The following is a 57,337-nucleotide window of genomic DNA, read 5'->3' as shown; positions in this document are numbered from 1 at the left end:
GAAGACGAGGGCGGTGTCCGGAAGGACGCCCATCTCTTCCATTTCCAGACGGAGGTCGGTGCCCTCACGAGTACGCTCACCGACGCCCGCGAACACCGAGGTGCCCGAGAACTCGCGAGCGATACGGGTGATCATCTCCTGGATCAGCACGGTCTTGCCGACACCGGCACCACCGAACAGACCGATCTTGCCGCCCTTGACGTACGGGGTCAGCAGGTCGATGACCTTGACGCCGGTCTCGAGGATCTCGGTCTTGCCCTCGAGCTGGTCGAAGCTCGGCGGCTGACGGTGGATGCCCCACTGCTCGCCGTCGCGGCCGAGGCCGGGAGTGTCGAGGCAGTCACCGAGGGCGTTGAACACGTGGCCCTTGACGATGTCGCCGACGGGCACCGAGATCGGCTTGCCGGTGTCGGTGACGGTCGCGCCACGGACCAGGCCGTCGGTCGGCTGCATCGAGATGGTGCGCACGATGTTGTCGCCGAGGTGCTGAGCGACCTCGAGGGTGAGGGTCTTGGCCACCGACGGGAGCTCGATGTCGGAGTTCAGAGCGTTGAACAGCTCGGGAATGGCGCCACGCGGGAACTCGACGTCCACGACGGGGCCGATGACACGGACGACGCGTCCAGCGGTTTCGCCCGCCTTCTTCGCGTTGTCCTGAGTGACAGCTGCGGTCATTAGATTGGTTCTCTTCCTGCGCTTCTTAGTCGCGGTCCGAGCTCGACGCCAGCGCGTTGACGCCGCCGACGATTTCGCTGATTTCCTGCGTGATCTGGGCCTGACGCACCGAGTTCGCCTCGCGCTGGAGCACATTGGCCAGCTCGTTGGCGTTATCGGTCGCCGCCTTCATTGCGGTGCGCCGAGCCGCGGACTCGGATGCCGCTGCCTCGAGCAACGATGCGTAGATACGCGTGTTGATGTACTTGGGCAGCAGAGCCCCGAGCAGTACATCGGCGTCCGGCTCGAACTCGTACTGTGCCGTGGCCACCACGTTCGGCGAGTCCGACATCATGTCGTCGCCGAGCTCGTAGTTCTCGTCGACGTAGCTGACCTGGATCGGCGCCAGGCGGCGCACCTCCGGATTCTGGGTCAGCATCGACACGAACTTGGTGTACACGATGTGCAGCTCGTCGACACCCTCGATGGTTCCGGTCTCGTCGAGCGAGGTGACCTCGCCCTCGGAGCCGGCCATGAAGGCCTCGACCAGGTGCTTGCACGCGGACGACGCATCGGTGTACTTGGGCTGCTGGGAGAAGCCTGCCCACGACGCCTGGAACGGACGGTTGCGGAACTTGTAGTACGTGATGCCCTTGTTGCCCATCACGTACAGAACGGGTTCCTTGCCGTCGCCACGCAGCGAGGTCATGAGCTCCTCGGCACGCTTGAGCACGTTCGAGTTGTAGCCACCGCACATACCGCTGTCACTGGTGATCACCAGGACAGCGGCCCGACGAGCGTTGGGACGCTCGGTCAGCAGCGGGTGCGACAGGTTCTTCGAAGCGCTCGCCAGTTCGCCGAGGACCTTGGTGATCTCCTCGGCGTACGGCTTGGCAGCCGCAACCCTGGCCTGGGCCTTGGAAATTCGCGAGGTCGCGATCAGTTCCTGAGCCTTGGTGATCTTCTTGATCGAATTCACACCACGAATGCGGGAGCGCAATTCGCGCAAACTTGCCACTAGCGGTTCACACTCCCTTCATTCGCCAGATCGGAAATTGCCGACATCATGACCCGGCTTACTTGTCGACGTGCTTGCGAGTGACCGACAGCGACTCGACCTCTTCGTGGTCCAGCTCGCCTGCCGCAGCCTCGTTCACGATGCGCTTGCCGTCCGAATCGAGGAAGCCCTGCTTGAACTTGTCGGTTTCGGCCTTGATCGCGTCGGCGGCCTCGCCGGCGAGCGGCTTCTTGCCACCCTCGAGCGCGTCGAACGAGCTCTGGGTCGCACCGTGCAGGTACTCGAGCAGCTCGGCGGTGAAGCGACGCACGTCGGCGACGGGCACCGACTCGTAGTAGCCGGCGTCGACCAGGAAGATCGAGACGACCTGATCCTCGACCGAGACCGGGGAGTACTGGTCCTGCTTGAGCAGCTCGACCCAGCGGGCACCACGCTCGAGCTGCGCCAGCGACGCGGCATCGAGGTCGGAGGCGAAGGCGGAGAACGCCTCCAGCTCGCGGTACTGCGCCATTTCCAGACGCAGCGAACCGGCGACCTTCTTCATGGCCTTGGTCTGCGCGGCGCCACCGACACGGGAAACCGAGGTACCGACGTTGATCGCCGGGCGGACGCCCTTGTTGAACAGGTCGGACTCGAGGAAGACCTGGCCGTCGGTGATGGAGATGACGTTGGTCGGGATGAACGCCGAGACGTCGTTGGCCTTGGTCTCGATGATCGGCAGACCGGTCATCGAGCCGCCGCCCATTTCGTCGGACAGCTTCGCGCAACGCTCCAGCAGACGGGAGTGCAGGTAGAAGACGTCACCGGGGTACGCCTCGCGGCCCGGCGGACGACGCAGCAGCAGCGAGATGGCGCGGTACGCCTCGGCCTGCTTGGTCAGGTCGTCGAACACGATGAGGACGTGCTTGCCCTGGTACATCCAGTGCTGGCCGATGGCCGAACCGGTGTACGGAGCCAGCCACTTGAAGCCGGCGGAATCGGAGGCCGGGGCCGCGACGATGGTGGTGTACTCCATCGCGCCGTGCTCCTCGAGCGCGGTCTTGACGCCCGCGATGGTGGAGCCCTTCTGGCCGATCGCGACGTAGATGCAGCGAACCTGCTTGTCGGCGTCGCCGGTCTCCCAGTTCGCCTTCTGGTTCAGGATCGCGTCGATCGCGACGGCGGTCTTGCCCGTCTTGCGGTCGCCGATGATCAGCTGACGCTGGCCGCGGCCGATGGCCGTCAGCGCGTCGATCGCGGTGATACCGGTTGCGAGGGGCTCTTCGACCGGCTGACGTTCCAGCACGGACGCGGCCTGCAGCTCCAGCACGCGGCGCTCGTCGGTCTCGATCTCGCCCAGGCCGTCGATCGGCTGGCCGAGCGGGTTGACGACGCGACCGAGGAACTTGTCACCCACGGGAACGGAGAGCACGTCGCCGGTGCGACGGACCTGCTGGCCCTCTTCCAGCGAGGCGTACTCGCCGAGGATGACGGCACCGATCTCGGTGTCCTCGAGGTTCAGCGCGACGCCGAGGACCCCGCCGGGGAACTCGAGCAGCTCGTTGGCCATCGCCGAAGGCAGACCGCTGACGTGCGCGATGCCGTCGCCGGTGTCGGTCACGAGGCCGACTTCTTCGATGGAGGTTTCCGGGGTGTAGCTCTGGGTGTAGCTCTCGATCGCGCTACGGATCTCGTCGGAGGAGATCGTCAGCTCCGCCATGTTGTTCCTGCTCTCGCTGTGGTCTCGAATGTCGGGGGTCGGAAAATTACTGCGTTGAGCGCCCTTGTCAGGACAGTGCTCGACGCAGCTTCTCCAGTCGGCCGGTGGCGCTGCCGTCGATCACGTCGTCTCCGACGCGGACGACGACGCCGCTCAGCAGCGTCGGGTCGACCTGCACGTGCACGGTGACCGCCTTGCCGTAGATCCGCTGCAGGGAAGCCGACAGCTTCTCCTTCTGCTGATCGTTCAGCTCGACCGCCGAGTGCGCGTGGGCGACGATCTGGTCACGACGGGCCGCCGCCAGATCGGACAGGGCGTCGAGGGCGACGCCGATGTTGTTGGTCCGCAGGCGGGTCACCGCCTGCTCGGCCAGCGCCAGGGTGACCGGCTCGACCTTGCCGGTGAGCAGCCGCTCGATCAGTTCGCGCCGCGCCGAGGCGGGCTTGCCCTGATCGGAGAGTGCCTGCTCCAGCTGCGGATTGTCGGCGACGATGCGTCCGAGCCGGAACAGCTCGTCCTCCACCGCGTCCTGACGGCCGCCGACGGCGGCCGACTCCAGCAGAGCTTCCTGCCCGAGCAGCACCAGGGTGTCGACCAGATCGCGGGTGCGTGACCAGTTCTGTGCCACCGCGGTGGTCAGCACTGCCTGCGTGGCAGCGCTGACCTTGCCGCCGAAGACCCGCTCACTGAGTTCAGCGCGCGCCGAACCCGGCACCGAGGCGTCCGCGAGCGCCACACGCAGCGAACGCTGGTCGTCCAGCACGGCGACAACGGCGAACAGTTCCGACCCCGTTGTGGCCGCAACAGTTTCGCTTCCGGTCAGAGCGACCCGAAGCGCCTCGCGAGACCGGGTACTGGCCTCGCGGCTCGCTGCGTACATGCTTCTCACTTTCGCGTCGCTACCTTCCGACCCCGATGGCGTCGGTGTCGTCGAGTTCGCTGAGGAACTTGTCGATCGACGCCGCCTGCTTGGCTTCGTCCGAAACAGACTGACCGATGATCTTCTCGGCCAGGTCGACGGCCGTACGGCCGACCTCGGAACGCAGCTCCGTCAGGATCTGCTGGCGCTGGGCTTCCAGCTGGGAATGACCGGCGGCGACGATACGGTCGCTTTCGGACTGGGCATCCGTGCGCATCTGCGCGAGGATCTGCTGACCCTGGGTGCGTGCTTCCTCACGGATGCGCGCGGCCTCGAGCCGGGCGTCGGCCAGCTGCTGCTGATACTGCTCCAGCGTCTGCTGTGCTTCGGCCTGGGCTGCTTCGGCCCTGGCGATACCGCCTTCGATCTTGTCGGTGCGGTCTTCGAGTGTCTTGGTCACACGCGGGATCACGTATTTCCAGAAGAGCACGCCGATGATGGCGACACAGACGATCGACCAGACGATGTCGTACGTTGCGGGGAGGAGAGGATTCACATCCTCTCCCTCTGCGGCGAGCGTGATGAGTTCGCGCATCGGAATCAGAAGATGAAGCCGGCGACGAGGCCGATCAGCGCCAGGGCCTCGGTGAACGCGATACCGAGGAACATGGTGGTCCGGATCTGGCCGGACAGCTCGGGCTGACGAGCGATGCCCTCGATGGCCTTACCGACGACGATACCCACGCCGATGCCGGGGCCGATCGCGGCCAGACCGTAGCCGATGGCGCCGAAGCCCTTGAAGGTGCTCTCGGTGGTCGCGGCTTCCTGGGCCAGGTAAGCGAGGCTCATGAATCTTTCCCTTTCTGTTGCTCACCCGCCGGTCGGCGCGTGTAGCAGGTTTCCGGTAGTTGGTTCAGTCAGGTCAGTGGTCGGCGGCGTGCTGGGCCTCGCCGATGTACACGGCGGCCAGCAGTGCGAATACGTAGGCCTGCAGCGCGATGACCAGCAGCTCGAACAGCGTGAAGCCGATGCCTGCCAGCAGCGAGAAAGGCGAGAAGACCTTCATCCACGCGGTGGCGTCGAACAGGAAGTACCAGGTCGCGCTGAAGAACAGCACCAGCATGATGTGGCCGGCCAGCATGTTGGCCATGAGTCGGACGGTCAGCGTGAACGGGCGCAGGATGAAGGTCGAGATGAACTCGATCGGGATCAGCAGCACGTGCAGCGCGACCGGCACGTCGGGAACGACGATGCTGTGCCGGATGTAGGAGAAGAACCCGTACTTCCGGATGCCGACGAAGTTGTAGGTGATGTAGACGATCGCGGCCAAGACCAGCGGCATGCCGATGCGCGCATTGGACGAGATGTTCAATCCTGGAATCACACCGGAGAAGTTCAGGAAGAGAACCGTGAAGAAGATCGTCGCCAGGAGCGGGAGGAACTTCTTACCGTTTTCCTTACCGAGTACTTCGTCGGCGATCTGCTCCTTGACGAAAACCACACCGGCTTCCATCAGGTTCTGCAGGCCGCGCGGCACGATCTTCGGCGAGCGGAAAGCCAGCAGGAACACGATCACCACAACGGCGGTCATCAACAGGCGGACCAGCATCAGACGATCGAGTTCGAACGGCGTACCCTCGAACAGCACTGCTGGAGGGAAGAAGTCGGACAGCGATGGCGCGTGGAACTCGCCCGCCGCCAAAGTGATGACGCTCAGCGTTCTCTCCCGTGTTCGGGCCGCGGGTACGACGGTCATTCCCGCGGTTCGATCGGACATATACAGACGATCAATGCGGTCGACTCTGGTCGGCTCGAAATTCGACAGCCGCTCGTACGGTGTAACCCGTATCGGCTTCTGTTCGGGCGTCGGCGACATCGTCGACATGCTTCAACCGGGCACATTCCACCCGGATCGGCAGTAAGCATAGCGGCACCGGGCAGGATCGTAATGATCCCCCCTGGTAACTCGAGGCAATGCCCCGAGTTGGTCGGGCCGAGCCTCTAGCTTGGGTGCTTGCTTACCAACACTTTACCAAGCTATCTACGACAGTGCGTAGCTGGGTGGGATTATTCCTGCTCGGAAGCCGTTTCGCTGTCTCCCGCGCGTGTCGTGACGTACGGAACCTTCTGGCTCACAACGCCGTACGTCTCGGCACCGAGAACGATCAGCAGGGCTCCTACCACCGTAAAGAACAGCGCGGGCCTGCTGTAGAAGTCGAATTGGTTGAGCACCACGATCACCAGCAGCGCCACCAGCATCTTGCCGACCCAGCTGACCAGCATGACCGCGCCCGCCATGGTCGGGGGCAGCTTGGCGCCGAGCAGCACCGCGACGACCGTGGTGAGAATGAACCCACCACCGATCGCGGCGCCCAGCAACGCGCCCCACAGACCGGGCATCCCGGCCACCGCCGACGCGATCGCCACGGAGACGACCACGAGCACGCCGAGGCCGATCAGGCCGTAGCGCAGCGCGGCGCGCAGGGGGGCGTCAGGGCCTGGCACGGTTTTGGGTGTAAAGCTCACGGCCCGAACTTTACCTTGCACGCCGAACTCAGTGCTGCGTCGACTCTGTTCTGCGCACGGACGGGATCGCGGTCACTACCAGCGCGAACACCAATCCGCCTGCCACCAGCAAGACAACAAGACGTCTATCCATCAATGAAGTTCCCACCGCGCCGAACGCGAGAACGCCGACCCATAAATAGATCAGCAAGACCACGCGCCGGTGCGAATGTCCGATCTGGAGCAATCGGTGGTGCAGATGCATTTTGTCCGGTGTGGAGAAACTCACGCCGGCGCGCACCCGGCGCACGATCGCCAGCAACAGGTCGAGCACCGGAATGAACATCACCGCGCCGACCAGCAACAGCGGCGACAGCAAACCCACAATGTCGCGCGGGCCGTAACCCTGTAGCGGAATTCGGCCGGATGCGCCGGTGGATACCGCGGCCAAGATCAAACCGATCATCATCGACCCGGTATCGCCCATGAATATTCGGGCGGGCGAGAAATTGTGCGGCAGAAATCCGAGGCAGGCGCCCGCCAGCGCGGCGGCCAGCAACGCGGGCGGATAGGTGTCGACCGAGCCGCCCTGGTCGTAGAGCAAACCGATGGAGAACACGAAAACCGCGCTCGCGCAGATCAAGCCGAGGCCGGCGGCCAGCCCGTCGAGGCCGTCGACGAAGTTCATCGCATTCACCAGGGTGACGGTGATCCCCACGGTGACGAGACCGCCCTGCAATTGGTCGAGCACGACGGTGGTGCCGTTGAACGGGTTGTAGATCACGTACCAGCCCAGGCCCATCACCGCCATCGCGCCCGCCGCGGTGATCTGGCCGACGAATTTGGTGAGCGCGTCCAGGCCCCAGCGGTCGTCGACGATGCCGACCAGCACGATGATCGTGGCGGCCACCAGCACCGCCGGAATGTCAGGGGTGTAGTCGAAACCTCTTCGCAGCGCGGGCAGCTGATGCGCGAACAGCACCGCGGCGACCACACCGAAATAGATACCGAGTCCGCCCATCCGCGGAATCGGCTTCACGTGCACGTCGCGCTCACGTGGCACCGCCACCGCGCCGAACGAGATGGCGAGCATCCGGACACCGCCGGTGGCCAGGAAGGTCACCGTGGCCGAGACGAGCAGCACGAGCAGTAGCTCGCGCAGGGGAACGACTGAGCTCATCAGCGGCGTGCGATCACCGCTGCGCGGAGCTGATCAGGGCTTCCGGCACCATCCCGAGCACCTCCGCGATATCGGCCACCGGCACAGCACCCTCCCGCAGCACCCGCGGCTGATCCGCGGTGAGGTCGACGATCGTCGAGGCGAGAGCGTGCTCGGCCGGACCACCGTCGAGGTACACACTCGCCAGCGACCCCAGCTGCTCACGCGCCTGTGCGGCGGTGGTCGCGGGCGGCTGCCCCGACACATTGGCGCTCGACACCGCCAGGGGGCCGACCTCACGCAACAACTCCAGCGCCACCGGATGCAACGGCATCCGCAACATCACCGTGCCACGGGTATCGCCGAGATCCCACGCGAGCGAAGGCGCGGCCTGCACAACAAGACTCAGCGCACCGGGCCAGAACGCGCGGATCAGCTCCCTGGCCTGCGGCCGCACCGAGAACACCAGTCCATCGATCGTGTGCCACGACCCGACGAGCACGGGGACCGGCATATCCCGCCCGCGCCGCTTGGCGGCCAGCAGATCGCTCACCGCGGCGGAATCGAACGCGTCGGCGGCGAGGCCGTAGAGCGTGTCGGTAGGCATCACGACCAATCGACCGGACTTCAACGCGCTGGTCGCCGCCGTGATCCCAGCGGCACGCGAGTCGCTCTCAGCACAGTCATAGACGGTACTCACTGTTCCGCCTCTCCGGGTATTTAGCGGGTCGTAGGTGCGGCAAGAGTGTAGCTGTCGGGCCGACGGTCAGATGTAGGGGGACTTTCCCGCCTCTCCGCGCCTGTTGGCCAGACCCAGGCGCGAAACGATTCACGTTGGCGGCCAGACGATGGTCGGGGCTGGGTCGGCCCGTACCCGGTGAGTTACCCATGTCGGTGCGAGATCAGGTATCTCGATAGATGCTCGAAGTGTGCTGAGCGCCAAGGCCACTTGTTCGACCATGAGGTTCGACCGCGGTCGGTGTTTGCCACCAACGAACTGACGTCGTCGTCGGACTCGGTCAGGATCAGCGGCGGGCGACGACGAAGCGGGGCTTGTCGGCGAGATCGGTGTGTTCGACGATGCCGGTGAAATCGGCTGCCGCGAGCAGCGCCGCTACTCCCCCGCCGTTGGTGTCGTCGTGTTCGATGGCGGTGGCGCCGCCCGGGCGAAGGAGTCGGGCGATGGTGGGGATCATGGCGCGGATGACATCGAGGCCGTCCGGGCCGCCGAAGAGCGCGCGGTGAGGGTCGTGGTCGGCTACCTCGGGGTCGAGGATCGCGTCTTGGGGGATGTAGGGCGGGTTCGAGACGACCAGGTCGACCCGGCCCGTCAGCGGGGTGAGCAGGGTCGGGTCGGTGACATCGTCGGAGTACAGGGTGATCGGGGTGTCGCCCTCGGCGATGCGGGTGTCGGCGTTGCGGCGGGCCCAGGTGAGAGCGCCGGGATCGAGCTCGACGGCGTGGACCACTGCGTCGGGGCGAGCGTGGGCGATGGCAAGGGCCAGTGCGCCCGAGCCGGTGCACAGGTCGACGACGATCGGTGCGTGGTCGTGCGGGAGCGTCTCCAGGTGGGCCAGCGCCCACGCGAACAGCAGCTCGGTCTCCGGGCGCGGCACGAAGACGCCGGGGCCGACGGCAAGGTCGATCGCACCCATCGCGGCCGTTCCGGTCAAGTGCTGCAAGGGAATTCGCATGGCCCGTTGTTCGATCAGCGCGCGGTACCGGTCGGCGATCTCGGGCTCGACCATCGGGAACAACGCCAGCCGCATGCGCTCGGTGCCGAGCACATGGGCGGCCAGCTGCTCCGCGTCGGGCATGGGCGAACCGACACCCGCCTCGGCCAGCCGCGCGGCGGCTTCGACGATCAGCGGACGCAACCGGAGGCGTTCGCCGCTCATGCCGGTTACTCGGCAGCCATGCGCGCGTCGCGGTCTGCCTTGCCGAGCGCGTCGAGCAGCGGGTCGAGGTCGCCATCGAGGACGGCGTCGAGATTGTGCGACTTGAAACCGATGCGGTGATCGGCGATCCGGTTCTCCGGGAAGTTGTAGGTGCGGATCCGCTCGGAACGGTCGACCGTGCGGATCTGGCTGGCGCGACCGGCCGCGGCTTCCTGGTCGGCCTGCTCCTCGGCCAGAGCTTGCAGCCGGGCGGCGAGCACCTGCATGGCGCGTGCCTTGTTCTGCAGCTGGGAGCGTTCGTTCTGGCAGGTCACCACGATGCCAGAGGGCAGGTGGGTGATGCGGACCGCGGAGTCGGTGGTGTTGACACCCTGGCCGCCCTTGCCGGAGGACCGGTAGACGTCGATGCGCAGGTCGGTCTCGTCGATCTGCACCTGCTCGACCTCGTCGGGCTCGGGGTAGATCAGCACGCCCGCGGCGGAAGTATGAATGCGGCCCTGCGATTCGGTCACCGGCACGCGCTGCACCCGGTGCACGCCGCCCTCGAACTTGAATCGCGACCACACCCCGTCGCGCGCGGCGTCCTTGCTCTTGATCGACAGCGTCGCGTCCTTGTATCCGCCCAGGTCGGAATAGGTGACGTCGAGCGTCTCCACCTTCCACCCGTGCCGCTCGGCGTAGCGGATGTACATGCGCGCCAGATCCGCCGCGAACAGCGCCGATTCCTCGCCACCCTCGCCGGACTTCACCTCGAGCACCACATCGTCGCCGTCGTGCGGGTCGCGCGGGGCGAGCAGGTCGGCAAGAGCCTGCTCGAGCTCCACGAGCTGGGTCTCGAGCCCCGGCACCTCCGCGGCGAACGAGGCGTCGTCGGAGGCCAGCTCACGGGCGGCCTCCAGGTCGTCGCGCACGGTCTCGAGCTTGCGATAGGTGCTCATCACCGGCGCCAGCTCGGCGAACCGCTTCCCCACTCGCCGCGCCGCACCCGCGTCGTTGTGCAACGACGGATCGGCGAGCTGCATCTCCAAGCCCGCGTACTCGGCCAAGATGTCATCGATAGCGGACGGGGCCGTCTGATCGGCCATGCGTTGAGCTCCTATGGGAATGGTCCCGGCTGGGATGTCTTCAGGCCGAAGGCCGTTTCTCGGCCGCCTCGATCTGGACTGAGCGGAGGGTGCGACGAAGGAGTGCCCGGAGGGAGGGAAGATCGAGGCCCACAGGGCCGAGAACCCGCGGCGCCCGCGCCGCCAACCAACAACGCCCGGCCTGCGTGAGCAGTACCGGGCGTCGGGGGAGGTAACTAGGAGGCGTCTTCGGCCTTCTTGGCACCTGCGCGCTTGCCGTAGCGAGCCTCGAAGCGAGCCACGCGGCCGCCGGTGTCGAGGATCTTCTGCTTGCCCGTGTAGAACGGGTGGCACTGCGAGCAGACCTCGACCGAGATCTGGCCGGACTCCTTGGTGGAGCGAGTCTGGAAGGTGTTGCCGCAACCACACACAACGGTGGTGTCGACATACGTGGGGTGGATTCCTGCCTTCATGGGCGTCCTCTCGATAATGGTCGCCGGGTCGTAGCTCCATGGAGTGGAGTACGTGAACCGGAACCGACTAGGCGGGAGTCTGCGAGAACTCGCAGACACACAGCGGTCCAGTATGCCAGATCAGGCCGCACTCACTCAGAACACCCCCCACCTCCGGTTTGTTCCCTGTTACACAGCGGCTGGCGCCGCGGGTTCTCGGCCTGTTCCCTCGATCTTCCCTCCCTCCGGGTACTCCTTCGTCGCACCCTCCACTCAGTCCAGATCAAGGCGGCCGAGAACGAGCAAGGGCCCCGCCGAAGCGGGGCCCTTGTTCGCAGTTCTAGACGATCACTCGTCGAGAGCGCTCGGTGCGGTCTTGGAGACCGTCATCAAGAACTCGAGGTTGTTCTTGGACTTGCGCAGACGATCCATCAGCAGATCGATCGCCTGGTGCGAGTCCAGGCCCGACAGCACACGCCGCAGCTTGTGCACGACAGCCATCTCGTCGGGCGAGAGCAGCAGCTCGTCGTGCCTGGTGCTCGACGGGTTGATGTCCACCGCGGGGAACACGCGCCGCTCGGCGATCTTGCGGTCGAGCTTGAGCTCGGCGTTGCCGGTGCCCTTGAACTCTTCGAAGATCACCGTGTCGCCGGTGGAACCGGTCTCCACCATCGCCGTGGCGATGATGGTGAGCGAGCCACCGTTCTCGATGTTGCGGGCCGCGCCGAGGAAACGCTTCGGCGGGTACAGCGCGGTCGAGTCGACACCACCGGAGAGGATACGACCCGATGCGGGCGAGGAGTTGTTGTACGCACGACCCAATCGGGTGATCGAATCGAGCAGCACCACAACGTCTTTGCCCATCTCCACCAGACGCTTGGCACGTTCGATGGCGAGCTCGGCGACGGAGGTGTGGTCACCCGGCGGGCGGTCGAAGGTGGAGGCGATGACCTCACCCTTCACCGAACGCTGCATGTCGGTGACCTCTTCGGGACGTTCGTCGACCAGGACAACCATGAGGTAGCACTCGGGGTTGTTGATCGCGATCGCGTTGGCGATGTCCTGCATGATCGTGGTCTTACCCGCCTTGGGCGGGGACACGATCAGCGCACGCTGGCCCTTACCGATCGGCATGATCAGGTCGATCACGCGCGTGGTGAGCTTGTTCTGCGCGGTTTCCAGGCGCAGCCGCTCGTTCGGGTACAGCGGGGTGAGCTTCTGGAACTCCGGCCGACGACGCGCTGCTTCCAGCTCGCCACCGTTCACGGTGTCGAGGCGAACCAGCGGATCGAACTTCTGTCGCTGGTTGTTCTGCTCGCCGTCGCGCGGGGCGCGCACCGCACCGGTGATCGCGTCACCGCGGCGCAGGCCGTTCTTGCGAACCAGGTTCATCGACACGTACACGTCGTTGGGGCCGGCGAGGTAGCCGGAGGTCCGCACGAACGCGTAGTTGTCGAGGACATCGAGAATGCCCGCGACCGGCTGCAGGACGTCGTCCTCGCGAATGTCGTAATCGCGGGCCTCGGTCTGACCACCGCCGGCGGGACCACCATCGCGGTCACGACCACGACGACGCTCACGGAATCGACGACCCCGGCGACCGCGGCCGCCTTCCTCGTCGTCACCACCGCGGTCGTCGCGGGGACCGCGATTACCGCCGGTGTTGCCGTTCTGGCTCTGATTCTGGTTGCGCTCGTTCTGATTACGGTCGCCACCGGTGCGCTCGCCACGGTCGTTGCCGCCGCGGTCGTTACCGTTGCGCTCGCCGCGCTCGGCGCCGTTGCGCTCGCCACGATCGCGTCGGCGTTCGCCCTGGTCGCCGCCCTCGGCCTTGTCGGCCTGCTTGGTCTCCTCGGCGCGGCTCTCCGCGGGGGCGCGGTTCTCGGCGGGGGCATTGTCGCCACCACCGGAACGGGCCTGGTCACGCCCACGACGCTGCCTGCCACGACCACGCTGGCCACCATCGCGACCGGAATCCTCGCCTGCGTCGGCGGGGGCATCGGCCTTGACCTGCTCGGTCGCGGCCTGTTCGGCCGGAGCCTCGACGGGCTTGGCCTCGACGGTCGTCGGCTCGCTGGCCTTGACCTCGGCGGGAGCCTGCTTCTCGGCGGGCGCGGCCTGCTTCTCTGCCTTGGCGGACTTGTCCACCTTCGCGGGCGCTTCGTTCTTGGCAGGCGCGTCGTTCTTGGCGGGAGCTTCGTTCGCGACCGGCGCGGTGGCCGTCACGGCGGCGGCGGCGGGCTTGTCGCCCTTGGCAGGCGCTCCGGATTGATTTTCCTTGATAGCGGCGATGAGATCGCCCTTACGCATTCCGGAGGTACCTCGGATACCGAGCTCCCCCGCCAGTGCGCGCAACTGCGGCAACAGCATTCCAGTCAGCCCCGATCGTGCGACGTCGGTTTGTTCGCTCATTTTCGAAATCTGTCCGGATTCACTTTCGCGGCTGCCCGAGTTCGTAGGGTTGGAATCCACCCCGGGTGTCGCGAGCAGGTCCGTTTCTGTCACGGAAGTCCTTTCCTTCCCTCGAATGCCGTGTGCTGATTCGAGGGTTCCGTTCCGTAGACCCGGCAACATATGCCGAGCTCGGATTATGCGTCCATGTTCGACGCCTGTGCCGTACTACCCGCCGCGGGAGGACCGGAGGCCTTCGCCACCAGAAGACAGTGGTGAGGGGAGCGATTGCCCTGATGAAGCACCGGCGTCTGATGCGCACGATGTACGGACTTGCCCAGAATAGCTGCCTATTGCGAACAACGGCAAGGCAGGCACGCCGTCAGTCGATCAATACCCCGTCCGCGATGCCTGGTTCGACCACGCGCAGACCGTCCGATTCTGCCTGTTTGCGCAGGTCATCGGGGAATTCTTCGGTAGTCAAGGCGAGAATTGTCGGGCCGGCGCCCGAGACCGTCGCCGCGATACCCGCGGCGCGTAGCCGCTCGATCCACTGGGTTGTCAGCGGTAGCGCGGGGGCACGCTGGGTCTGGTGCAACCGGTCGGCGGTGGCCGACATCAGCAGATCGGGGCGTTCGGTCAGCGCGACGACGGCCAGCGCCGCCCGGCTGACATTGAACGCCGCGTCACCGTGGGGCACCTGCTCGGGCAGCAGCCCGCGGGTGTGGGCCGTGGAGGAGCGCTCCTGCGGGATCAGCACCACCGGGCGCAGCGCGGGCGCCGGGGTGAGCCGCACGGCCCGGTAGGCACGCGACTGCGCGGCACCGGTTTCGGTCCACGACACCACGATTGCGCCGAGCACGCTGGCAGCGGCATTGTCGGGGTGGCCTTCGAACTCCGAGGCGAGCTGCACCAGCCGGTCGTCGTCCATGCGCAGTGCCGGGTCGAACTTCGCGGCCAGCCCGGCGCCCGCGGCCAGCCCGCCGACCACGGCCGACGCGCTCGAGCCCAGCCCACGCGAGTGCGGAATCACGTTGCGGCACACCACGTCGAGACCGTCGGCCCACACACCGAGCGATTCCAGTCCACGCTCGATCGCGCGGACCACCAGATGTGTTGGGCCCCAAGGCACGTCGTCGGCGCCTTCACCTTCCACCCGGATGTCGAGTCCCGATGCGGTAGTGCGTACCACGATTTCGTCGTAGATGCCCAATGCCATTCCCAGGCAATCGAATCCGGGCCCGAGGTTGGCCGTGGAGGCGGGAACACGCACGGTCACTTCGAGACCGGCGGGCAGGGTCGCTGTCATCAGCGTGGGCTCGGGTGCGGCCAACTCAGGCCAGCTCGAGTTCACGGGCGATGGCGATCGGGTCGACGGCGATCGGCTTGACCTCTGGCATTCCGGCCAGCGCGTTGTCCGGGTCCTTGAGACCGTTGCCGGTGACGGTGCACACGACGGTCAGCCCCGAATCCAGCCAGCCTTCCTTGCGCGCGGCCAGCAGACCGGCCACGCTCGCGGCCGACGCGGGCTCGACGAAGACGCCCTCTTTCGCGGCGACGAGGCGGTAGGCGGCCAGGATCTCGTCGTCGGTGGCCGCGCGGAACGCACCACCGGACTGGTCCTTGGCCTCCATCGCACCGTTCCACGACGCCGGGGCGCCGATCCGGATGGCGGTCGCGATGGTCTCCGGGTCCTTCACGGGCGCACCGTTGACCAGCGGCGCGGCACCGGCGGCCTGCACGCCGAGCATGCGCGGCAGCACCGAGGTGATGCCGTCGGCGTGGTATTCGCGGTAGCCACGCCAGTAGGCGGTGATGTTGCCCGCGTTACCGACCGGCAGCACGTGCACATCGGGCGCCTTGCCGAGCACATCGCAGATCTCGAACGAGGCGGTCTTCTGGCCTTCGATCCGCGCCGGGTTCACCGAGTTCACGAGGCCGACCTGCGGGAACTCCGCGGTCACCTTGCGCGCCAGCTCGAGACAGTCGTCGAAGTTGCCCTCGACCTGGATGATCTTGGCGCCGAGCATCACGGCCTGGGCCAGCTTGCCCATCGCGATCTTGCCCTGCGGGATCAGCACCGCGCACTCCATGCCCGCGCGGGTGGCGTACGCCGCGGCCGAGGCCGAGGTGTTGCCGGTCGACGCGCACAGCACGGCCTTCTGGCCGCGGTACTTGGCGTCGGTCATCGCCATGGTCATGCCGCGGTCCTTGAACGAACCGGTGGGGTTGGCACCCTCGACCTTGAGATACACCTCGCACCCGGTGAGCGCGGACAGGTGCGGCGCGGGGACCAGCGGGGTACCGCCCTCGAACAGGGTCACCGGCTCCCAGTCGGCCGCACCGGCCAAGCGGTCACGGTAGGCAGCGATCAGACCGGGCCAGCGCGAGTGCACACCCAGCTGCGGGGCGATTCCAGTCGTGCTCATGCCAACGCTCCCTGCGTCGCGGCGCAACCATGCGCACACGTGTTTTCTGCATACGATGCGGTGCGAATGTCGGCGACGCCGCGCACATTCCGCCTCATTCTTCTGTGCCTTCCAATCTGAGAACGCTGGTCACAGCGGTGACGGATTCCATGTCCGCCAATACGGCGACAGTATCTGCCAGCGACGACTCCACCGCATGGTGGGTGACGACCACGAGCCGGGCGCCGTCGCCGTGGCCCTGCTGACGCACGGTGGAGATGCTCACCCCGTGCTGGGCGAAAGTGTCGGCGACCGCGGCGAGTACGCCGGGACGGTCCTCCACCTGCAGGTTCACGTGATAGCGGGTGGGGGTGTCGCCGATCGGAGCGATCGGCAGCTCAGCATAAACCGATTCGCCGGGTGCGCGACCACCGTAGAACTTGTTACGCGCGGCCATCACCAGGTCACCGAGCACGGCCGACGCGGTGGGAGCGCCACCTGCACCCTGCCCGTAGAACATCAGGCGACCGGCATTGTCGGCTTCGACGACAACAGCGTTGAACGCGCCGTTGACCGAGGCCAGCGGGTGCTTGCGCGGGATGAGCGCCGGGTACACGCGCACCGAGACGCGATCCTTGCCGCCCTCTTCCAGCGTCGGCTCGCCCGGACCGGCCGAGACGCGCTCGCAGATGGCGAGCAGCTTCACCGTGCAGCCGACGGCCGACGCGGTCTCCAGGTCCTCGGCGGTGATCTTGGAGATGCCCTCGCGGTAGACATCTGCCGCGGTCACGCGGGTGTGGAACGCCAGCGAGGCCAGGATCGCGGCCTTGGCGGCGGCGTCGTAGCCCTCGACATCGGCGGTGGGGTCGGCCTCGGCGTAGCCGAGTTCGGTGGCCTCGGCGAGCACGTCGTCGTAGGCGGCGCCGGTCTCGTCCATCGCGGAGAGGATGAAGTTGGTGGTGCCGTTGACGATGCCGACGACCTTGTTCACCCGGTCACCCGAGAGCGACTGGATCAGCGGGCGGACCACCGGGATCGCACCGGCGACGGCGGCCTCGAAGTACAGGTCGGCGCGGCTGCGCTCGGCGGCGGCGGCGAGTTCGCCGGTGTAGTCGGCCAGCAGCGCCTTGTTGGCGGTGACGACGGATTTGCCCGCGCTGAGCGCGTCGCCGATCAGCTTGCGGGCGGGGTCGATGCCACCCATGACCTCGACGACCAGGTCCACGTCGTCGCGGGCGACGAGCGCGGCGGCATCGGTGGTGAGCAGCTCGGCGGGCAGACCGCGGTCCTTGCTGATGTCGCGCACCGCGACACCGCGCAGCACGAGCGGCGCGCCGACGCGCGAACGCAGGTCATCGGCGTGATCGCACAGCACGCGAACCACCTCGGTGCCGACAGTGCCCATCCCGAGCACGGCTACGCCGAGCGGACGCCCCGCATCTTTGGTGCCGTTCATTCTTCCACCTCCAGGCTGAGCAGGTCCGCCACCGTTTCCCGGCGCAGAATCAGTCGCGCCGCACCGTCTCGCACCGCGACCACGGCGGGCCTGGTGAGCAGGTTGTAGCGGCTCGACATCGAATAGCAGTACGCACCGGTCGCTGCCACGGCCACCAGGTCGCCGGGGGCCGTATCGGCGGGCATCCAGGTGTCACGAATGACGATATCGCCACTCTCGCAATGCTTTCCGACCACGCGCGCGACGACCGCGTTGGCGTCCGACGAGCGCGAGACCAGACGGCAATCGTAGTCGGCCTGGTACAGCGCGGGGCGGATATTGTCGCTCATCCCGCCGTCCACGCTGACGTAGCGACGGCGCGCGCCACCGTCGAGTTCGACATCCTTGATGGTGCCGACCTCGTAGAGGGTGACGGTGCCGGGGCCCGCGATGGCGCGACCCGGTTCCACGGCGATGGTCGGCTCGGGCAGCCCGGCGCGGGCGGCCTCGGCGGCCACCAGGGCGCGCAGTTTGGCGGCGAACTCGCCCAGCGGCGGCGGGTTGTCGCTCGGCAGGTACGAAATGCCGAGACCGCCACCCAGATCCAGGGTCGAGATCTGCGCGGTGCGTTCGATGCCGAACTTGTCGATGGCCTCGCGCAGCAGGCCGAGCATGCGGCGCGCGGCGATCTCGAAGCCGTCGAGTTCGAAGATCTGCGAGCCGATGTGGCTGTGCAGGCCGACCAGGCGCAGGTTGTCGGCCTCGAAAACGCGGGCGAGCGCCTCCATGGCGTCGCCACCGGCGATCGAGAAGCCGAACTTCTGGTCCTCGTGAGCGGTGGAGATGTACTCGTGGGTGTGGGCTTCGACGCCGACGGTCACGCGGACCAGCACGTCCTGCACCACGCCCGCCGCACCGGCGACCGCTTCGAGCCGCTCGATCTCGTAGAGCGAGTCGACGACCACGTGCCCCACACCGGCCGCGACGGCCGCTTCGAGCTCGGGCACCGACTTGTTGTTGCCGTGCAGCGCGATCCGCTCGGCCGGGAAACCGGCGTTGCGCGCGACGGCCAGCTCACCGCCGGAGCACACGTCGAGGGAAAGGCCCTCGTCCCGGATCCAGCGCGCGATCTCGCCGCACAGGAACGCCTTGGACGCGTAGTGCACGCGAGCATTCGGCCCGAACGCGGCGACCATGTCGCGGCAGCGCGAGCGGAAGTCGTCCTCGTCGATCACGAACAGCGGCGTGCCGAACTGCTCGGCGAGCTCGGTGACAGGCACGCCCGCCAGCGCGACCACACCGTCGTCAGCGCGCGAGGCATTGCGCGGCCAGACGTTCGCGGGGAGGTCGATCATCTCCCTCGGATCGGTCGGGCGCTCGGCCAGACTCGGTGCGTGCGGGATCTCTGCGTGCCGGGGACCGGCCGGGTGTGCACTCATTTCGGTGCGTCCTCTCTGAAAAGAATGCCGGTGTTCACATGCGCTCCGGTGCGCTCACGCCGAGCAGGGCGAGGCCGTTGGCCAGCACCTGACGGGTCGCTTTGACCAGCTCGAGCCGGGCGGCGTTGAGCTCGGTGACGGCGTCGTCACCCTTGGGGAGCACGCGCATGTCGTCGTCGGACTGGAACGGGTGGTAGACACCGGCCAGTTCTTCGAGGTAGCGGGCGATGCGGTGCGGTTCGCGGGTATCGGCGGCGGTGGCGACCACGCGCGGGAAATCGCCGAGGGTGCGGATCAGATCACCTTCGCGACCCGAGGTCATCAGCGCGAAATCCGGTGCCACAGAAGCGAATTCGGCGTATTTCGCGGCATTGCCGATGATGCTGTTCGTCCGCGAGTGCGCGTACTGGACGTAGTAGACCGGGTTCTCGCTGCTGGCCTTGGTCCACAGGTCGAGGTCGATGTCGATGCTCGAGTTCACCGAGGACCGCACCAGCGAGTAGCGCGAGGCGTCGACACCGATCTGCTCGACCAGGTCGTTGAGGGTCACCACGGTGCCGGCGCGCTTGCTCATCTTCACGGCGACGCCGTCGCGCACCAGGTTCACCATCTGCCCGATCAGCACCTCGACGGTGTCGGGGTTGTCGCCGAACGCGGCCGCGGCGGCCTTCAACCGGCCGATGTAGCCGTGATGGTCGGCGCCGAGCATGTAGATGGCCAGGTCGAAGCCGCGGGCACGCTTGTTCTGGAAGTAGGCGATGTCACCGGCGATGTAGGCGGCGTTGCCGTCGCTCTTGAGGACCACGCGGTCCTTGTCGTCGCCGTACTCGGTGCTGGCGATCCACCACGCACCGTCCTTCTCGTACAGGTTGCCCGAGTTCTTGAGCTGCTCGACGGCCTGTTCGACGGCGCCGGAGGCGAACAGTTCGCTCTCGTTGAAGTACACGTCGAAATCGGTGCCGAACTCGTGCAGATCCGCCCGGATCTGGGCGAACATCTGCTGCACGCCCTCGCTGCGGAATACCTCGTGGCGCTCGTCGGCGGGCAGGGTGAGCACCTCGGGATGCGCGGCGACAATCCCGGCGCTGATCTCGGAGATGTACTCGCCCGCGTAACCGTCGGCGGGGGTCGGCTCGCCCAGCGCGGCCGCGACCAGCGACTTCGCGAAGCGGTCGATCTGCGCACCGTGGTCGTTGAAGTAGTACTCGCGGGTCACGTCGGCGCCCTGAGCGGCCAGGATGCGCCCCAGCGCGTCACCGACCGCGGCCCAGCGGGTGCCACCGAGGTGCACCGGCCCGGTCGGGTTCGCGGAGACGAATTCGAGGTTGATCTTGGTGCCCGCCAGCGCGAACCCGGTGCCGTAGATCTCCCCCGCGGCCAGGATCTGACTCACGATCGCGCCCTGCGCCGAGGCGGCGAGCCGGATGTTCAGGAACCCGGGGCCGGCGATCTCGGCCACATCGATACCCTCGGTCGCCGACAGCGCCTCGGCCAGCCAGCCGGCCAGCTCGCGAGGGTTGGTTCCGACCCGCTTGGCCACCTGCATGGCCACATTCGTGGCATAGTCGCCGTGTTCGGGGTTGCGCGGACGCTCCACTGTGACCTGCTCGGGCAGGACCGACGAGTCCAGTCCGCGTTCGACAAGCACCTTCGCCGCGGTGGTACGAAGGAGATCTGCAAGGTCAGCTGGAGTCACGAGTCTCTATCCTATTGGCTGGGCCCCTTGCAACCACGACCGCCCGCCATGAACCCACCGATCCACACGTCGAAAGAGCACAACGAGCGATGCCTAGCAGGACCAGCGCCACATCAGCCAAGGCCGTGCGGGCCGCGGGGAAGTCGTCTCCGTCCCGCAAGACCCGCAAGGGCAACCTTCCGGGCAAGAAGCGCGACACCCCATGGGCACTGCTCGGCGCCGGTGTTGCCATCGTCGCGCTGATCGGCCTGCTCGCCTACAGCCTGGTGCCCAAGTACCTGGATCAGGCCGCGATCCGGGAAGCCCAGACCGACCTCAAGGAATGGGTTCCCTCCAAGGAGAACCAGGACCCGTCGGCCAAGATCGACGGCGTCGTGAAGTCGGAGTACCCGGCCGGTCTGCACGTGACCGCCAGCCAGCGCGTTGCCTACGACAAGACCCCCGCCTTCGGTGGTCCGCACGACGGCGCCTGGGCGAACTGCACGGGCACCGTGTACGCCAAGCCGATCCGCATGGAGAACGCGGTGCACTCGCTCGAGCACGGCGCGGTCTGGATCGCGTACAACCCCGACAAGGTCGACGCGGCCGGTGTCGAGAAGCTGTCGAACTTCGTCAAGGGCCGTCAGTACTCGCTGATGTCGCCGTACCCGGGTCTGGACTCGGCGATCTCGCTGCAGTCGTGGGGCCACCAGCTCAAGCTGGACAACGCCGACGACGCGCGGATCAAGCAGTTCATCTCCGCCCTGCGCGAGAACCCCTACGCCTACCCCGAGGTCGGCGCGAGCTGCTCGAACCCGATCTTCGACGCGAACAACCCGCCGCCGTTCGACTCCACGCCCTACGGTCCAGAAGCGGTGCCGATGGACGGTAAGGGCCTGACCCCTGACACGACCGAACTCGGCGGCGGCGGCATCGGCTCCGGTATCCCCGGCCTGCCGAACATCCCGGTGCCGGGCGGCCTGCCCTCGGGTCAGTAGTGAGCGCGCAGGAAGAGAGCACGGTCGAACCCGACGACATCGCACCCGAGCCGAGCGCGCGACGCCCGGCGGGGGCGGTGCTCGTCCTCGGCGCGATCGGTCTGCTACTGCTGGGCGCCGTGGCGGGCGTGCTGTTGCGGATGCCGCTGGAGAAGAACTCCGAACCCGAGCCGAGCGCTGTCGACATCGGTTTCAGCCAGGACATGTCGGCCCACCACGCGCAGGCCGTCGACATGGCCGGGGTGGCGCTGATCGCCTCGAACGACAACGACGTGCGCCGCCTCGCCTACGACATCCTGACCACTCAGCAGAACCAGATCGGCCGCATGCAGGCCTGGTTGCAGCTGTGGGGCGAGTCCAACCAGAACGTCGACGGCTACATGGGCTGGATGACCGACGACCACGGCAGCACCGGCCACCACGGCGGTACGACGGACGGACCCGCGATGTCGGGCCCGATGCAGTCGATGCCAGGCATGGCGAGCCAGGAGGAGATGACCGCGCTACGCCAGTCCACCGGCCCCGCCCTCGACACGATGTTCCTGCAACTGATGCTGCGCCACCACCAGGGCGGCGTCCCGATGCTCGACTACGCCGCCGAGCACGCCGACACCACCTCGGTCCGCACGCTGGCCGCCACCATGTCGAAAACCCAAGAGGGCGAATCGCAGCTGATGACCACCATGCTCGCCGCTCGCAACGCCACCCCCCTCCCCTTCAACTGACAACCGCGGCCGGACCGGCCCAACCCCCGGTCCGGCACCGTTTTTGGCGCACCGCACTCGATGCGATACGCTGTCGCTGCCCGATCGCCTCACCGCGACCGGCATCTATCCCGCCCTCGTAGCTCAGGGGATAGAGCGTCTGCCTCCGGAGCAGAAGGCCGCAGGTTCGATTCCTGCCGAGGGCACAAATTCGAGGCCCCGTCCGTTCGGTCGGGGCCTCGTTTTTTCGATAGTCAGGTTTGATCTCGCACGGTTCCACACGTTGTGGGGGCAGGCGCCCCCGATGACATCAGGAGCGTTGCCATGACGAATCCGCCCGAGGGACAGCAGCCTCCCTTCGGACAGCAGCCGCCGGTCGGTCCGGGGATGCCATCCGGGCCGCCGGGCTATCCACACGCGGGGTTCGGGGCGGGTGGGCCGCCAGGACCCGAGTATCCGGATGGGCCCGACGTTTTCGCACCGCCACCCGCGCCGAAGAAGAAGCGGACCGGGTTGTTCATCGCGCTCGGTGTTGTCGCGCTGGTGGTGATCGGTGCCCTGGTCACGGGTGTGGTGCTCACGTTGCAGGGGCGTACGCCGTTGTCGTCGGACGAGACGCAGATCGATGTCGCGGTGCGCGATTTCTACGACACGCTCGATTCCGAGGGTTTCATCGCCGCCGCGCAGCTGGCCTGCCAGGCCGACCGCACCGAGATCGACAATCTCACCCCCGAGCAGCGCGAGCAGTTCGACAAGGCGACGGTCCAGGTGACCATCGACGATGTCAAAGACATCGTCATCACCGGTGACAACGCGAAGGCGACGGTGACCGGTCAGCTGACGCTGTCGGTGGAGGGCGAGGAGCCCGATACCGAGTCGAGCACCGAGGAGCACCTCACCAAGGAAGACGGCACCTGGAAGATCTGCTCGGCACCGGCCAACAAACACTGACCGAACACCCGGTGACGTCTCCCGGTATCGCCCGCAACCGCCGTTACCCGGGGATATGTGCTGCTGCGGAGCGTCGCGCCGGACAGTACTCGCCGCCGCGGCGGGCGTAGCACTCGCCGCCGTGGTGCCGGGTTCTGTTGCAGCACAATCTGTTCCGCTGATCGCACTCGATCTGGAAATCGTCACCGTGACCGAACGTGGCGTGGTACTGACCCCGCGGGAGCAGCCTGACCCGCGGTCAGTATTCCGGCACCGCGATCACGTCGTCGCACGGGATCTCTCCGGCCTCTGATTCGCCGTTCGTACACATCCCCGCACGTCAGGCGGGGTATCTTCCTTAGGTAAGCCTCATCATAGGATGGGCAACCTTGGTGGAAGGACGCCGATGACCTCGCGCAGTTGGAAACCTCTGGCCGGGCTGATGGCGGTCGCCGTGGCGACACTCGGCCTCAGCGCCTGCTCCTCCTCCTCTGGCAGCGCCGACGAGATCACCGTCTACAACGCCCAGCACGAGTCGCTCACCAAGGAGTGGGTCGCGGCGTTCACCGAGGAGACCGGCATCAAGGTCACCCTGCGGCAGGGTGGCGACACCGCGCTGGGCAACCAACTCGTCGCCGAAGGTGCCAACTCCCCCGCCGACGCCTTCCTCACCGAGAACTCCCCCGCCATGGCGCTGGTGGAGAACGCGGGCCTGTTCGCCGATGTCGACAAGGCCACCCTCGACCAGGTGCCTGCTCAGTACCGGCCGTCCACCGGCAAGTGGACCGGAGTCGCTGCTCGCGCAACGGTTTTCGTCTACAACAAGGACAAGCTCCAGACCGCCGGGCTGCCCGCCTCGCTGCTGGATCTCGCGCAGCCGCAGTGGCAGGGACGCTGGGCGGCGGGCACATCCGGCGCCGACTTCCAGGCGATCGTGGCAGGTTTGCTCGCGCTGAAGGGCGAGGACGTCACCCGCGCCTGGCTGCGTGGCATGAAGGCCAACGCGACCAGCCTGCAGAACAATGTCGCGACCATGAAGGCGGTCAACGCGGGCAATCCCGACGGTGGCGTGATCTACCACTACTACTGGTACCGCGACCAGGCCAAGACCAAGGAGGGCAGCGCGAACACGGCGCTGCACTATTTCAAGAACCAGGACCCCGGCGCGTTCGTCAGTGTGTCGGGCGCCGGCGTGCTGAAATCGAGCAAGAAGCAGGAGTCCGCGCAGAAGTTCCTGGCCTTCATCACCGCGAAGAAGGGCCAGGAGGTGCTGCGCGACGGCGATTCGATGGAGTACCCGGTGGCCAGCGATGTCGCCGCGAACCCCGCGCTGCCGCCGCTGGCCGACCTGCAGGCGCCCGCGATCGATCCGAGCAAGCTCGACGCGAAGAAGGTCACCCAGCTGATGACCGAGGCCGGGCTGCTGTAAGTGCGTGCCGCCCTGGCGAAGTCGACACCTCGGGTCGGTCGGCCCGGGGTGTTCGTCACGCTCGTCGCGCTGGTGCTGACGGCGGCGACGTTCGTGCCACTGGGCTACATCGTCTCGGTGCTTTTCGACACCGGGCCGAGTGAGGCCGCCGCGCTGGTGTTCCGGCCGCGGGTGGGTGAGCTGCTCGCGAACACCGCGCTGTTGGTGCTGTGCACGGTGCCGATCTGCGTGGTGCTCGGGATCGGGCTGGCCTGGCTGGTCGAGCGCACCGAGGTGCCGGGGCGGGCCTGGTGGGGGCCGGTGCTGGTCGCCCCGCTCGCGGTGCCCGCGTTCGTCAACAGTTATGGGTGGGTCAGCGTTTTCCCGTCGATGCACGGGCTGTCTGCCGCCGTGATCGTGGCGACGATGTCGTATTTTCCGCTGGTGTACCTGCCGGTCGCGGCCACGCTGCGCAGGCTGGATCCGGCGATCGAGGAATCGGCGCGCGCGCTCGGCTCGGGGCCGGTGGCGGTCTTCTGGCGGATCACGTTGCCGCAGTTGCGATTAGCGACGCTCGGCGGCGGACTGCTGATCGGGCTGCATCTGCTCGCCGAATACGGCGCGTTCGTGATGCTGCGTTTCGACACGTTCACCACGGCGATCTTCGAGCAGTACCAGAGCAGTTTCGCCGGTCCGGCGGGCAGCATGCTCGCGGGGGTGCTCGTGCTGTGCTGCCTGGCGCTGCTCGGTGGGGAGTCGCTGCTGCGCGGCGACGCGCGGTACGCCCGGCTCGGCGGTGGTGCGGCGCGGTCCGGGCGGCCGATCGCGTTGGGTGGGTGGCGGGTGCCGCTGTGCGGGGTGCTCGTGGCGGTGGTCGTCGGCGCGCTCGGCGTGCCGCTGTGGACGATCGGGCGCTGGCTGTGGTTAGGCGGTTCAGCGGTGTGGGATTCCGTGGAAATCGGTGCGGCACTGGGCCAGACGATTGCCCTGGCGGCCGCGGCCGCGCTGGTCACGACGCTGTGCGCGTTTCCCGTCGCCTGGATCGCGGTGCGCTCGACGAATGCGTTCGCCCGGCTTATCGAGGGCGCAAACTACATCACCAGTTCGCTGCCCGGCATCGTGATCGCGCTCGCCCTGGTGACCGTCACCATCCGCTGGACACCCCCGCTCTACCAAACGGTGTCGCTGGTGGTGATCGCCTACACGCTGATGTTCCTGCCCCGCGCACTGGTGAGCGTGCGGGCCGGGCTGGCGCAGGTGCCGGTCGGCCTCGAAGAGGTGTCACGGTCGCTGGGCGAGTCGGCTTCGGCCACCTTCTTCCGGGTGACCCTGCGGATGACGGCGCCCGCCGCTGCCTCGGCTGCCGCGCTCGTATTCGTTGCGGTGTCAACCGAACTCACCGCAACCTTGCTCCTCGCACCCACCGGCACCCGCACTTTGGCCATGCAGTTCTGGGCCAAATCGGGCGAACTCGATTACGCCGCCGCCGCGCCGTACGCGTTGATCATGATCATCGCCGCGGTACCGGTGACGTATCTGCTGTTCACCCAGTCACGCAAGGCGGCTGGGGTATGAGCGGTCAGCAACTGGGGGCAATCGCGCATGCCCGTATATTCCGAGGGGACACAGCATGAGTCGGCTTGTCGTCGAAGGGGTTTCGAAGAGTTTCGGTGCCACCAAGGTTCTCGATCACATCGACCTCGACGTACCCCATGGCACGGCTGCGGCGGTGGTCGGCGCGTCCGGCTGTGGCAAGACCACGCTGCTGCGGGTGATCGCCGGATTCGAGGGCCCCGATACGGGTTCGGTGCAGCTCGGATCGGAAACTGTTGTCCGTCAGGGTCTTTGCGTACCGCCACAGCGCAGGCGGATCGGTTACGTCGCCCAGGACGGCGCCCTGTTCCCGCACCTGAGTGTCGCCGACAATATCGCCTACGGCCTGCACACCGGCCTGCGCGGCGCCATCGACCGCCTTCGCCCTGGCCGCGATCGTCCTCGCGTCATCGAACTCCTGGCCATGGTCTCCCTCGACCCGGACTACGCCGACCGCAAACCTCATCAACTCTCCGGCGGCCAGCAGCAGCGTGTCGCCCTTGCTCGCGCGCTCGCCCGCAAACCCGACCTCATGCTGCTCGACGAACCGTTCAGCGCACTCGACACCGGGCTGCGCGCCACCACCCGCCAGGCCGTCGCCGACACGCTGCGCGCCGCGGGCATGACCAGCATCCTGGTCACCCACGATCAGGAGGAAGCGCTCAGCTTCGCCGAACAGGTCGCCGTCATGCGCGCGGGCCGGTTCACCCACGTCGGGCCGCCACAGCAGGTCTATCACCAGCCCGCCGACCTGTTCACCGCCCGCTTCCTCGGCGATTGCGTCCTGCTCGATGCCCTCTGCGAAGCCGACATCGCCAAGTCCGTGCTCGGCCCCGTTCCGGTCCAGCCAGGCGCCCCCACCGGCGAAGTGACCCTGATGATCCGCCCGGAACAGCTCGCCGCCCAGGTGATCGCCGCCGACGAACCGCACTCCGGCCACGTCACCGCGGTCGACTTCCGCGGCCCCGACGTCATCTTGACCATCGATCTCGCCGAGGGCGCAGGCACCGTGCGAGTCCGCCGCACCGGCATCGCCGCCCCCACCACCGCCGACCGCGTCCGCCTCACCATCCACGGCCCCGCCGTCGCCTACTAACCATTGTGATCATCCTGATCCCGAATCTCGTGGCCGCGGCGCGGCTGAGTGGTTTCCAGCGTGTCTGGAAATCCGGATGGTTTCCAGACACCGCCCTTCTCGGGCGTCGTCGGTTTACGCCACCTGCGTGGCGTGAACGTCGGTTCCCGCGTCTACCGGGCCGGTTTCACCGACACCTACAAGATGTCGGTCAGCGCCTTCCCGTCGGCGGACATTGGTTACCCGGCCTCCTGCTCGGGGGTCCGGGGATCGTGAAAAGTCCTGTTGCGCCGTCGGCCATTTGGCGAGGTTGACTGCCGCGTTGTGGTCACGATCTGCACGAAAACCACACCCGCAGAAGAACACTCGATCATCCAACGACAGGGCTGGGTTGATTGTGCCGCAGGCAGAGCACTTCTTGGTCGACGGGTACCAGCGGTCCGCTGTCGCGAGTGCGCCGCTGCGCCATGCCTGTTTGTAGGACAACAGGCGGGCGAAGTCGGCCCATCCGGCATCGCTGATCGCGCGTGCCAAGCAACGGTTGCCGAGCATCCCCGCCACATTCAAGTCTTCGATCACGAGCCGGTCTTGGGTTTTGACCAGCCTGTTAGCGACCTGATGGGCGAAATGACGGCGAATATCAGCGACTCGACGATGGTGGCGTCCCAGCCGGGCGGCCGCCTGCCGATGGTTGTGGGACCCCTTCCGTTTCCGCGATAACGACTTCGCCAGACGGCGTTGCCGATCCAGCTCGGTAACCAAGGGTTTGGGCGCGCTGTTGATGCGGGCGATTTCGACCCCGTCGGCGGTCGCGGCAACCGAGAAAACTCCCAACCCGCGGTCGATCCCGACCCAACCACCGTCATCGTTGTGTTCTCGCGGCTGGTGATGCTGAGCCGGGTGCAGATCGGATGCTTCGGTGGCCAGACTGATCCACCAGCGGCGCGCCCGGAAGGAGATGGTGGCGTAGAGAATCTTCGCCCGTCCCTTGGTGAGCATCCGCCGCAGTCGGCGGGTGTCATCGCGCACCCGGATCGCACCGATCCCAGGCAACATCACCGACCGCGCGATCTGGTCACCACCGATTCGGATCGCTGCCCATCCGGCCTTGGTGTTTTTGTTGCGGATCCGAAACGCCGGGACGGTTGCTGACTTCTTCTTGAATCGAGGAAACCCAACCCTCCTACCTGCACGTTTGCCGGTCCGGGAGTCCGAGAAGGCGGCCAGGGCTCGACCACAGTCGACGGCAGCTTCCTCGAAGACTTGCTGGCTCACCTGGCTACGCCACGCCAACCCGGTCACCTGAATCTCGGCGACCCGGTCCGCGCCGACAGCGAAGACCCGTCCTGCGGCTTCGGACTTCTTCCAGGTGTTGAACGTGTTGATCAGGTCGAATCGGGTCCACGGGACCGGATGCTCTGGGCAGGTTTTGCGTTTGGTGAGGGCGGTTTTCACGAAGGCGAGGCTTTGGTTGAACGCGAACCGGGCCGCTCCGGCGTGCCGGGTGAGCATGACGGACTGCTCGACCGTGGGGTCGAGGCAGTACCGGAAAGTCGTGTGGCGGCTCATCGTGGGCGAGTGTGACACAGGACACCGACACAGTGGCGAGTCGTCCTTTGTAGTGGCCGTCGACTCCCCCAACGGTCTCTGATCAGGCACCTGTCCGCCTACTGATCATTGCGATCACACTGATCCCAACCCTCGCCGTTGGCACCGGCACACGGCACTATCAATGGCGAGGCGGGCGTGGCTGAGTGGTAAGGCAACGGTCTGCAAAGCCGTCTACGCGGGTTCAATTCCCGCCGCTCGCTCTGTGGGGTAAAGCGGCTGGGTCGTGGAATGATCGTTTTCATGTCACGGCCCAGACCGCTCTCCCATGACCCCATTGCCGAGGCTTACCGGCAGTGGGTCGCCCACGGCTGGGAGTCGGTCGCCGATGGGATGGCGCTGGTGACCTCGCTGGTTCGGGCGCAGCAGATCGTGATGGCGCGCGTGGACGAGGCGCTCAAACCTTCCGGCCTGACGTTCTCCCGCTACGAACTCCTGCAACTGCTCAGTTTCAGCCGCACCGGCGCTCTGCCGATGGCCAAGGCGAGTGCGCGGCTACAAGTGCATCCGACGAGCGTGACAAATACCGTCGATCGGCTCGAAGCCGCCGGGCTGGTTGTTCGCGTTCCGCATCCCAGTGATCGACGGGCAACTCTCATCGAAATCACCAGCGCGGGAAGGAAATCCGTGGCCGAAGCCACGGCCGCGCTGAACGCCGAGGTGTTCGCCGAACCCGGCCTGCCCGCCGACCAGGGCCGCGACCTGTTACGGCTGCTGGCACAATTCCGTCACGACGCGGGTGATTTCGACGTCGACGACCCGGAAAACCTCGCATTCCACGCGACCTGGCAATCGACTGGAGAATCTTCGGCCGACCCCCTTGGCAGCTAGCGCGAAAAGGTCCACGATGTAGCCCATGGTGCTGATCCTCGGGGTATCGGCGGGCGCGGGTGGAGCCCGCGCCGTGTTGACCCATTCCGATCAGCCCCACATGCCGCCCATCGACCGGATCCAGGTACCGCGCCGGGCCGGGGGCTCGGTGGAAGAATCGGTACTCACCGCGATCGACCGCATGCGCGCGGCGGCGGCAGCACGCGACGAGTACATCTCCGGCACCGCTGTTACCTGCCGCAGCGAACTACAAGCCGACGCGATCAGGGCGGCCGCCGGTCAGGCCGACTTCGCGATCGTCGACGAACCACTCGCCCAGCTGCGCTATCTGCGATTCACCGGCCTGCTGCCCGCCACCGACTCGGTGATGCTCTACGACCTCGGCAGCTCCGGTTTGACCATCACCCACGCCGATTGCCGCACCGAAACCATCCTCGCGGGCAAACGCAGCACCGTCCTCAGCGGCAACGGTTACGACACGCTCCTACGCTGGCAACTCGCCCGCAGTGGCGTCTGCGCCGACGCGCACGCCAGCCGCGAACACCGAGAATCGTTGAGCCGCACCAGAGTCGTCACCGCCGCCGATGCCGACACCGGTGGTCGCGCGGTGCTGACCCGCAGCGACCTGGCCGCGCTCTGCGAAGCGGGACTGCATCATTCGGCCTCGTTCGTGCGCCTGCTGATCGAGGAGACGGGCGTGCGGCCGGGAGCGCTGGCACTGCTGGGTGGCTGCACCCGCAACCCGAGCCTGCGCGCGGATCTGGCGCAGCTGATCGGCCTGCCGATCGTGTACGACCCTGAGCCGGAATATGTTTCGGCACGCGGCGCGGTGCTGCTGTGCGCCCGCCGTCCCTCGGCGCGCTTACGCATGCCGCGACGGGGTACGGGTGCGATCGCAGTCCCGCCCCGTGCGGACAGCCGCCGAAAACTTCTCGCCGCGGTCGCGGTGACCGCCACCCTCGGTGGCACGGTCGCCGGCCTGCTCAGCAACCACAACACCACGGCGCGGTCCCCTGAACAGGGCACCGCGCCGGCTACGGCGGAGTTCGTCGACGGCGCGCCGAGCTGGAAACCGAACTAGCGGTTGCTGAAGTTCGGCGGCCGCTTCTCGACGAAGGCGGCCATGCCTTCCTTCTGATCCTCGGTCGCGAACAGCGAATGGAACACCCGGCGTTCGAACAGCAGGCCCTCGGCGAGGGTGGTCTCGAACGAGCGGTTCACCGCCTCCTTGGCGATCATCGCGACCGGCAGCGACATCGACGCGATGGTCTGTGCGGCCTCGAGCGCGGTGTCGAGCAGTTCGTCGGCGGGCACGACCCGCGAGACGAGCCCGGACCGCTCGGCTTCCTCGGCACCGATCATCCGGCCGGTCAGAATCAGATCCATCGCCTTGGCCTTGCCGATCGCGCGGGTGAGACGCTGCGAGCCGCCGATGCCGGGGATGACACCGAGCGTGATCTCGGGCTGACCGAACTTGGCGTTGTCGGCGGCGATCAGGATGTCGCACAGCATCGCCAGCTCACAGCCGCCACCGAGCGCGTAACCGGCGACGGCGGCGATGGTGGGCTTGCGGAAGTTGGCCAGGCGGTCCCAGCGGGCGAAGAAGTCGGCCAGGAACATGTCCATGTAGGACTTGGGGGCCATTTCCTTGATGTCGGCGCCCGCGGCGAATGCCTTCGCCGAGCCGGTGATCACGACGGCACCGATGGAATCGTCGCCGTCGAGTTCGTCGAGCGCGGCGATGACGTCGTCGAGGACCTGGGCGTTGAGGGCATTGAGCGCCTTGGGCCGGTTCAGGGTGATCCAGCCGACCCCGCCCTTCCCGTCGGTGCCGCCCTTGCGCTCCAGCAGAATCGTCTCGAATTCGGTCACGGCCACCCTCTTGTCAATCAACGGTCACGGATGGTGCTGACGATACCGAGGCGTACCGCCTTCCGGTGACGCGTACCTCCGGTCCTGCGCAACGGCCGACGAATGCGCGCTGCGCTGAAACTGTGGCACGCCGTCTGTGACGCATTCCACCGCGTCCGATTTGCGGCACAATCGTCGACATGGGCAGCGACCACTTCGTGCGGATCACCCGCCTGCGCGCACTGATCGACCACGAGAACACCGGCGAGGGCGAGCGCGCCACCGCGGAGCGCATGCTCGACAGGTTGCTCCGAAAATCGGTGGGTCACACCACTTCCGGTGCCCCCGACCGCGTCTACGGCTCGCGTCACCACCGTGCGGGCAGGCATGCGAGTACCGCGTCGATCGTCGAATCGGTCCGCGAGGACATCGCCTTCGCCCGCACGTTCGCCACCGCGGGCGCGCCCGGCGAGGTCACCGTCCACAGCCCCCTCGCCGCGGCTCCCGCCGAGCTCACCGTCGCCGTCACCACCCCGTTCGCCGACCAGATCGTCGTCACCATCACCGACATACCGCCGTCGTGGGGCTGGGAGCCCGACGAGTTCGACCGCATCACCGCCACCGAGGACCTACGCCGACTCGCCGACGAACTCGCCGAGATCATCGACAGCTACAACCACGACGGCTCCGACGTTGGCCCCAGATTCTTCCGCACGATCCGAGCCCAGGAAACAACACTGATCCGCTGATCAGACCCCGGGTCCTCGCTTCCTGCCGACCAGGACGACCACCCCGGCGGTGAGCACGAGGGCGCCGATCCCCAGCACCACACACGCGACGACCGGCCCACCAGCGGTGTAATCGGCCGCCACCTGCACCACCGCGACCGCGATCCCCGCCGCCCCACCGAGCACCAGCACGGCGTCGCGCCGAAGCGCGTACAGCACGAAGCAGAGCACCCCGATCAACGCGGTCAGGCCGGGCCGCCACAGCGATTCGCCGAACGTCACCGACTGCGCGCCGATCACCGCGATCACCCCGCCGAGTAGATATCCGGCCCATTCGGCCACCAGCAGGCGAGCCCATGCGAGTCCGAACCACAGCGCGCCGAACACCATCAGCGCGATCCCCTCCCACGGCGATCGGACATCGAACAGCTCCGAGGTCACGCTCAGGATGCTCGCGACACCGAAACCGGCCACGGCGACCATGCCGAACAAGCCCGGTACCAGCAGATACCCCAGCGCCGCGACGAGCAGTCCCGCGATCGATGCCGCGATCGCCGTTTCGTCGCCATCGTGCGCACCGAATGCCGTCGCCACCGCCCCCGCCGACGCTCCCGCCGCCAGCACGAGCAGCACAGAGGCCAACCGCACCCGCCCGGCTGACGCGATCGGCACCCGCCGGAACACCCCCGCGCACCCACCGGCCAACGCCACCGCTCCCCACATCGCACACCCGGCCACCACCACCAGCAACACCACCCGCCCCGACTGCGCCACCTGTGCCCACGCCTTGTCGACGAACAACCCCAGACCGGCGGCCACCAGTCCGGCCCCGACGTACGCCACGATCTCGGCGGCCACCCGTCCCCCGCTCGGGCGAGCGGCCCGCTCCTGCTCGTCGACCGCCCGCAGCACCGCGCCCCGCTGCTCCCCACTGATCACCCCGGACGCCACCAGCCGCTCCAGCGCCACGTCCACCCGATGCTCGCGAACCATCCGTCGAGTATGTCGACCCGCGGCGGCGATTCCGCCGAAACCTGGGTGGGCGTTTTGGCGGCGGAGTGATGCTGTTCACACTAGAATTACTTTGATGTCCTAGTATCGGGCGCTCTACTACATGGCGGAGGCAGTCATGAGCCTGCACGTTCCTGTGAATCCGGTGCGGTTCGTGACCTCGGCGGCCCTATTCGACGGACACGACGCGGCGATCAACATCATGCGGCGGATTCTGCAGGCCCAGGGCGCCGAGGTGATCCATCTCGGGCACAACCGATCGGTGCGCGAGATCGTCGACGCGGTGATCGAGGAGGACGTGCAGGGCGTCGCGGTCAGCTCGTATCAGGGCGGGCACATCGAGTTCTTCGAATACCTGGCGCAGGCTTTGCGCGAGGCGGGGGCGGGTGATGTGCGGATCTTCGGCGGGGGCGGCGGGGTGATCGTCGCCGAGGAGATCGAGCGGCTCGCCGCGAGCGGCGTTCGGATCTTCTCCCCCGAGGACGGTCAGCGCCTCGGCCTGCCCGGCATGATCAACGAACTGATCCAGCTCTGCGATATCGACCCGGCGCGAACCGCCCCCGACCTCGACGCGCTCTACACCGGCGACCGAAACGCGCTGGCGCGCACCATCACCTGCTTGCAACAGGGTGCGCTGCCGACCGCCGACCGAGCCGCGATCGTGGCAGCGGCGGCCAAGCGACGCGTCCCCGTGCTCGGCATCACCGGCACCGGCGGCTCCGGAAAGTCTTCCCTCACCGATGAATTGGTACGCAGACTCCGCACCGACCAGCAGGACAAGCTGCGCATCGCCGTACTCGCGGTCGACCCGACCCGCAGGCGAGCAGGCGGCGCCCTGCTCGGTGACCGCATCCGGATGAACGCCCTCGACGGCGATCACGTGTACTTCCGTTCGCTGGCCACCCGCGGCAATCACGAACTGCCCGACGATATCGACACCATGGTCGCCGCCTGCCGGGCCGCCGGTTACGACCTGGTCGTCCTCGAGACCCCCGGCATCGGCCAGGGTGACGCGGGCATCGTCGACCACGTCGATGTGGCGCTGTATGTGATGACGCCGGAGTTCGGCGCCGCCTCCCAGCTCGAGAAGATCGACATGCTCGACTACGCCGACGTCGTCGCGATCAACAAGTACGAACGCCGTGGCGCGGCAGACGCGGTCCGCGATGTGGCGCGCCAATTGATCCGCAACCGTGCGGAATTCGGCGCAAGCCCCGCTGACATGCCCGTCTTCGGTACCAGCGCCGCGACTTTCGACGACGACGGCGTCACGGCGCTGTACCAGCACCTCACCGGCCTGCTCACCGAACACGGCCTGACGCTCGAACCCGGCGCGCTGCCCCGCGTCGACACCTCGGTCTCCACCCGCTTCGCCCAGCTCGTGCCCCCGTCGCGGGTCCGCTACCTGGCAGACATCGCCGACACGGTGCGCGGCTACCACGCCGATACGCAGCGCGAAGCCGCTGCGGCCCAGCGGATTCAACGGCTGGCGCTGGTCCACGACGAACTCCCCGACGACGCGGCGGTCGCCGACCTGCTCACTCGGGCCCGCCCGACGCTGTCGGCGGACTCGACCACAGCGCTGGCCGAATGGCCGACGGTCGCCGAGAGCTATCGCGGCGACGAACAGGTGGTCCGCATCCGCGATCGCGAACTGCGCACGCCCCTGCGCCGCGAGTCCCTTTCCGGCACAAGCATTCCCCGCGTCTCGCTCCCCCGCTACACCGACGACGGCGAACTCCTGCGCTTCCTGCGCGCCGAGAACCTCCCCGGCCGATTCCCGTTCACCGCGGGCGTTTTCCCCTTCAAACGCGAGAACGAGGACCCCGCCAGAATGTTCGCGGGCGAGGGCGATCCGGCCCGTACCAATCGTCGTTTCAAGGTCCTCAGCGCCCACGCCGAGGCCACCCGCCTGTCCACCGCATTCGACTCGGTCACCCTCTACGGCCACGATCCCGCCGAGCGTCCCGATATCTACGGCAAGGTGGGCACCTCGGGCGTCTCGGTGGCCACCATCGAGGACATGCGCACCCTGTTCGGCGGTTTCGACCTCGGCGCCCCGACCACCTCGGTCTCGATGACCATCAACGGCCCCGCCCCGACCATCCTCGCCTTCTTCCTCAATGCCGCTCTCGACCAAGCGCTGCAACGCTTCTCCGAGAGCGAAGGCCGCGAGCCGACGTCCGGGGAAGCCGCCGAGATCCGGGCACGCACGCTGTCGACCGTGCGCGGCACCGTGCAGGCCGACATCCTCAAGGAGGATCAGGGCCAGAACACCTGCCTGTTCTCCACCGAGTTCAGCCTGCGCATGATGGCCGATGTGCAGGAATGGTTCGTGCGCAACGACGTCCGGAATTTCTATTCGGTCTCGATTTCGGGATATCACATCGCCGAGGCGGGCGCGAACCCTATCAGTCAGCTCGCCTTCACCCTCGCCAACGGATTCACCTATGTGGAGACCTATCTCGCGCGCGGGCTGGCGATCGACGACTTCGCCCCGAATCTGTCGTTCTTCTTCTCCAATGGCATGGACCCCGAATACACGGTGATCGGCCGGGTTGCCCGGCGGATCTGGGCGATCGCGATGCGCGACCGGTACGGCGCGGGTGAACGCGCCCAGAAACTCAAGTACCACGTGCAGACTTCGGGTCGCTCGCTGCACGCACAGGAAATGCAGTTCAACGACATTCGCACCACCCTGCAGGCGCTGATCGCCGTCTACGACAATTGCAACAGCCTGCACACCAACGCTTTCGACGAGGCGGTGACCACCCCCACCGAGGACTCGGTGCGCCGCGCACTGGCGATTCAGCTCATCATCGCCAAAGAATGGGGGCTGGCCGTGAACGAGAATCCGCTACAGGGCAGTTTCATCGTCGACGAACTCACCGATCTCGTCGAGGAAGCGGTGCTCGTCGAATTCGAGCGGATCAGCGAACGCGGCGGGGTGCTCGGCGCCATGGAGACCGGCTACCAGCGCGGTCGCATCCAGGACGAGTCCATGCGCTATGAGCAGCGCAAACATGACGGATCGCTGCCGATCGTCGGGGTGAACACCTTCCGCGGCCGCGACGACGACACCGCGCACGCACCGCTGGAATTGGCCCGCGGCACCGAAACCGAACGCCGCTCCCAACTGGACCGGCTGCACAGTTTCCAGACCGAACACAGCGAACAATCCCATCGCGCGCTGGCCCGGCTCACCGAGGTCGCCCACACCGACGGCAATATTTTCGATGTGCTCATGGACGCGGCGCGGGTATGCACGTTGCAGCAGGTCACCGATGCCTTCTTCGCGGTGGGAGGGCAGTATCGGCGCACAGTTTGAGCAGCGTAATCCGTCGCTCTCCGCCGCAGGCGTGTGACAATCGCCGTGAGCTTTGCCAGCGGCGGCGACGGGACGCACAGCATGGATCTGACCGACTTCGACATCATCGATGCCCATATTCACCAGTGGGATCCACATGCCACGCCACGCGCGTTCAGCAAGCTGGCGAAACTGATGCGCTATCTGCCTGTGCCGGTCGATATCGCGGCACGGCTGGCCCCGCGCCGTGACCGCGAATTCGTCGGCGCCCCCAGCGCCTACCTGAAGCCCTATCTGCCTGCCGACTATCGCGACGACCTGGGAAACACGCCGGTCGAATCGGTCGTGGAAATAGAGGCGCAATGGACGGGCTGGAAGCCCGACGAGACGCGGTGGGTGGCGAGCCTGCCCTTCGGCGTCGACACGCCCGCCTTGGCCACGATCATCGGCTCGGCCGACCCCGCCGCCGGAGACTTCGGTGCGGTGCTCGACGCGCATCAATCCGCGTCGCCGCTGTTGCACGGCATCCGGGCGATGGTCGCCTACCACCCGGATCCCGCCGTGAAGTCGTACGTCGCGCACGACGGCGCGCTCACCTCCCCGGCCTTCCTGAACGGCTTCGGACAGCTCGCCGAGCGGGGGCTCTCGTTCGACGCGTGGGTGTATTCGGGGCAGCTCCCCGAGGTGACGGCGCTGGCCGAACGGTTTCCCGAGGTGCCGATCGTGCTCGATCACCTGGGGACGCCGGCGGGGATCTTCGGGCCGGTCGGCAAGAACACCGGGCACACCGCCAGGCAGCGCGAGGTCGTTTTCGATCGGTGGCGTGAAGACCTGACCGATCTGGCCGCGCAGCCGAACGTGGTGGCCAAGGTGAGCGGGCTGATGATGCCGGTGCTCGGGCATCCGATACCGCCACGCGACTCCCCGACGCCCGTGCCCGCGCTGCTCGGGCGGGTGGGTCCGCTGCTGGCGCACGCGCTGGCGGTCTTCGGTGCCGACCGGCTGATCTGGGGGTCCAACTTTCCGGTCGACAAGCCGATCACCAGCCTGGGTGGCGCAGCCGAGACGGTGGCCACCGGTCTGAGCGACGCGGGTGCGAGCACCGACGACCTGCGGAAGGTGTTCGGCGGCAATGCCATCCGGTTCTACCGGATCGAGCCGACCGCGTGAATCGCCACCCCGCTCGCCGGTTTCTGTCGGTGGGCGGGTTTAACATCGGCGCATGAAAGCCATCGGCACCTTCGAGGTCACCGCGTTCGATCCCACCGAGCTGACGCCGCAGCCGCCCATCGTCACCGGGATGCCGGTCGGCGTCTCGACCATGACGAAGGCTTACGCGGGCGAGATCGAAGGGCTCTCGGCCACGTTGTTCACCGCCGCCTTCGACATGAACACCGGTGCGGGCACCTACCTCGCGATGGAGTCGTTCGAGGGTGCGCTCAACGGTAAGGCCGGTGCGTTCAACTTCGTCCACTCGGCCACCACCGGCGGTACCGACCGCACCGCCGAGTTCTTCCACATCGTCCCCGCCAGCGGCACCGGGGAGCTCACCGGCATCACCGGAACCGGCGCCTTGTACGTGGATACCGAAGGCGGACATCACATCTGGTTCGAGTACGAGCTGGACTGACTCAGCTGTCGAATTCGGTATAGAGCGAGCGTAATTCGCGTAGTCCGGTTGCCGCGGTCGGCTCGTCCTCGGTGGACATCCGAAGCGCGCGACGCAGTGGTATCGCGTCGAGGTCCTCGATGACCGCGTGGAATTCGATGCGGGGCAGCTCCGGCAGGACCAGTTCGTCGCCGTAGGGGTCATCGGAATCGGCGGTGCGCGCGGACTTCTCGACGCCGCCGATGAGGGTGTCGAGGTCGAGTCCGCGCAGGGTGAGGATCTCGCTGGGCTGTTCGTCGAGGCGCTCGGCGAGCAGGTAGCAGACCGCGGCGACGTGCTTGCACGGCCAGCCCATGTCCGGGCAGCTACAGGTGAAGTCCAGTTCCGAGGCGGTGGTCGGTAGCAGGTGCGGACCGAGGGCCGGTGGGAGCGCGCCCGAGGCGATCTCGGCGAGCATGCCGGGCGCCTGTCTGATCTCGGCGAGCAACAGGTCGATTTCCTCTTCGCGCAGCGGCCGGATCGACAGCACCGAGGTGAACGGGCTGGGCTGGCTGCCCTGCACCTCCGCGGTCACCGCGCCGCGTTCGATCCGGTAGTTCACCACCTGCCCGACCCTGGCGTAGGTGCGTCCGCGCGAGAGCCTGCCCGCGTCGGCCACCTGCTCCACCGCGTCGAGCAGCGCCTTGCCCCACCAGGTCCGCCCGAAACCGCCGCGGGCCTGAGCGCCGCCGCGGACCGGTTTACGCGGACCGAACTGGCTGAAGTCGGCCATCAGTCACCCACCGCCTCGGCGCCGAGAGTGAACAGCTCGCGCAGTTCGTCGGTGCTCATCTCGGTGATCCAGTTCTCCCCCGCACCGACGGCCAGATCGGCCAATTGCTTTTTCCCGTTGATCATCTCGTCGATCCGCTCCTCGATGGTGTCGACGCACACCAGCTTGCGGACCTGCACCGCGCGCTGCTGGCCGATCCGGAACGCGCGGTCGGTGGCCTGGTTCTCCACCGCGGGATTCCACCAGCGGTCCAGGTGGATCACGTGATTGGCGGCGGTGAGGTTGAGGCCGGTGCCGCCCGCCTTGAGCGAGAGCAACATCAGCGGCGGGCCGTTCCCGCCCTGGAAACCGGTCACCATGTCGTCGCGTCGCTGCTTGGCCACACCACCGTGCAGGAACGGGATCGGAGTGCCGAACCGTTCGGTGAGGTAGGGCAGGATCAGGTCGCCGAATTCGCGGAACTGGGTGAAGAGCAGCGCTTTCTCACCATCGGCGAGCACCGCGTCGAGCACGTCCTCGACCAGGGCCAGCTTGCCGGAGCGATGCCCGCCGCGGCGCAGGATCGGCGAACCGTCGCCCAGATAGTGCGCGGGGTGGTTACAGACCTGCTTGAGCCTGGTCAGCGCGCCGAGCACAGCGCCCTTGCGCGCCATGCCTTTCGCGTCTTTGAGTTTCTCCAGCATGTCGTCGACAACGGCCTGGTAGAGGGCGGCCTGCTCGACGGTGAGGTTGGCCCGCACCGTCATCTCCAGCTTCTCTGGCAGGTCGCTGATCACCGTCGGATCGGTTTTCAGCCTGCGCAGCACGAACGGATCGGTGATCAAGCGCAGTCGGTCGATGGCTTGCTGGTCGCGTTCGCGTTCGATCGGCACCGCGAACTTGGCGCGGAACGATTGCGGGCTGCCGAGCAGTTTCGGCATGGCGAAGTCGAACAGGGCGCGCAGTTCTTCCAGACGGTTCTCCACCGGAGTTCCGGTGAGCGCCAATCGATGTCGAGCGGTGAGGGCCCTGGCCGCACGCGCCTGCCTGGTCACCGCGTTCTTGATGTGCTGCGCTTCGTCGAGCACGATCCGCTCCCACCGCTGTTCACTCAGCAGGGTGACGTCGCGGGCGAGCAGTGCGTAGGTGGTGATCACGAGGTCCGAATCAGCCACCGCCGCGGCGAATTCCGCACCGACGAGCCGTCCGGGGCCGTGGTGCACGAGCACGCGCAGGTCAGGCGCGAACCGCTGCGTTTCCCGCTGCCAGTTACCGACCACCGACATCGGACACACCAGCAACGTCGGTCCGGTCCCCGGCTCGACTTCTCGCTCGTGGACCAGGAGCGCCAGCACCTGCACGGTCTTGCCCAGACCCATATCGTCGGCGAGGATCGCGCCGCAGTTCAACCGGCTCATCGTGGCCAGCCAGCTCAGACCGCGCTCCTGGTAGGGCCGGAGCTGGGCTTTCAGGCCGACCGGCACCGGAACCGGCTCGGGCTCGCTCTCCCTGGCGAACAATTCGGCCGCCCAGCCGTCGGCGGTGACCTCGGTGACCGGGACATTGTCGACCCGCTCTGCGGCGAGTTCACCGATCATGTCGGCCAAGGTGATCGGGCTGTCGTCGGCGTGCTGCGCCACATAGCGGGCGGCCGCGGCCAGTGCGCGATGGTCGGCCTGCACCCACTCGCCGCGCAACTGGACCAGGTCCGATTTACTGCTGATCAGCCGCGCCATCTCGGCCGGGGTGAGCACCAGATCGCCGAGCGCCAATTCCCAGCGGTAGGAGAGCAGTCCGCTGAGGCCGACCGTGGATTCGGCGGCGGCGGGGCTGCTCACCCGCAACCGCATACTCGGTTCGGCGATGTTCCAGGCGCGTGGCAGGAGCAGTCGAATTCCGGCTTCCTGCAGGGCATGCGCACCGTGGGCCACCAGGTCGGCGACCACCTCGGTGGGGAGCAGCAGGTCGAGGCCGCGCGGATCGGTGGGCAGGTCACGCAGACGCGGATAGGCCTTGCGCGCCTGGCCGAGTTTCTCCGCCGCCGTCCGCACGAGCACCGGATCATCGTCGAAGACAACAGGTTTGGGTGCGTCGTCGACCGGGCGCAGGCACACCTGTAGCCGCCACAGCGCCACCGATTCGTCGGTGGTGCCGAATTCGCCGTCGGGTTCGCACAGGCGAAGCACGAGTTCCGGTTCGTCGGCGGCGTAGCCTTCCCGCCACTGCGACAGGGTTTCGGACAGGCGGTAGGAGCCGACGTCCAGCGGGGTATCGGCGACGAGCGCGGCCAGCAGCGGGTGCGTCATCGTGCGATGCGCGAGGTATTCGCGGGCGATCGGGTCGGTGAGATGGGTGCACAGGTCATCGAGCACGGCGGAGGGCGACCCGGCGACCCGCAGCGCCGATGGCATCGCGGCAGCCAGCTCGGCCAGCCACGCCCGTTGACGTTGTCCGCCGACCAGCCGCCAGCGCACCCACCATTGACCGTCGGCCCGCTCGAGCTGGGGCACCACGCGCCCGGCCCGCACCCACCGTTCGATGCCGCGCGCGACATGGGCGAGGAACCGCAGATCGCCGGAGATGTTCTCGCGGGGCAGCCGGCTGCGCAGCACAACGGCCGCCGTCGGTGGCGCGAGCGCGTGCGCGCGCACCTCGGCGGTCCCGGACTGCCCCGCGGCATCGACGACGAACACCTGGGCACGGTGCCGGAACCTGGCGCGGTCCAAGATGTCGCCGAGCACCGACCCCACGGCGACCGGCTCCGCGTCGTGCCACAGCAGTAGGCCCGATTCGGGGGACCACAGACCGTGCAGCATGGGCTCCATCAAAGCAGGCGGCATCGACACCGATCCCGGCCGCCATCCCCCTGGATTTCTCGCCGCAACGGGACCATAATTAAATAACCCCTGGTCACGGGCCAGAATACCCACCGGCGACAACTCCATACTCACCCAGGCGAACCGGACGGATCCGGTTCGGCCGATGACCCCCTTGTAATTCGTGCGGAGGGCAGCGATGACGATTCTGCTCCAGGTTCTCGAGCAGAGCTACACACCCAACACCCCATGGGAACGGCGCAAATTCACCTTCATCGACACCACGAAAATCCTCGGCATGCGACTGGACGGCCAAGCAGGCGTCTGGCTCGATCTGTCGCGGCCGGGCGAATCCCAGCGCCTGGCCCACACCATCGACCCTCGGGAATCCATCACCTTCCTGCTCACCGTCTTCGCCAAGATCGCCGAATGCGAAGACCGTGGCGGTTCCTGGCTGGTCGGCCACGACGGCAGCCGTGTCTCCTCGATCGCCGCGACGCGCTTCCCGCCGATCGCCAGCGAACTGGCCGCCGACGACTTGCTGGCCCGAGCCTGGTTATAGGCCGGTATCGCACGCAGTTCTGACCCATCGGCGGTTGTTGTCGGTACCACCGGCTACAACCTGCAGGTATGGGGAAACTGGCGTGCTTGCTGGTAGTGGTGCTCGCGATTGCCGGGTGCGGGGTGATCGGGCCGGATGAGCCGGTCGTTCCCGCACCGGGCAGTCCGGCGCGTGCCGAGGTCATCGCCCTGCTCGACACAGTGCGCGTCGTTGCCTCGCGCCCTCGGCCGGGCGGCTACGAACGTGGCTGCAAAGCGGGCCAGGCCTGCGTCTTCGGCCCGGCATGGACCGACGATTCCGACGCGCCAGGCAGCCACGACGGCTGCGACACCCGCAACAACGTCCTTGCCGTGCAGTTGCGCGAGGTCGTGCATCGCGGGCGCTGCGTGGTCGTGGCGGGAGTCCTCACCGACCCCTACACCGCCACCGATATCCCCTTCAGCAAGTCCGACGGCGGCCGCATCCAGATCGACCATGTCTATCCCCTGGCCGCCGCCTGGGACATGGGTGCCGCCACCTGGCACCCCGACAAGCGCCGCCGCTTCGCCAACGACCTCGCGGTCAATCTCCTGGCCACCGGCGCGTCCACAAACCAGTCCAAAGGCGACGACACCCCGTCCGGATGGCTGCCACCCGCGCGGCCCAACCACTGCTTCTACGCGGCGAAGTACCTCACCGTCGCGGTCGACTACGACCTACCGATCACCGCCGCCGACAACGCCACCCTGCACGACATCGCCCGTAGCTGTCCGTGAGAACCGAGGACAGCGCTCACTCTCCGGTCGCAACGACCCGCTTCGGGTCGCTCGACCACTGCGAGTACGAGCCCGGGTAGAGGGCGGCGTCGATGCCCGCGACAGCGAGGGCCGCGATCTGGTGGGCGGCGGTGACGCCGGATCCGCAGTACACCGCGACCTGACCTTCGCCGAAGCCTGCGAAGCGCGCACGCAGGTCTTCGACGCTCCGGAAATGCCCCGTGCCATCGAGGTTCTCGGCAGTGGGTGCGCTCACCGCGCCGGGGATGTGCCCGGGACGCGGGTCGACCGGTTCGACCTCGCCGCGATACCGCTCGCCGGCACGCGCGTCGAGCAGCACGCCCGGCCATTTCGCGGCGGCGTCGGCGTCGATCACCGGCAGCCCGCCGGGACGTACCACGAGGTCACCTGCGACCGGATCCGCTTCGGCGCCGGTCGCGAGTTCCCCACCGGCCGCGATCCAGGCGGGCAGCCCGCCGTCGAGGATGCGCACGTTGTCCACACCTGCCCACCGCAGCAGCCACCACGCCCGCGCGGCGGCCATGGCGCCGGTCGCGTCGTAGACCACCACCGGATCCCCGGTGCTCAATCCCCAGCTGCGCGCACACTTCTCGAAGGTGCCGGGGTCGGGTAGCGGATGCCTGCCGCGGGCGGGCGCGGGCGCGCCTGCCAGCTCGGTCTCCAGGTCGACGAACACCGCGCCCGGAATATGCCCGTCGAGATAGTGCTGCGGCCCATGGGGATCACCCAGCGCCCACCGCACATCGAGCAGATGAATCGCCTTGTCCGCCAGCTCTTCCCGAAGCTCCGCCGACGAGATCAACACCGCACCCACTACCACTCCTCCCAGCCTCCCCCCACCTGCGAAACCGTTCGGCGACACCCTACGCACCCGCCGCGAATCCCGGCACCCAACGGCGGGGACCGAGCTCGGCACATAGCACCTGCCGGGTCGGGACACACGCAGGCCGGTCGCAGAACTGGACCGAATATCAGCGCGTGTGAATCAGTCCACTTTCCCGGGACTGGCAGGCGACGACCACCGTTTCGTCGGGCAATATCTCCACAATGTCGCAGGTCTCCACCACTCCCCCCGATGTCGCCGGCAAACCGGCGGGCATCGCACAGCCGCTCGGTGCGGGTGCGATCACCGCGTTGGTCGGGTTCACCAGTTCGTTCGCGGTGGTGCTGAGTGGGTTGCGGGCAGTGGGGGCGAGTCCGGCGCAGGCCGCGTCGGGGTTGCTGGTGCTGTGTTTCACGCAGGGGATCGGCATTCTGCTGCTGAGTTTCCGGTATCGGATCCCGATCACACTGGCCTGGTCGACCCCCGGCGCCGCGCTGCTGGCGAGCACCGGACTGGTGGCCGGTGGCTGGCCGGGTGCGGTCGCGGCTTTCGCGATCACCGGTGTGCTGATCGTGATCACCGGCCTCTGGCAGCGGCTCGGCTCGCTGGTCGCCGCGATCCCGGTACCGATCGCCCAGGCGATGCTGGCCGGGGTCCTCGTCCCGCTGTGTCTGGCCCCGGTGCAGGCGCTGCGCACCTCGCCCGCCGTGGTCGTCCCGGTCATCGTGGTGTGGCTGGTCCTGCAACGGTTCGCACCCAAATGGGCCGTGCTCGTCGCCTTCGCCACGGCGGCTGTCGGTACGGGCATCGACATCGTCGTGAACAACCGGCACCTGGAATTGTCCGCCATGGTTCCGACGGTGGAATGGACTGCGCCCCAATGGCATTGGCAGGCCATTGTCGGCATCGCCGTGCCGCTCTACATCGTCACCATGGCCTCCCAGAACATCCCCGGCGTCGCGGTGATGCGCTCGTTCGACTTCCAGGTCCCGTGGCGCCCGGCCATGCTCGTCACCGGGATCGGCACCGTCATCGGCGCCGCGGCAGGTGGCCACGCGATCAACCTCGCCGCCATCAGCGCCGCCTTGGCCGCCGCCCCCACCGCGAGCCCAGACCCCAAGCGACGCTGGATCGCCGCGGCCACCGCGGGCGCCGCCTATCTCGTCCTCGGCCTCGCCTCCGCCGCCCTGGTCACCCTCATCGCCGCCGCCCCCGCGGGCACCATCGAAACCGTCGCGGGCCTTGCCCTCCTCGCCGCCCTCGCCGCCGCCCTGACCGGCGCCCTCAGCGACCCCACCCACCGCATGGCGGCCCTGGTCACCTTCCTCGTAGCCGCCTCCGGCACCACCCTCTTCGGTATCGGCGGCGCCTTCTGGGCCCTCGTGGCCGGCCTAGTCGTCCGACGCTTCCTGCCCTCTGACAGTCCAGCGGCTACGTCAGTTCGGGCCGGCCAGCCGGTCGAGTAGCGGGCCGGTGCGCGGGCCGACCAACTCGCGCATGACCAGGGCCATATTGGTGCGCTCCACGCCGGGGATCTTCAGGATCGCGCCCGCGATGCGGTAGAGGTCGTCGGCGTCACGGGCGACTATGCGCACGGTGAGGTCGGTGGCGCCGGTCATGCCGCAGACCTCGGTGACCTCGGCGACATCGGCCAGTTCGTCCACCACGGCGTCGAGTCGGTGCTGGTCGACCACCACCGCGACGAAGGCTGCCAGCGGATAGCCGAGGGCGCGGGGTTCCACCCGGCGTTCGAAACTGCCGAGCACCCCACCGCTGTCCCACCGGGCCAGCCGCGCCTGCACAGTGTTGCGCGACAGGCCGAGGCGCGCCGCGAGCTCCACCCCCGTGGCGCGCGGGTTGGCGATCAGTTCGCGCAGTAGCCGCGCATCGGTGGCGTCGAGTGTCACGGCGTCGGGTTCGCGACTGGTCATACAACGCAGTATGACAGCGCTGGACTGGATCAGACCATGCATTCTGCTCATCAGCGCGTGTAACGCTTGCGCACACCGCGTAATCGTGGATGCTGAGTGATACACATCGCACTCAGCGGAGTGGCGTACCTGCACCGGCTCACAAGGCACGGCGGCGAGGAGGCGATCACGATGTCGCAGAAGCAGACCTACCCGGTCCAGTTGATTCAGCCCGACGGCCGTCGGGTGTTCGACAAGGAGCACGGCGCGCTGGTCGCCGATGTCGATGCCGAGCGGTTGCGGCGGTTGTATCGGGACATGGTCCTCACCCGCCGTATCGATGTCGAAGCGACCGCGTTGCAGCGCCAAGGCCAGCTCGGATTGTGGCCGCCGCTGCTCGGTCAGGAGGCCGCGCAGGTCGGCTCGGCGCACGCACTGCACCCCGACGACTACGTGTTCTGCTCCTACCGCGAAACCGCCGTCGCCTTCTGCCGCGGCGTGCCGCCCGAGCAGCTCACCGCCCTGTGGCGCGGCGTCTCCCACCACTGCTGGGACCCCGGCGAGGTCAATATGACCAATGCCAATATCGTCGTCGGCTCCCAGGGCCTGCACGCCACCGGGTACGCCTTCGCCGCCCACCTCGACGGCGCCGATATCGCGACCGTCACCTATTTCGGCGACGGCGCGACGAGCCAGGGCGATATCGCCGAGGCACTCGGATTCGCCGCGGCATGGAGCGCGCCGGTCGTGTTCTTCTGCCAGAACAATCAGTGGGCGATCAGCGAACCGGTCTCCGTGCAGAGCAAATTCCCGCTGGTACGCCGTGCCGACGGATACGGGATTCCTGGCGTGCAGGTCGACGGCAACGATGTGCTCGCCGTCCTGGCCGTCACCCGCCAAGCCGTCGAACGCGCCCGTACCGGCGGCGGCCCCACCTTCATCGAAGCGATGACCTACCGGATGGGCCCGCACACCACCGCCGACGACCCGGCCCGCTACCGGACCGCCGCCGACACCGAGTACTGGGGACAGCGCGACCCCATCGAACGCGTGCGTCTGCTCCTCGAGCACGAGGGCCACCTCTCCCCCGAATTCGCGCGACAGGTCACCGACGAGGCCGACGATGTCGCCCGCCGCCTGCGCACCGCGACGATCGAGATGCCCGACCCCGATCCCGAGCGGATGTTCGACAACGTCTACGCGACCGAACACCCACTGATGACCGAAGAGCGCCAACAGTTCTCGGCCTACCTCGCCGAAGGAGCGCAGTCATGATCACCACCTTCGCCGCCGCCCTCAACACCGGCCTGCGCAATGCGATGGAAGACGACGCCAAGGTCGTCTTGCTCGGCGAGGACATCGGCAGGCTCGGTGGTGTGTTCCGCGTGACCGACACCCTGCAGAAGGATTTCGGCGACAACCGCGTCATCGACACGCCGCTGGCCGAATCCGGCATCGTCGGAACGGCTTTCGGGATGGCGTTGCGCGGATACCGGCCCGTGGTGGAGATCCAGTTCGACGGTTTCGTCTATCCGGCGTTCGACCAGATCGTTTCCCAGGTAGCCAAGATCCACAACCGTACCGGCGGAAAAGTCAAGGCCCCGTTGACGATCCGCATCCCGTTCGGCGGCGGCATCGGCGCGGTGGAACACCATTCGGAATCACCGGAGGTGTATTTCGCGCACACCGCGGGCCTTCGCGTTGTCTCACCGAGTACCCCCGCCGACGCGTATTCGATGATTCGCCAGGCCATCGCACTGGACGATCCGGTCATCTTCTTCGAGCCGAAACGTCGCTATTGGGACAAAGCCGACGTAGATTTCGAAGGCGAACCGGATCTGCCACTGCACAAGGCCAGGGTCTGCACTCGCGGCGTCGATGCCACCGTCGTCGCCTATGGCGGCACCGTCGCCACCGCGCTGACCGCGGCGAAAATCGCTGGCGAGGAAGGACATTCGCTCGAGGTGATCGACCTGCGCAGTCTCTCGCCGATCGACGTCGACACGATCGCCGAATCGGTGGACAAGACCGGCAGGCTGATCGTCGTGCACGAGGCGCCCGTGTTCGCCGGGCTCGGCGCCGAGATCGCCGCCCGCGTCACCGAACGCTGCTTCTATCACCTGGAGGCGCCGGTGCTGCGCGTCGGTGGCTACGACATCCCCTACCCCCCGGCTAAGCTCGAAAAGCACCACCTGCCCGACCCCGACCGCATTCTGGCGGCGGTCGACCGCTGCCTTTCCGCCTGATCCCGCAGGGTCGGCGGCGGTAGCTTGCCAACAGAGCGATGAAAGGTGCCCTCGTGCCGGAACCAGCCGCCACCGACGACGGTCATGTTCTCGAATTCCGCCTCCCCGACCTGGGCGAAGGTCTGGCCGACGGCGACCTGGTGTCCTGGGCCGTCGCGGTCGGCGACACGGTGGAACTGAACCAGACCATCGCCGAGGTGGAGACCGCGAAGGCGGTGGTCGCGCTGCCGTCACCGTTCTCCGGGATCGTGGTCGAACTGCTGGCTCAGCCCGGCGACACCGTGCCGGTCGGCGCGCCGCTGATCCGGGTGCGCAACGACCTCGAGGTAACGGCACCGCCGGCCGCGGAGCCGCGCACGAACGTGCTGGTAGGCTACGGGCCCGAAGCCGAATCTACCTCGCGGAGAGGGAAATCCACGCCGTCGATGGCCGCGAGCACGCCGAGCACCCACCGCACCGCCGCGACCCCCGCGGCACGCAAACTGGCCAAGGAACTCGGCATCGACCTGTGGTTCGTCGCGGGTTCGGGGCCCGAGGGCGCGGTCACCGTCGAAGACGTGCGCTCGGCCGTGCCGGTGACCCAGCCGCGCACCCCCGCCCGCGTCGGTGACATCGCGCCGACGCCGTCGAACGGCCACGTCACCGACGCCGACGGCCTCATCGAGCCGACCGCCCGCGAAGAACGCACCCCCATCGCGGGCATCCGCAAGCGCACGGCCGCCGCGATGCAGGCCAGTTCGCGCACGATCCCGCAGGCCAGCACCTTCGTCACCGTCGACTGCACGGCCTCGATGGAACTGCTCGACCACCTGCGCACCACCAAATCCTTCGAAGGTCTCACCCTCACCCCGCTGGCCCTGGTCGCCAAGGCGACGCTGGCGGCGATCGCGGAGTACCCGGGGATCAATACCGCCTGGGACGAGCAGAACCAGGAAATCGTCACCAAGCACTACGTGAACCTGGGGATCGCGGTCGCCTCCGACCGCGGCCTGATGGTGCCCAATCTCAAGGAAGCGCAGTCGCTGAGCCTGCGCGACCTGTGCCGCGAGATCAGCTGGGCGGCCGATACGGCCCGCTCCGGCAACGCCACCCCCAACGACCTGCGCGGCGGCACCTTCACCCTCACCAATGTCGGGGTATTCGGCGTCGACTCCGGCGTCCCCCTGGTGAATCCGGGTGAGGCCGCGATCCTGTGCATCGGCTCGATTCGCAAGCGCCCGTGGGTATTCCGTGACGAACTGGCGGTCCGCTGGGTCACCACCCTCGGTCTCAGCTTCGACCACCGCATGATCGACGGCGAACTCGGCGCCCGCTTCCTCGCCACCACCGCCGGATTCCTGGAGGACCCCCTGACCCTGCTCAGCCGCATCTGAGCGCGCGTCGGGACCCGGCCGTATAGTTCGGGCCGGTGTGCGTCCGACCGGACTGCGCACCGTGCGAACGAATGTCGGCAGGTGTATCCGAGGAAAATGGGGGCGTCGTGGGGTATCCGTATGGGCCGCAACAAGGTCAGGGCTATCCGCCCGGTGGGCAGCAGGGTTATCAGCCCGGCGGATATCCGGCTCCCGGGCCAGGTGGACCCGGCTACGGCACTCCCGGTCACGGCACTCCTGGCTACGGCGCTCCCGGTCACGGCACGCCTGGGTACGGCGGACCTGGTTACGGCGCTCCCGGCCACGGCAATCCGCAGTACGGCATTCCCGGCTACGGCGCTCCGCAGGGTGCGGTCAGCGGTGCCACTGGGATCCTCGCCGCCGTTCTCGCCCTTGTGCTTTCGCTGATTTCCCTGGCCGGGGCGGTCGTCAGTTACAACTCGCCGCTCGCGACGGAATGCACCGGCAAGCTCGTCCAGCTACCGGACGGCACCTTCGCGTGTTCGAGCACCTCCCTCACTCCGTTGGTAACGACCTTCCTGGTGATCGGCGCCATCATCGGCGTGCTGCTGCTCACCGGCTCGATCCTGCTGTTCCTTCGTAAGACTGCGGGCCGCGTGATCGTCATCGTCGTGTCGACGCTCAGTGCGCTCGGCGGCGTCGCTTCCCTCGTGTCCATGGCCGATGCTCCCGTGACTTCGGACGCGGGTATGACTATCTCCGGAGTCCAAGCCGCCGTCGCGATCTTGATGTTGGTCTTGGCAGCGGCACCGTCGACCGGACGCTGGATTCGGGCAGCACAGCGGCGACCGGACTACCCGCAGGGCAATTACCAGCGGTATTGAACCGATCCGAGCGATATATCCGACCCGCAACGCCGACGAAACACGGCGCGCACTCACGGTAAAGAACGGGGACTACAACCTGTTACATGAGTGAGGCGCATCCCGTCGACACCAGGCTGCCGTTCGCCCGGCAATTGGCTTTCGGCATCCAGCACGTCCTGATCATGTACACCGGCTGTATCACCGTGCCGCTGGTGTTCGGCGCGGCCGCGGGGCTCGACCGGTCGACGATCGGACTGTTGATCAGTGCTGATCTGCTGGTCGCGGGCATCATCACGCTGGTGCAGAGCCTCGGTGTGGGCAAGCTGGCCGGTGCCCGGCTGCCGATCGTTTGTGGTGCCACCTTCGTCGGGCTCAACCCGATGATCCTGATCGCCGAGGAGTACGGGCTCGATGCCGTGTACGGGTCCATGCTGATCGGTGGCGTGGTCGGTGTCGCGCTGGCGTGGCCGTTCGCGCGGGTGGTGCGGTTCTTCCCGCCGCTGGTCACCGGGACCGTGCTGACCGTGGTCGGTGTGTCGCTGATCGGGGTCGCCGGGGGCCTGATCATCGGGACCGATCCGAAGTCGCCGAGCTTTGCCTCGCCGTCGAATATCGGACTCGCCGCCGTGGTGGTGCTGATCGCGGTCGGGTTCGTCTGCCTCGGCCGCGGCGTGTGGTCGCAGCTCGGTGTGCTGATCGCGCTGGTCGCGGGCATCGTGATCGCGCTGCCGATGGGTTTGATCACCACCGCGGGGGTCGGTACCGCGGACTGGATCGGTATCCCGCAACCGTTCCACTTCGGGTCACCGCAGTTCCCGGTGACCGCGGTGGTGGCGATGAGCATCGTGATGGCCGTGGTGTTCGCCGAGTCGACCGCGAGCATGCTGGCGATCAGCGAGATCACCGGCAAGCCGCTCGGCAAGGGCGATCTCGCGCGCGGGCTGGTCGGCGACGGCCTGTCGGGCGTGCTCGGCGGCATCTTCACCGCGTTCGTCGACACGATCTTCAATCAGAACGTCGGCGCGGTCTCCACAACCAGGGTCTACAGCCGGTATGTGACCGCGGTGAGCGGCGCGATCCTGGTGCTGCTCGGGCTGGTGCCACGCATCGGCGAGGTGGTCGCGGTGATTCCGAAGCCGGTGGTCGGCGGGGTCGGTCTGGTGCTGTTCGCGACCGTCGCGGTCGTCGGTGTCACCACGTTGCTCAAAGCCGATCTGACGGACCGGGTCAACGCGACCGTCGCCGCCACCGCGATCGGCATCGGACTGCTGCCGGTCTTCACCAAGGACATGTTCGACAAGTTCCCTACCTCGGCGCAGATCCTCCTCGACAGCGGTGTCACCCTCGGCGCGGCCACCGCGTTCCTGCTGAACCTGGTCTTCAACCACACCCGCCTTGGCACCGTCGCGCGCGGCTCCACACCACCGCCGGCTTCTCTGCCCACCACCCCGCAACCTGCCGCCGCGATCTGATCGAGCCGATAGAACCTCGCGGCCTGCGCCACATTCCCAGCCCCGCACATCCCGACCTCGAGGAGGGATCGCCGACGAAGTCGGCGGTTCGCGCCCGTCCCGTCGATCAGGTGCCGTTGCGTAGTCGACGAAGGAGCAAGCAACGGTGCCTGATCGACTCCGACCACCGGGGGCGCGAACTCGAGCGCGCCAGCGCTCCAAAAATATAAGCTGCGGGGATGGAAATAGCAGGCAAGGTCGCGATCGTCACCGGCGCGGGTGCGGGTATCGGTGCCGCACTCGCTGATCGTCTCGTCGCCGGTGACGCGCGGGTTGTCGTCGCCGATCTCGATGCGGACAGCGTGGCGAAGGTGGCGGCCGACCTCGGCGACCATGCGATAGCGGTCGGTGGCGATGTGGCCGATGAGCAGGTCGTGGCGGAGTTGATCGCCACCGCCGAGCGCGAATTCGGCCCGGTAGACCTGTATTTCGCGAATGCGGGCATCGGCGGCGGCGCCGGTCTCGACAGCACCGAGGCGCAGTGGGCGAGCACCATCGACGTCAACGTCATGGCTCACGTGCGGGCCGCGAAACTGCTCGTTCCCGGCTGGCTCGAGCGTGGCAGCGGCTATTTCGTCTCCACCGCGTCCGCCGCGGGCCTGCTCACCCAAATCGGTTCTGCCCCTTACTCGGTGACCAAACACGCGGCGGTCGGTTTCGCCGAATGGCTCTCGGTTACCTACGGCGACAAGGGTATTCGCGTGAGTTGCCTGTGTCCGATGGGTGTGGACACCCAACTGCTCACCGAGGCGCTCATCCCCGACAACCCGGAAGCAGCCGCGCTGGCGATCAAAGCCGTGAAGACGGCGGGCGCGGTGCTCTCCCCCGAGGAAGTCGCCGACACCGTCGTCGAGGCGATGGCCGCCGAGCACTTCCTGATCCTGCCGCACCCGGAGGTACTGCAGATGTACCGCAACAAGGGTTCCGACTACGACCGGTGGATTTCCGGCATGCGCCGGTTCCAGACCATGCTGCGCGCGTGAACACCGGACGGTACGCACGAAAAAATTCGGCGAGGTAGCGGCGAGATCGCTCGATTCCTGCCACGATGGTCGGTAGCCGCCGGTCACGATCCGCTGACCGGCGGAGGTCTACGCGGAGATCCGGCGATGGCACACCTGATGTATTTCAAGAAGGTTCGCGACGAACTCACCGAGGTCGAGTACGTCTGGGGGCCGAGCCGGGACGAACTCGACTCGTCGGTGGTGATCGACAAAACCACCTTCGCCGCCCTCCCCGGGCCACCGGGCTACTCGCCGGCGGGCCAGATCATCCTGCGCGCCCGCCGTGGCAGCGAATGGCCCGAGGTAGGGGTCATAGCCTCCTGAGCGCAATACCGCGACGGGCTCCACAGCAGCTGATGACCCGAGGTCGGCGTCATCAGCTCCTGAGCACTACTCGGTGACGAGCTCTGCCGCCGCCGTGCGCACTACCTCGGGGATCGCCACCGGTTTGCGGGTGTCCGCGTCGACATAGACGTGGACGAATTCGCCGGTCGCGGCGAGCTCGAGACCGGCGTCGCCCTCGCGGAAGATCGCCAGATCGTAGGTGATGCTGGAGTTTCCGAGGCGGGCGATGCGGAGCCCGACCTGCAGCTGGTCGGGGAAGCTGACCGACCCGTGGAACCGGCACGAGGTCTGCGCGACGACGCCGAGGGCGGGCAGGTCGGTGATATCGGTGCCGGTGGCGCGCATCAGCCAGGCGTTCACGGCGGTGTCGAAGAAGGAGTAGTAGGTCACGTTGTTCACGTGGCCGTACTGGTCGTTGTCGGCCCACCGGGTCGGCATCGGCCACAGGACGGGATAGCTCATCGGGCCATCATGCCGCGCTCCCCTGCCGGTGATCGCGCGGGCTCACCCCGAAGTGCCGTTTGAAGGCGGTGCTGAGCGCGAACGCGCTCCCGTATCCCACCTGATGAGCGATGGATTCCACCGTCGCATCGGATTCGGCGAGCAGATCGGCCGCGAGCGAGAGCCGCCATTCGGTCAGGAAACTCATCGGCGGTTCGCCCACCAGCTCGGTGAATCGGCGGGCCAGCGCGGCCCGCGACATGCCGACCGCCTCGGCCAACGCGACCACCGTCCACGGATGCGCCGGATTGTGCTGGAGCAGGCGAAGGGCCTTGCCGACCAGCGGGTCGCTGTAGGCGTGGTACCAGGCAGGGGCGTCGTCGCGGGCGAACCAGGCGCGCAGCGCGGCGATGAGCAGCAGGTCGAGCAGGCGGTCGAGGACGGCGGTTTGCGCGGGCAGGTCCTTGGTCGCCTCGTCGACGAGCAGGTCGAGCAGCCGAGTATCGAGCTCACCGCGCGGCAGCACCGCGACCCGCGGCAGCGCGCGCAGCAACCGTCTGCTCACCGCGCCCGCCGATTCGTAGGTTCCGGTGACCATCAGTGTCTCACCGTCGGGATCGGTGCCCCACTGCCGCACACCGAGACTCAGTGTCTCGCAAAGAATTTCGCCATCGGGCGTCGTGGTGACCTGACCCGGCTGGATGACGATCTGGGGTTCGGTCGCCGGATCGTCGGCCACCGTATACGGCTGCGGCCCACGGAAAACCGCGACGTCGCCCGCGCCGAGTTGCCGCGGCGGCATCGAATCCGTACTGACCCAAGCCTTTCCGCGGATCATCGCGAGCACCGTGAGCGGGGCTTCATCCTGCACGCGCAGTGACCACGGCGGGGTCAGCAGCGAACACATGAGGAACGCACCGCGGGCGCGTGGACCTTCGAGCAGACCGGCTAACGCATCCACTGTTCCGCCTCTCCGCGTCTTTTGGCCAGGCCACGTGCCACTATTGCTTCGTCGGCGGCCGGCGGGATATCGGCCACAAAGTCAGCTGTGGTCGACGAGTTACCCATGTACCCACGAAATACTGGGGCACGCTCGGCAAAAGATCACCGTCACACCCGAATCCACAATAGACGACTACGCATGTTCGTGAGCGGCACGACGATGTTGCCGCGGCCCGCGCGACGGTGTACTTATCTCATGACAAACACCGCTTCTCACCAGCAGCTTTCCCTCATCACCGGCGCTACGGGCAAGACCGGCAGCCGGGTGGCGGCCGTCCTCGAGGCGGCCGGACAACAGGTCCGCCGTGGCTCTCGCACCGCCGCGATCCCCTTCGACTGGACCGACCGCGAGACCTGGGCACCCGCGCTCGCCGGGGTCGACTCCGTCTATCTCGCCTTCCAGCCCGACCTCGCCGTCCCCGGCGCCCCGGACATCATCCGCGCGTTCACCGCCGCCGCCCGATCCGCCGGCGCGCGCTCGGTGGTGCTGCTGTCCGGTCGCGGCGAACCCGAGGCATTGGAATGCGAAGAGATCGTGCGGGATTCGGGCCTGAGCTGGACCATCGTGCGCTGCGCCTTCTTCGCCCACAACTTCAGCGAGGGCGCCTTCGTCGACGACGTACTCGCCGGTGCGGTGGCGCTGCCCAACGGCGATGTGCCGGAGCCGTTCGTGCACCTCGACGATATCGCCGAGGTGGCGGCGGCCGCGCTCACCGACCCGCGCCACGCGGGTCAGCTCTACGAGCTCACCGGCCCACGCGCCCTGACCTTCGCCGACGCGGTCGGCGAGATCGCCGCGGCCACCGGTCGCGAGATCGCCTTCATCCCCGTGTCCCGGCCGGAATTCGTTGCGGCCCTGAGTGAATACCAGGTTCCCGATGACGTGATCAGCCTGCTCGACTACCTCTTCGGCACCATCCTCGACGGCCGCAATTCCGCCACCGCCGATGGCGTCCGCCGCGCCCTCGGCCGCGAAGCCCGCGATTTCACCGACTACGCGAAGGAGACCGCCGCCACCGGAGCATGGACACCCACGCAGTAGCAGTCGGCCGGTCGATCACCAGGCAATGGCGCAAGCATCGCCCGAAAGGCGATCCGCACCATCGCCTGGTGATCTTGACATGCCAGGTGCACCGCGATCAGCGGCGAGGCCGGAGTCCTGCCCGGTACCGTCGAAGCGGTGAGTTCAGTGACGATCGACCGCGGACTTCGGCCGGCCAGGGCCGCGGTGTTCGCGGCTTTCACACTGAACGGGGTTCTGCTGGCCATGTGGGTGGTCCACATTCCGGCGATCACCGACCGGACCGGGGTGTCGCCCTCGACGCTCAGTGTGCTCGTGCTGTTGATGGCGGGCGCCGCGCTCGTCGGTATGCGGCTCGCGGGCCCGGCCGCCGACCGGTTCGGCAGCCGCACGCTGGTCGCCTTGGCGGCATCGGCCATTTCTGTGACCGTCCTCGGCCCGGGACTGGCGACCGATCCGGTCACCTTGGCGATTGCCCTGGCCTGCTTCGGGTTCGGTATGGGCGCCCTCGACGTGTCGATGAACACCCAGGCGGTGCTCGTGGAACGCGCGTACCGCCGACCGATCATGTCCTCGTTCCATGCGATGTTCTCGGCGGGCGCGTTCGCCGGTTCTCTGGTGGGCGCGGCCGCCCAGCACGCGGGGTGGGCGACGCAGCTGACGCTGCTCTGCGCCGGGATCGGCGGACTGTGCATCACCGCGGTACTGGTGCCGCACTTGCTCGGCCCCAGCCGACCCGAATCACCCTCGCTGCCAGAGCATTACGACAGTGCCGATGCGCAGCCCGTTGACAGCGCGAGCCAGGATGCGACAGCCGACTCGGCTCGGCTCCGCACCGACCAGCGCAGCCAACGACGCCGGCGAACACAGAAGGTGTTCTCACTCGGGTGCATCGCGTTCGTGCTCCTTCTCGCCGAGGGTGTGGCGGCCGACTGGAGTGCGCTGCAGGTACGCGAACACCTCGACACCTCCGAGGCGGCTGCCGCCCTCGCTTTCGGCGCCTTCTCCGCCACCATGACCCTCGGTCGATTCATCGCCGATCGGGTGAGCGCCGCCATCGGCCCGGTAGCGATCGTCCGCTACGGAAGTTTGCTCGCCGCAGCGGGATTCGCAGTAGTGATCGCCTCGCCTTGGCTCCCGCTCACCCTCCTCGGCTGGGCGATGTGCGGACTCGGCCTTGCGGGCGGTGTCCCCCAAATCTTCTCCACCGCAGGCAATCTCGGCGGCACCACAGCCGCAACAGACATGTCCCGCGTCTTCACCATCGGCTACCTCGGCCTACTAGCAGGCCCCGCGATGATCGGCTGGCTCACCGCCCTGATCCCCCTCACCGCCGCACTCACGATCCCCCTGATCCTCACCCTCACCTGCGCAGCCGCCGCCAACATCGTCACCCCAGCCCGCAGCACTACCGCACAACCAGCCACACTCCACACCCCAAATCCGCCATGACCGCCCTCCTGGCCACACCGTGCACCCCAGGTCCGCCATGACCGCACTCCCAACCCCCGCACTCCCGACCCTTAGGGAGGGACGGCCACGAAGTGGCCGGTCCGCGGCCGGGTCGCCGGTTAGGCGCCGCGGAGATGCGACGAAGGAGCGATTCCGCGGCGCCTAACC

General features: G+C 67.4%; 52 protein-coding genes and 2 tRNA genes (1 of these 54 cut by a window edge). 26 read left to right on the top strand and 28 right to left on the bottom strand.

Annotated features, from left to right (window positions below):
* The 19 genes from atpD to argS all read right to left on the bottom strand — a co-directional run.
* Positions 1 to 675, bottom strand: the start of a protein-coding gene (gene atpD / locus ACFWPK_RS31250) for a F0F1 ATP synthase subunit beta (RefSeq protein WP_056817894.1). The gene continues 774 nt to the left of window position 1, outside the view; the window shows 675 of its 1,449 coding nt (coding positions 1-675); the start codon lies at positions 673 to 675; its stop codon lies beyond the left edge, outside the window.
* 25 nt (positions 676 to 700) lie between these two features.
* The gene (locus ACFWPK_RS31245; protein ID WP_378921896.1) at positions 701 to 1,672 is read right to left on the bottom strand and encodes a F0F1 ATP synthase subunit gamma; all 972 of its coding nucleotides are present in this window, start codon (positions 1,670 to 1,672) and stop codon (positions 701 to 703) included.
* A 58-nt stretch (positions 1,673 to 1,730) separates the two neighbouring features.
* Positions 1,731 to 3,371 carry a F0F1 ATP synthase subunit alpha gene (atpA, locus tag ACFWPK_RS31240; protein ID WP_378921894.1) on the bottom strand — a complete coding sequence of 547 codons (1,641 nt, stop codon included), beginning with the start codon at positions 3,369 to 3,371 and terminating at the stop codon, positions 1,731 to 1,733.
* 67 nt (positions 3,372 to 3,438) lie between these two features.
* Positions 3,439 to 4,251, bottom strand: a complete 813-nt coding sequence (locus ACFWPK_RS31235) for a F0F1 ATP synthase subunit delta (RefSeq protein ID WP_378921892.1) — start codon at positions 4,249 to 4,251, stop codon at positions 3,439 to 3,441.
* Positions 4,252 to 4,270: 19 nt separating this feature from the next.
* Positions 4,271 to 4,825 carry a F0F1 ATP synthase subunit B gene (locus ACFWPK_RS31230; protein ID WP_378921890.1) on the bottom strand — a complete coding sequence of 185 codons (555 nt, stop codon included), beginning with the start codon at positions 4,823 to 4,825 and terminating at the stop codon, positions 4,271 to 4,273.
* 5 nt (positions 4,826 to 4,830) lie between these two features.
* Positions 4,831 to 5,079, bottom strand: a complete 249-nt coding sequence (locus ACFWPK_RS31225) for an ATP synthase F0 subunit C (protein WP_056817903.1) — start codon at positions 5,077 to 5,079, stop codon at positions 4,831 to 4,833.
* Between the two features lie 73 nt (positions 5,080 to 5,152).
* The gene (gene atpB / locus ACFWPK_RS31220) at positions 5,153 to 6,007 is read right to left on the bottom strand and encodes a F0F1 ATP synthase subunit A (protein ID WP_378921888.1); all 855 of its coding nucleotides are present in this window, start codon (positions 6,005 to 6,007) and stop codon (positions 5,153 to 5,155) included.
* Between the two features lie 290 nt (positions 6,008 to 6,297).
* Entirely contained in the window at positions 6,298 to 6,756 is a 459-nt protein-coding gene (locus ACFWPK_RS31215) for a hypothetical protein (protein WP_378921886.1), read from the bottom strand.
* Positions 6,757 to 6,784: 28 nt separating this feature from the next.
* Positions 6,785 to 7,915 carry a glycosyltransferase family 4 protein gene (locus ACFWPK_RS31210; RefSeq protein ID WP_378921885.1) on the bottom strand — a complete coding sequence of 377 codons (1,131 nt, stop codon included), beginning with the start codon at positions 7,913 to 7,915 and terminating at the stop codon, positions 6,785 to 6,787.
* A gap of 13 nt (positions 7,916 to 7,928) precedes the next feature.
* Positions 7,929 to 8,594 (bottom strand): L-threonylcarbamoyladenylate synthase, encoded by a 666-nt coding sequence (locus tag ACFWPK_RS31205; protein WP_378921883.1) that lies wholly within the window; start codon positions 8,592 to 8,594, stop codon positions 7,929 to 7,931.
* Positions 8,595 to 8,919: 325 nt separating this feature from the next.
* Complete coding sequence (gene prmC, locus ACFWPK_RS31200; RefSeq protein ID WP_378921881.1) at positions 8,920 to 9,792, bottom strand: peptide chain release factor N(5)-glutamine methyltransferase; 873 nt, start codon at positions 9,790 to 9,792, stop codon at positions 8,920 to 8,922.
* 5 nt (positions 9,793 to 9,797) lie between these two features.
* On the bottom strand, positions 9,798 to 10,877 hold the full coding sequence (gene prfA, locus ACFWPK_RS31195) for a peptide chain release factor 1 (RefSeq protein ID WP_357211322.1): 1,080 nt from the start codon (positions 10,875 to 10,877) through the stop codon (positions 9,798 to 9,800).
* Positions 10,878 to 11,092: 215 nt separating this feature from the next.
* Positions 11,093 to 11,329, bottom strand: coding sequence for a 50S ribosomal protein L31 (rpmE, locus tag ACFWPK_RS31190; protein ID WP_301905193.1), 237 nt, complete (start codon positions 11,327 to 11,329; stop codon positions 11,093 to 11,095).
* Between the two features lie 327 nt (positions 11,330 to 11,656).
* Positions 11,657 to 13,813, bottom strand: coding sequence for a transcription termination factor Rho (gene rho, locus ACFWPK_RS31185; RefSeq protein ID WP_378921879.1), 2,157 nt, complete (start codon positions 13,811 to 13,813; stop codon positions 11,657 to 11,659).
* 268 nt (positions 13,814 to 14,081) lie between these two features.
* Positions 14,082 to 15,008, bottom strand: coding sequence for a homoserine kinase (gene thrB, locus ACFWPK_RS31180; RefSeq protein WP_378921906.1), 927 nt, complete (start codon positions 15,006 to 15,008; stop codon positions 14,082 to 14,084).
* Positions 15,009 to 15,033: 25 nt separating this feature from the next.
* Positions 15,034 to 16,128 carry a threonine synthase gene (gene thrC / locus ACFWPK_RS31175; protein ID WP_378921877.1) on the bottom strand — a complete coding sequence of 365 codons (1,095 nt, stop codon included), beginning with the start codon at positions 16,126 to 16,128 and terminating at the stop codon, positions 15,034 to 15,036.
* A 94-nt stretch (positions 16,129 to 16,222) separates the two neighbouring features.
* Positions 16,223 to 17,563: a homoserine dehydrogenase gene (locus ACFWPK_RS31170; protein ID WP_378921875.1), complete on the bottom strand. Its 1,341-nt coding sequence runs from the start codon at positions 17,561 to 17,563 to the stop codon at positions 16,223 to 16,225.
* Entirely contained in the window at positions 17,560 to 18,981 is a 1,422-nt protein-coding gene (lysA, locus tag ACFWPK_RS31165; protein ID WP_378921873.1) for a diaminopimelate decarboxylase, read from the bottom strand. The genes ACFWPK_RS31170 and lysA overlap by 4 nt, the downstream gene beginning before the upstream one ends.
* A 34-nt stretch (positions 18,982 to 19,015) precedes the next feature.
* Entirely contained in the window at positions 19,016 to 20,677 is a 1,662-nt protein-coding gene (gene argS, locus ACFWPK_RS31160) for an arginine--tRNA ligase (RefSeq protein WP_378921872.1), read from the bottom strand.
* Positions 20,678 to 20,766: 89 nt separating this feature from the next.
* On the opposite strand from argS, the gene ACFWPK_RS31155 reads away from it, so the two are divergent.
* From ACFWPK_RS31155 to ACFWPK_RS31125, 7 genes are all read left to right on the top strand, one after another.
* Positions 20,767 to 21,654, top strand: coding sequence for a DUF3105 domain-containing protein (locus ACFWPK_RS31155; RefSeq protein ID WP_378921870.1), 888 nt, complete (start codon positions 20,767 to 20,769; stop codon positions 21,652 to 21,654).
* Positions 21,654 to 22,379: a DUF305 domain-containing protein gene (locus ACFWPK_RS31150; protein ID WP_378921868.1), complete on the top strand. Its 726-nt coding sequence runs from the start codon at positions 21,654 to 21,656 to the stop codon at positions 22,377 to 22,379. Before ACFWPK_RS31155 ends, ACFWPK_RS31150 begins: the two co-directional genes overlap by 1 nt.
* A gap of 112 nt (positions 22,380 to 22,491) precedes the next feature.
* Positions 22,492 to 22,564: transfer RNA gene (locus ACFWPK_RS31145), tRNA-Arg, on the top strand.
* 118 nt (positions 22,565 to 22,682) lie between these two features.
* Positions 22,683 to 23,309 (top strand): hypothetical protein, encoded by a 627-nt coding sequence (locus tag ACFWPK_RS31140; RefSeq protein WP_378921866.1) that lies wholly within the window; start codon positions 22,683 to 22,685, stop codon positions 23,307 to 23,309.
* 385 nt (positions 23,310 to 23,694) lie between these two features.
* On the top strand, positions 23,695 to 24,717 hold the full coding sequence (locus tag ACFWPK_RS31135; RefSeq protein WP_378921865.1) for an iron ABC transporter substrate-binding protein: 1,023 nt from the start codon (positions 23,695 to 23,697) through the stop codon (positions 24,715 to 24,717).
* On the top strand, positions 24,718 to 26,271 hold the full coding sequence (locus tag ACFWPK_RS31130) for an ABC transporter permease (RefSeq protein ID WP_378921864.1): 1,554 nt from the start codon (positions 24,718 to 24,720) through the stop codon (positions 26,269 to 26,271).
* 55 nt (positions 26,272 to 26,326) lie between these two features.
* The gene (locus ACFWPK_RS31125; RefSeq protein WP_378921863.1) at positions 26,327 to 27,385 is read left to right on the top strand and encodes an ABC transporter ATP-binding protein; all 1,059 of its coding nucleotides are present in this window, start codon (positions 26,327 to 26,329) and stop codon (positions 27,383 to 27,385) included.
* A gap of 114 nt (positions 27,386 to 27,499) precedes the next feature.
* Here ACFWPK_RS31125 and ACFWPK_RS31120 read toward each other — a convergent pair whose 3' ends face one another.
* On the bottom strand, positions 27,500 to 28,933 hold the full coding sequence (locus tag ACFWPK_RS31120; RefSeq protein ID WP_378921862.1) for an RNA-guided endonuclease TnpB family protein: 1,434 nt from the start codon (positions 28,931 to 28,933) through the stop codon (positions 27,500 to 27,502).
* 171 nt (positions 28,934 to 29,104) lie between these two features.
* Here ACFWPK_RS31120 and ACFWPK_RS31115 point away from each other — a divergent pair.
* The 3 genes from ACFWPK_RS31115 (at position 29,105) to ACFWPK_RS31105 (ending at position 30,884) form a co-directional block, all read left to right on the top strand.
* Positions 29,105 to 29,175: transfer RNA gene (locus ACFWPK_RS31115), tRNA-Cys, on the top strand.
* A 40-nt stretch (positions 29,176 to 29,215) separates the two neighbouring features.
* A complete protein-coding gene (locus tag ACFWPK_RS31110; protein ID WP_378921860.1) occupies positions 29,216 to 29,803 on the top strand; it encodes a MarR family winged helix-turn-helix transcriptional regulator in 588 nt (195 codons plus the stop codon).
* Between the two features lie 25 nt (positions 29,804 to 29,828).
* Positions 29,829 to 30,884 carry a hypothetical protein gene (locus ACFWPK_RS31105; RefSeq protein WP_378921858.1) on the top strand — a complete coding sequence of 352 codons (1,056 nt, stop codon included), beginning with the start codon at positions 29,829 to 29,831 and terminating at the stop codon, positions 30,882 to 30,884.
* On the opposite strand, the gene ACFWPK_RS31100 is transcribed toward ACFWPK_RS31105, so the two are convergent.
* Positions 30,881 to 31,675 (bottom strand): enoyl-CoA hydratase, encoded by a 795-nt coding sequence (locus ACFWPK_RS31100; protein ID WP_378921856.1) that lies wholly within the window; start codon positions 31,673 to 31,675, stop codon positions 30,881 to 30,883. The two genes, ACFWPK_RS31105 and ACFWPK_RS31100, sit on opposite strands and share 4 nt — an antisense overlap.
* Positions 31,676 to 31,854: 179 nt before the next feature.
* Here ACFWPK_RS31100 and ACFWPK_RS31095 point away from each other — a divergent pair, with 179 nt between their 5' ends.
* Positions 31,855 to 32,403, top strand: coding sequence for a hypothetical protein (locus ACFWPK_RS31095; RefSeq protein WP_378921854.1), 549 nt, complete (start codon positions 31,855 to 31,857; stop codon positions 32,401 to 32,403).
* Here ACFWPK_RS31095 and ACFWPK_RS31090 read toward each other — a convergent pair whose 3' ends face one another.
* On the bottom strand, positions 32,404 to 33,375 hold the full coding sequence (locus tag ACFWPK_RS31090; protein ID WP_378921852.1) for a DUF2157 domain-containing protein: 972 nt from the start codon (positions 33,373 to 33,375) through the stop codon (positions 32,404 to 32,406).
* Positions 33,376 to 33,511: 136 nt separating this feature from the next.
* Here ACFWPK_RS31090 and icmF point away from each other — a divergent pair, with 136 nt between their 5' ends.
* Genes icmF through ACFWPK_RS31075 form a run of 3 tightly spaced genes read left to right on the top strand, consistent with a single transcriptional unit; the run spans position 33,512 to position 38,330 of the window.
* The gene (gene icmF, locus ACFWPK_RS31085) at positions 33,512 to 36,721 is read left to right on the top strand and encodes a fused isobutyryl-CoA mutase/GTPase IcmF (RefSeq protein ID WP_378921850.1); all 3,210 of its coding nucleotides are present in this window, start codon (positions 33,512 to 33,514) and stop codon (positions 36,719 to 36,721) included.
* A gap of 45 nt (positions 36,722 to 36,766) precedes the next feature.
* Positions 36,767 to 37,870, top strand: coding sequence for an amidohydrolase family protein (locus ACFWPK_RS31080; protein ID WP_378921849.1), 1,104 nt, complete (start codon positions 36,767 to 36,769; stop codon positions 37,868 to 37,870).
* A gap of 52 nt (positions 37,871 to 37,922) precedes the next feature.
* Positions 37,923 to 38,330, top strand: coding sequence for a DUF3224 domain-containing protein (locus tag ACFWPK_RS31075; protein ID WP_378921847.1), 408 nt, complete (start codon positions 37,923 to 37,925; stop codon positions 38,328 to 38,330).
* 1 nt (position 38,331) lies between these two features.
* Here ACFWPK_RS31075 and ACFWPK_RS31070 read toward each other — a convergent pair whose 3' ends face one another.
* Positions 38,332 to 39,081, bottom strand: coding sequence for an SWIM zinc finger family protein (locus tag ACFWPK_RS31070; RefSeq protein WP_378921845.1), 750 nt, complete (start codon positions 39,079 to 39,081; stop codon positions 38,332 to 38,334).
* A complete protein-coding gene (locus ACFWPK_RS31065; protein ID WP_378921904.1) occupies positions 39,081 to 41,876 on the bottom strand; it encodes an SNF2-related protein in 2,796 nt (931 codons plus the stop codon). The genes ACFWPK_RS31070 and ACFWPK_RS31065 overlap by 1 nt, the downstream gene beginning before the upstream one ends.
* A 199-nt stretch (positions 41,877 to 42,075) precedes the next feature.
* On the opposite strand from ACFWPK_RS31065, the gene ACFWPK_RS31060 reads away from it, so the two are divergent.
* Complete coding sequence (locus ACFWPK_RS31060; protein ID WP_378921843.1) at positions 42,076 to 42,438, top strand: hypothetical protein; 363 nt, start codon at positions 42,076 to 42,078, stop codon at positions 42,436 to 42,438.
* A 68-nt stretch (positions 42,439 to 42,506) separates the two neighbouring features.
* Positions 42,507 to 43,193, top strand: coding sequence for an HNH endonuclease family protein (locus ACFWPK_RS31055; RefSeq protein WP_378921842.1), 687 nt, complete (start codon positions 42,507 to 42,509; stop codon positions 43,191 to 43,193).
* A gap of 16 nt (positions 43,194 to 43,209) precedes the next feature.
* On the opposite strand, the gene ACFWPK_RS31050 is transcribed toward ACFWPK_RS31055, so the two are convergent.
* Positions 43,210 to 44,028: a sulfurtransferase gene (locus tag ACFWPK_RS31050; protein ID WP_378921841.1), complete on the bottom strand. Its 819-nt coding sequence runs from the start codon at positions 44,026 to 44,028 to the stop codon at positions 43,210 to 43,212.
* 233 nt (positions 44,029 to 44,261) lie between these two features.
* On the opposite strand from ACFWPK_RS31050, the gene ACFWPK_RS31045 reads away from it, so the two are divergent.
* Positions 44,262 to 45,503, top strand: a complete 1,242-nt coding sequence (locus ACFWPK_RS31045) for a benzoate/H(+) symporter BenE family transporter (RefSeq protein ID WP_378921840.1) — start codon at positions 44,262 to 44,264, stop codon at positions 45,501 to 45,503.
* On the opposite strand, the gene ACFWPK_RS31040 is transcribed toward ACFWPK_RS31045, so the two are convergent.
* Positions 45,474 to 45,968, bottom strand: coding sequence for an Lrp/AsnC family transcriptional regulator (locus tag ACFWPK_RS31040; RefSeq protein WP_378921839.1), 495 nt, complete (start codon positions 45,966 to 45,968; stop codon positions 45,474 to 45,476). The two genes, ACFWPK_RS31045 and ACFWPK_RS31040, sit on opposite strands and share 30 nt — an antisense overlap.
* Before the next feature lie 171 nt (positions 45,969 to 46,139).
* Between ACFWPK_RS31040 and pdhA the strand changes: the two genes are divergently transcribed.
* The 7 genes from pdhA to ACFWPK_RS31005 all read left to right on the top strand — a co-directional run bounded on the left by pdhA (position 46,140) and on the right by ACFWPK_RS31005 (position 53,232).
* Positions 46,140 to 47,222, top strand: a complete 1,083-nt coding sequence (gene pdhA / locus ACFWPK_RS31035) for a pyruvate dehydrogenase (acetyl-transferring) E1 component subunit alpha (protein ID WP_378921838.1) — start codon at positions 46,140 to 46,142, stop codon at positions 47,220 to 47,222.
* Entirely contained in the window at positions 47,219 to 48,193 is a 975-nt protein-coding gene (locus ACFWPK_RS31030; protein WP_378921836.1) for an alpha-ketoacid dehydrogenase subunit beta, read from the top strand. The genes pdhA and ACFWPK_RS31030 overlap by 4 nt, the downstream gene beginning before the upstream one ends.
* Positions 48,194 to 48,231: 38 nt before the next feature.
* Positions 48,232 to 49,566, top strand: coding sequence for a dihydrolipoamide acetyltransferase family protein (locus ACFWPK_RS31025; RefSeq protein ID WP_378921835.1), 1,335 nt, complete (start codon positions 48,232 to 48,234; stop codon positions 49,564 to 49,566).
* A 71-nt stretch (positions 49,567 to 49,637) separates the two neighbouring features.
* Positions 49,638 to 50,411 carry a hypothetical protein gene (locus ACFWPK_RS31020; protein WP_378921834.1) on the top strand — a complete coding sequence of 258 codons (774 nt, stop codon included), beginning with the start codon at positions 49,638 to 49,640 and terminating at the stop codon, positions 50,409 to 50,411.
* Between the two features lie 86 nt (positions 50,412 to 50,497).
* Positions 50,498 to 51,865: a uracil-xanthine permease family protein gene (locus tag ACFWPK_RS31015; protein ID WP_378921833.1), complete on the top strand. Its 1,368-nt coding sequence runs from the start codon at positions 50,498 to 50,500 to the stop codon at positions 51,863 to 51,865.
* A gap of 218 nt (positions 51,866 to 52,083) precedes the next feature.
* Complete coding sequence (locus ACFWPK_RS31010) at positions 52,084 to 52,887, top strand: SDR family oxidoreductase (RefSeq protein WP_378921832.1); 804 nt, start codon at positions 52,084 to 52,086, stop codon at positions 52,885 to 52,887.
* A 126-nt stretch (positions 52,888 to 53,013) separates the two neighbouring features.
* Positions 53,014 to 53,232, top strand: a complete 219-nt coding sequence (locus tag ACFWPK_RS31005) for a hypothetical protein (protein ID WP_378921831.1) — start codon at positions 53,014 to 53,016, stop codon at positions 53,230 to 53,232.
* Between the two features lie 66 nt (positions 53,233 to 53,298).
* On the opposite strand, the gene ACFWPK_RS31000 is transcribed toward ACFWPK_RS31005, so the two are convergent.
* Positions 53,299 to 53,715 carry an acyl-CoA thioesterase gene (locus ACFWPK_RS31000; protein WP_378921830.1) on the bottom strand — a complete coding sequence of 139 codons (417 nt, stop codon included), beginning with the start codon at positions 53,713 to 53,715 and terminating at the stop codon, positions 53,299 to 53,301.
* Between the two features lie 7 nt (positions 53,716 to 53,722).
* Positions 53,723 to 54,655, bottom strand: coding sequence for an AraC family transcriptional regulator (locus ACFWPK_RS30995; RefSeq protein WP_378921829.1), 933 nt, complete (start codon positions 54,653 to 54,655; stop codon positions 53,723 to 53,725).
* A 237-nt stretch (positions 54,656 to 54,892) separates the two neighbouring features.
* Here ACFWPK_RS30995 and ACFWPK_RS30990 point away from each other — a divergent pair, with 237 nt between their 5' ends.
* Positions 54,893 to 55,738 (top strand): NmrA family NAD(P)-binding protein, encoded by an 846-nt coding sequence (locus ACFWPK_RS30990; RefSeq protein ID WP_378921828.1) that lies wholly within the window; start codon positions 54,893 to 54,895, stop codon positions 55,736 to 55,738.
* Between the two features lie 138 nt (positions 55,739 to 55,876).
* Entirely contained in the window at positions 55,877 to 57,169 is a 1,293-nt protein-coding gene (locus ACFWPK_RS30985; protein ID WP_378921827.1) for an MFS transporter, read from the top strand.
* The last annotated feature ends 168 nt before the right edge of the window (positions 57,170 to 57,337 follow it).

The sequence above is a fragment of the Nocardia sp. NPDC058519 genome (assembly GCF_042719755.1).
In the GTDB taxonomy this organism is placed as follows: Bacteria; Actinomycetota; Actinomycetes; order Mycobacteriales; family Mycobacteriaceae; genus Nocardia.
This window is presented reverse-complemented; position numbering and strand designations above follow the sequence as displayed.

Bases quoted from the DNA above. Each gene is read 5' to 3' on its own strand.
- icmF (WP_378921850.1), top strand. From the start codon at position 33,512: ATGAGCCTGCACGTTCCTGTGAATCCGGTGCGGTTCGTGACCTCGGCG.
- ACFWPK_RS31135 (WP_378921865.1), top strand. From the start codon at position 23,695: ATGACCTCGCGCAGTTGGAAACCTCTGGCCGGGCTGATGGCGGTCGCC.
- ACFWPK_RS31125 (WP_378921863.1), top strand. From the start codon at position 26,327: ATGAGTCGGCTTGTCGTCGAAGGGGTTTCGAAGAGTTTCGGTGCCACC.
- ACFWPK_RS31060 (WP_378921843.1), top strand. From the start codon at position 42,076: ATGACGATTCTGCTCCAGGTTCTCGAGCAGAGCTACACACCCAACACC.
- ACFWPK_RS31075 (WP_378921847.1), top strand. From the start codon at position 37,923: ATGAAAGCCATCGGCACCTTCGAGGTCACCGCGTTCGATCCCACCGAG.
- prmC (WP_378921881.1), bottom strand. From the start codon at position 9,792: ATGAGCGGCGAACGCCTCCGGTTGCGTCCGCTGATCGTCGAAGCCGCC.
- pdhA (WP_378921838.1), top strand. From the start codon at position 46,140: ATGTCGCAGAAGCAGACCTACCCGGTCCAGTTGATTCAGCCCGACGGC.
- ACFWPK_RS31235 (WP_378921892.1), bottom strand. From the start codon at position 4,251: ATGTACGCAGCGAGCCGCGAGGCCAGTACCCGGTCTCGCGAGGCGCTT.
- ACFWPK_RS31095 (WP_378921854.1), top strand. From the start codon at position 31,855: ATGGGCAGCGACCACTTCGTGCGGATCACCCGCCTGCGCGCACTGATC.
- lysA (WP_378921873.1), bottom strand. From the start codon at position 18,981: ATGAGTGCACACCCGGCCGGTCCCCGGCACGCAGAGATCCCGCACGCA.
- ACFWPK_RS31040 (WP_378921839.1), bottom strand. From the start codon at position 45,968: ATGACCAGTCGCGAACCCGACGCCGTGACACTCGACGCCACCGATGCG.
- prfA (WP_357211322.1), bottom strand. From the start codon at position 10,877: ATGGCCGATCAGACGGCCCCGTCCGCTATCGATGACATCTTGGCCGAG.
- ACFWPK_RS31110 (WP_378921860.1), top strand. From the start codon at position 29,216: ATGTCACGGCCCAGACCGCTCTCCCATGACCCCATTGCCGAGGCTTAC.
- ACFWPK_RS31005 (WP_378921831.1), top strand. From the start codon at position 53,014: ATGGCACACCTGATGTATTTCAAGAAGGTTCGCGACGAACTCACCGAG.
- ACFWPK_RS31070 (WP_378921845.1), bottom strand. From the start codon at position 39,081: ATGGCCGACTTCAGCCAGTTCGGTCCGCGTAAACCGGTCCGCGGCGGC.
- ACFWPK_RS31120 (WP_378921862.1), bottom strand. From the start codon at position 28,933: ATGAGCCGCCACACGACTTTCCGGTACTGCCTCGACCCCACGGTCGAG.
- ACFWPK_RS31225 (WP_056817903.1), bottom strand. From the start codon at position 5,079: ATGAGCCTCGCTTACCTGGCCCAGGAAGCCGCGACCACCGAGAGCACC.
- thrB (WP_378921906.1), bottom strand. From the start codon at position 15,008: ATGACAGCGACCCTGCCCGCCGGTCTCGAAGTGACCGTGCGTGTTCCC.
- ACFWPK_RS31105 (WP_378921858.1), top strand. From the start codon at position 29,829: ATGGTGCTGATCCTCGGGGTATCGGCGGGCGCGGGTGGAGCCCGCGCC.
- ACFWPK_RS30990 (WP_378921828.1), top strand. From the start codon at position 54,893: ATGACAAACACCGCTTCTCACCAGCAGCTTTCCCTCATCACCGGCGCT.
- ACFWPK_RS31010 (WP_378921832.1), top strand. From the start codon at position 52,084: ATGGAAATAGCAGGCAAGGTCGCGATCGTCACCGGCGCGGGTGCGGGT.
- ACFWPK_RS31140 (WP_378921866.1), top strand. From the start codon at position 22,683: ATGACGAATCCGCCCGAGGGACAGCAGCCTCCCTTCGGACAGCAGCCG.
- ACFWPK_RS31090 (WP_378921852.1), bottom strand. From the start codon at position 33,375: ATGGTTCGCGAGCATCGGGTGGACGTGGCGCTGGAGCGGCTGGTGGCG.
- ACFWPK_RS31210 (WP_378921885.1), bottom strand. From the start codon at position 7,915: ATGAGCTCAGTCGTTCCCCTGCGCGAGCTACTGCTCGTGCTGCTCGTC.
- ACFWPK_RS31170 (WP_378921875.1), bottom strand. From the start codon at position 17,563: ATGAACGGCACCAAAGATGCGGGGCGTCCGCTCGGCGTAGCCGTGCTC.
- ACFWPK_RS31000 (WP_378921830.1), bottom strand. From the start codon at position 53,715: ATGAGCTATCCCGTCCTGTGGCCGATGCCGACCCGGTGGGCCGACAAC.
- ACFWPK_RS31015 (WP_378921833.1), top strand. From the start codon at position 50,498: ATGAGTGAGGCGCATCCCGTCGACACCAGGCTGCCGTTCGCCCGGCAA.
- ACFWPK_RS31045 (WP_378921840.1), top strand. From the start codon at position 44,262: ATGTCGCAGGTCTCCACCACTCCCCCCGATGTCGCCGGCAAACCGGCG.
- thrC (WP_378921877.1), bottom strand. From the start codon at position 16,128: ATGAGCACGACTGGAATCGCCCCGCAGCTGGGTGTGCACTCGCGCTGG.
- ACFWPK_RS31030 (WP_378921836.1), top strand. From the start codon at position 47,219: ATGATCACCACCTTCGCCGCCGCCCTCAACACCGGCCTGCGCAATGCG.
- ACFWPK_RS31055 (WP_378921842.1), top strand. From the start codon at position 42,507: ATGGGGAAACTGGCGTGCTTGCTGGTAGTGGTGCTCGCGATTGCCGGG.
- ACFWPK_RS31025 (WP_378921835.1), top strand. From the start codon at position 48,232: ATGAAAGGTGCCCTCGTGCCGGAACCAGCCGCCACCGACGACGGTCAT.
- atpA (WP_378921894.1), bottom strand. From the start codon at position 3,371: ATGGCGGAGCTGACGATCTCCTCCGACGAGATCCGTAGCGCGATCGAG.
- ACFWPK_RS31065 (WP_378921904.1), bottom strand. From the start codon at position 41,876: ATGCTGCACGGTCTGTGGTCCCCCGAATCGGGCCTACTGCTGTGGCAC.
- ACFWPK_RS31230 (WP_378921890.1), bottom strand. From the start codon at position 4,825: ATGCGCGAACTCATCACGCTCGCCGCAGAGGGAGAGGATGTGAATCCT.
- ACFWPK_RS31155 (WP_378921870.1), top strand. From the start codon at position 20,767: ATGCCTAGCAGGACCAGCGCCACATCAGCCAAGGCCGTGCGGGCCGCG.
- atpB (WP_378921888.1), bottom strand. From the start codon at position 6,007: ATGTCCGATCGAACCGCGGGAATGACCGTCGTACCCGCGGCCCGAACA.
- ACFWPK_RS31020 (WP_378921834.1), top strand. From the start codon at position 49,638: ATGTCGGCAGGTGTATCCGAGGAAAATGGGGGCGTCGTGGGGTATCCG.
- rpmE (WP_301905193.1), bottom strand. From the start codon at position 11,329: ATGAAGGCAGGAATCCACCCCACGTATGTCGACACCACCGTTGTGTGT.